Origin of the sequence: Flectobacillus rivi, from assembly GCF_030056655.1 — a bacterium.
GTDB lineage: Bacteria > Bacteroidota > Bacteroidia > Cytophagales > Spirosomataceae > Flectobacillus > Flectobacillus rivi.
This window is the reverse complement of sequence record NZ_JASHIE010000001.1, coordinates 403,699-461,369: the sequence shown is the minus strand read 5'-3', so window position 1 is coordinate 461,369 and position 57,671 is coordinate 403,699. Positions and strand designations below refer to the sequence as shown.

44 protein-coding genes, 1 tRNA gene and 1 pseudogene (2 of these 46 only partly in view) are annotated in these 57,671 nt (G+C 36.5%); 28 read left to right on the top strand and 18 right to left on the bottom strand.

All coding sequences use genetic code 11. From position 1 onward, the window contains the following. Window positions 1-933 carry the 3' portion of an HlyD family secretion protein gene (locus QM481_RS01755; RefSeq protein ID WP_283380422.1) on the top strand. Its footprint begins 414 nt before the window's first position, so only the last 933 of its 1,347 coding nucleotides appear in the window; its start codon lies beyond the left edge, outside the window; its stop codon occupies window positions 931-933. A 138-nt stretch (window positions 934-1,071) separates the two neighbouring features. Here the strand turns inward: QM481_RS01755 and QM481_RS01750 are convergent, their stop codons facing one another. Continuing rightward, a complete protein-coding gene (locus QM481_RS01750) occupies window positions 1,072-1,326 on the bottom strand; it encodes a hypothetical protein (RefSeq protein ID WP_283380421.1) in 255 nt (84 codons plus the stop codon). 309 nt (window positions 1,327-1,635) lie between these two features. Here QM481_RS01750 and QM481_RS01745 point away from each other — a divergent pair, with 309 nt between their 5' ends. Then, window positions 1,636-1,836, top strand: coding sequence for a hypothetical protein (locus QM481_RS01745; RefSeq protein WP_283380420.1), 201 nt, complete (start codon window positions 1,636-1,638; stop codon window positions 1,834-1,836). A 193-nt stretch (window positions 1,837-2,029) separates the two neighbouring features. Then, on the top strand, window positions 2,030-2,518 hold the full coding sequence (locus tag QM481_RS01740) for a DUF4890 domain-containing protein (RefSeq protein WP_166552900.1): 489 nt from the start codon (window positions 2,030-2,032) through the stop codon (window positions 2,516-2,518). Window positions 2,519-2,610: 92 nt separating this feature from the next. Here the strand turns inward: QM481_RS01740 and QM481_RS01735 are convergent, their stop codons facing one another. Then, window positions 2,611-2,991, bottom strand: coding sequence for a hypothetical protein (locus tag QM481_RS01735; protein WP_283330369.1), 381 nt, complete (start codon window positions 2,989-2,991; stop codon window positions 2,611-2,613). A gap of 415 nt (window positions 2,992-3,406) precedes the next feature. On the opposite strand from QM481_RS01735, the gene QM481_RS01730 reads away from it, so the two are divergent. Then, window positions 3,407-3,865: a hypothetical protein gene (locus QM481_RS01730; protein WP_166552898.1), complete on the top strand. Its 459-nt coding sequence runs from the start codon at window positions 3,407-3,409 to the stop codon at window positions 3,863-3,865. Between the two features lie 141 nt (window positions 3,866-4,006). Here the strand turns inward: QM481_RS01730 and QM481_RS01725 are convergent, their stop codons facing one another. From QM481_RS01725 to QM481_RS01695, 7 genes are all read right to left on the bottom strand, one after another. Further along, on the bottom strand, window positions 4,007-4,930 hold the full coding sequence (locus QM481_RS01725) for a sugar phosphate isomerase/epimerase family protein (RefSeq protein WP_283380419.1): 924 nt from the start codon (window positions 4,928-4,930) through the stop codon (window positions 4,007-4,009). Window positions 4,931-4,982: 52 nt separating this feature from the next. Then, complete coding sequence (locus tag QM481_RS01720; RefSeq protein WP_283380418.1) at window positions 4,983-6,698, bottom strand: GMC oxidoreductase; 1,716 nt, start codon at window positions 6,696-6,698, stop codon at window positions 4,983-4,985. Window positions 6,699-6,865: 167 nt separating this feature from the next. Then, a complete protein-coding gene (locus QM481_RS01715; protein ID WP_283380417.1) occupies window positions 6,866-7,852 on the bottom strand; it encodes an alpha/beta hydrolase in 987 nt (328 codons plus the stop codon). Between the two features lie 433 nt (window positions 7,853-8,285). Beyond that, window positions 8,286-9,554, bottom strand: a complete 1,269-nt coding sequence (locus tag QM481_RS01710; protein WP_283380416.1) for a lipoprotein N-acyltransferase Lnb domain-containing protein — start codon at window positions 9,552-9,554, stop codon at window positions 8,286-8,288. A 182-nt stretch (window positions 9,555-9,736) separates the two neighbouring features. Continuing rightward, a complete protein-coding gene (gene rsmI, locus QM481_RS01705; protein ID WP_095163508.1) occupies window positions 9,737-10,414 on the bottom strand; it encodes a 16S rRNA (cytidine(1402)-2'-O)-methyltransferase in 678 nt (225 codons plus the stop codon). Between the two features lie 24 nt (window positions 10,415-10,438). Continuing rightward, complete coding sequence (locus QM481_RS01700) at window positions 10,439-10,669, bottom strand: 4a-hydroxytetrahydrobiopterin dehydratase (RefSeq protein ID WP_095163509.1); 231 nt, start codon at window positions 10,667-10,669, stop codon at window positions 10,439-10,441. 221 nt (window positions 10,670-10,890) lie between these two features. After that, window positions 10,891-12,039, bottom strand: coding sequence for a DNA-binding transcriptional regulator (locus tag QM481_RS01695; protein WP_283380415.1), 1,149 nt, complete (start codon window positions 12,037-12,039; stop codon window positions 10,891-10,893). Window positions 12,040-12,169: 130 nt separating this feature from the next. Here QM481_RS01695 and QM481_RS01690 point away from each other — a divergent pair, with 130 nt between their 5' ends. Together QM481_RS01690 and QM481_RS01685 are read left to right on the top strand one after the other, a co-directional pair. Then, entirely contained in the window at window positions 12,170-13,255 is a 1,086-nt protein-coding gene (locus tag QM481_RS01690; RefSeq protein WP_283380414.1) for a mandelate racemase/muconate lactonizing enzyme family protein, read from the top strand. Between the two features lie 2 nt (window positions 13,256-13,257). Further along, the gene (locus QM481_RS01685) at window positions 13,258-14,013 is read left to right on the top strand and encodes an SDR family NAD(P)-dependent oxidoreductase (RefSeq protein WP_283380413.1); all 756 of its coding nucleotides are present in this window, start codon (window positions 13,258-13,260) and stop codon (window positions 14,011-14,013) included. Window positions 14,014-14,158: 145 nt separating this feature from the next. On the opposite strand, the gene QM481_RS01680 is transcribed toward QM481_RS01685, so the two are convergent. From QM481_RS01680 to QM481_RS01655, 6 genes are all read right to left on the bottom strand, one after another. Next, on the bottom strand, window positions 14,159-14,956 hold the full coding sequence (locus QM481_RS01680; protein WP_283380412.1) for a DUF3667 domain-containing protein: 798 nt from the start codon (window positions 14,954-14,956) through the stop codon (window positions 14,159-14,161). Between the two features lie 224 nt (window positions 14,957-15,180). Further along, window positions 15,181-15,363 (bottom strand): hypothetical protein, encoded by a 183-nt coding sequence (locus QM481_RS01675; RefSeq protein ID WP_283380411.1) that lies wholly within the window; start codon window positions 15,361-15,363, stop codon window positions 15,181-15,183. Between the two features lie 180 nt (window positions 15,364-15,543). Continuing rightward, window positions 15,544-15,631: transfer RNA gene (locus QM481_RS01670), tRNA-Ser, on the bottom strand. A gap of 212 nt (window positions 15,632-15,843) precedes the next feature. Beyond that, window positions 15,844-17,088: a beta-ketoacyl-ACP synthase II gene (gene fabF / locus QM481_RS01665; protein WP_283380410.1), complete on the bottom strand. Its 1,245-nt coding sequence runs from the start codon at window positions 17,086-17,088 to the stop codon at window positions 15,844-15,846. Beyond that, a complete protein-coding gene (locus QM481_RS01660; protein ID WP_283380409.1) occupies window positions 17,085-17,831 on the bottom strand; it encodes an SDR family oxidoreductase in 747 nt (248 codons plus the stop codon). The genes fabF and QM481_RS01660 overlap by 4 nt, the downstream gene beginning before the upstream one ends. 53 nt (window positions 17,832-17,884) lie before the next feature. Then, on the bottom strand, window positions 17,885-18,469 hold the full coding sequence (locus QM481_RS01655) for a TetR/AcrR family transcriptional regulator (RefSeq protein WP_166554049.1): 585 nt from the start codon (window positions 18,467-18,469) through the stop codon (window positions 17,885-17,887). A 289-nt stretch (window positions 18,470-18,758) separates the two neighbouring features. On the opposite strand from QM481_RS01655, the gene QM481_RS01650 reads away from it, so the two are divergent. The 21 genes from QM481_RS01650 to QM481_RS01550 all read left to right on the top strand — a co-directional run bounded on the left by QM481_RS01650 (window position 18,759) and on the right by QM481_RS01550 (window position 53,972). Next, on the top strand, window positions 18,759-19,205 hold the full coding sequence (locus tag QM481_RS01650) for a hypothetical protein (protein ID WP_283380408.1): 447 nt from the start codon (window positions 18,759-18,761) through the stop codon (window positions 19,203-19,205). 690 nt (window positions 19,206-19,895) lie between these two features. Continuing rightward, window positions 19,896-21,086, top strand: a complete 1,191-nt coding sequence (locus QM481_RS01645; protein ID WP_283380407.1) for an SGBP N-terminal domain-containing protein — start codon at window positions 19,896-19,898, stop codon at window positions 21,084-21,086. 29 nt (window positions 21,087-21,115) lie between these two features. Next, window positions 21,116-28,294: a T9SS type A sorting domain-containing protein gene (locus QM481_RS01640; RefSeq protein ID WP_283380406.1), complete on the top strand. Its 7,179-nt coding sequence runs from the start codon at window positions 21,116-21,118 to the stop codon at window positions 28,292-28,294. A 50-nt stretch (window positions 28,295-28,344) separates the two neighbouring features. Continuing rightward, window positions 28,345-30,153, top strand: coding sequence for a hypothetical protein (locus QM481_RS01635; protein ID WP_283380405.1), 1,809 nt, complete (start codon window positions 28,345-28,347; stop codon window positions 30,151-30,153). A gap of 26 nt (window positions 30,154-30,179) precedes the next feature. After that, on the top strand, window positions 30,180-35,330 hold the full coding sequence (locus QM481_RS01630; RefSeq protein WP_283380404.1) for an MAP7 domain-containing protein: 5,151 nt from the start codon (window positions 30,180-30,182) through the stop codon (window positions 35,328-35,330). Between the two features lie 137 nt (window positions 35,331-35,467). Continuing rightward, window positions 35,468-37,492: a fibronectin type III domain-containing protein gene (locus QM481_RS01625; protein WP_283380403.1), complete on the top strand. Its 2,025-nt coding sequence runs from the start codon at window positions 35,468-35,470 to the stop codon at window positions 37,490-37,492. Beyond that, window positions 37,489-40,971, top strand: a complete 3,483-nt coding sequence (locus QM481_RS01620) for a fibronectin type III domain-containing protein (RefSeq protein ID WP_283380402.1) — start codon at window positions 37,489-37,491, stop codon at window positions 40,969-40,971. Before QM481_RS01625 ends, QM481_RS01620 begins: the two co-directional genes overlap by 4 nt. After that, window positions 40,968-41,618: a hypothetical protein gene (locus tag QM481_RS01615; RefSeq protein ID WP_283380401.1), complete on the top strand. Its 651-nt coding sequence runs from the start codon at window positions 40,968-40,970 to the stop codon at window positions 41,616-41,618. Before QM481_RS01620 ends, QM481_RS01615 begins: the two co-directional genes overlap by 4 nt. 45 nt (window positions 41,619-41,663) lie before the next feature. Further along, window positions 41,664-42,362 (top strand): WG repeat-containing protein, encoded by a 699-nt coding sequence (locus QM481_RS01610; protein WP_283380400.1) that lies wholly within the window; start codon window positions 41,664-41,666, stop codon window positions 42,360-42,362. Between the two features lie 324 nt (window positions 42,363-42,686). Next, window positions 42,687-44,396: a TNT domain-containing protein gene (locus QM481_RS01605; protein ID WP_283380399.1), complete on the top strand. Its 1,710-nt coding sequence runs from the start codon at window positions 42,687-42,689 to the stop codon at window positions 44,394-44,396. Window positions 44,397-44,401: 5 nt separating this feature from the next. Then, window positions 44,402-44,836 (top strand): hypothetical protein, encoded by a 435-nt coding sequence (locus QM481_RS01600; protein WP_283380398.1) that lies wholly within the window; start codon window positions 44,402-44,404, stop codon window positions 44,834-44,836. A 448-nt stretch (window positions 44,837-45,284) separates the two neighbouring features. Continuing rightward, a complete protein-coding gene (locus QM481_RS01595) occupies window positions 45,285-46,244 on the top strand; it encodes a hypothetical protein (protein WP_283380397.1) in 960 nt (319 codons plus the stop codon). Window position 46,245: 1 nt separating this feature from the next. Then, on the top strand, window positions 46,246-46,680 hold the full coding sequence (locus QM481_RS01590; protein WP_283380396.1) for a hypothetical protein: 435 nt from the start codon (window positions 46,246-46,248) through the stop codon (window positions 46,678-46,680). A gap of 279 nt (window positions 46,681-46,959) precedes the next feature. After that, the gene (locus QM481_RS01585; protein ID WP_283380395.1) at window positions 46,960-48,066 is read left to right on the top strand and encodes a hypothetical protein; all 1,107 of its coding nucleotides are present in this window, start codon (window positions 46,960-46,962) and stop codon (window positions 48,064-48,066) included. Between the two features lie 3 nt (window positions 48,067-48,069). Beyond that, complete coding sequence (locus tag QM481_RS01580) at window positions 48,070-48,660, top strand: hypothetical protein (protein WP_283380394.1); 591 nt, start codon at window positions 48,070-48,072, stop codon at window positions 48,658-48,660. Continuing rightward, window positions 48,657-48,878, top strand: coding sequence for a hypothetical protein (locus QM481_RS01575; protein WP_283380393.1), 222 nt, complete (start codon window positions 48,657-48,659; stop codon window positions 48,876-48,878). The genes QM481_RS01580 and QM481_RS01575 overlap by 4 nt, the downstream gene beginning before the upstream one ends. A 125-nt stretch (window positions 48,879-49,003) precedes the next feature. Then, on the top strand, window positions 49,004-50,434 hold the full coding sequence (locus tag QM481_RS01570) for a lysozyme (protein WP_283380392.1): 1,431 nt from the start codon (window positions 49,004-49,006) through the stop codon (window positions 50,432-50,434). Between the two features lie 6 nt (window positions 50,435-50,440). Then, on the top strand, window positions 50,441-51,433 hold the full coding sequence (locus QM481_RS01565) for an SH3 domain-containing protein (RefSeq protein ID WP_283380391.1): 993 nt from the start codon (window positions 50,441-50,443) through the stop codon (window positions 51,431-51,433). 47 nt (window positions 51,434-51,480) lie between these two features. Then, on the top strand, window positions 51,481-52,425 hold the full coding sequence (locus tag QM481_RS01560; RefSeq protein WP_283380390.1) for a glycoside hydrolase family 19 protein: 945 nt from the start codon (window positions 51,481-51,483) through the stop codon (window positions 52,423-52,425). Next, window positions 52,376-53,188, top strand: coding sequence for an SH3 domain-containing protein (locus tag QM481_RS01555; RefSeq protein WP_283380389.1), 813 nt, complete (start codon window positions 52,376-52,378; stop codon window positions 53,186-53,188). The genes QM481_RS01560 and QM481_RS01555 overlap by 50 nt, the downstream gene beginning before the upstream one ends. 124 nt (window positions 53,189-53,312) lie before the next feature. Next, entirely contained in the window at window positions 53,313-53,972 is a 660-nt protein-coding gene (locus QM481_RS01550) for a hypothetical protein (RefSeq protein WP_283380388.1), read from the top strand. A 75-nt stretch (window positions 53,973-54,047) separates the two neighbouring features. On the opposite strand, the pseudogene QM481_RS01545 reads toward QM481_RS01550, so the two are convergent. Then, a pseudogene (locus QM481_RS01545) lies at window positions 54,048-54,901 on the bottom strand (transposase family protein). Window positions 54,902-55,028: 127 nt separating this feature from the next. Here QM481_RS01545 and QM481_RS01540 point away from each other — a divergent pair. After that, window positions 55,029-56,519 carry a terminase large subunit domain-containing protein gene (locus QM481_RS01540; protein WP_283380387.1) on the top strand — a complete coding sequence of 497 codons (1,491 nt, stop codon included), beginning with the start codon at window positions 55,029-55,031 and terminating at the stop codon, window positions 56,517-56,519. A gap of 169 nt (window positions 56,520-56,688) precedes the next feature. Here the strand turns inward: QM481_RS01540 and QM481_RS01535 are convergent, their stop codons facing one another. Further along, window positions 56,689-57,405 (bottom strand): hypothetical protein, encoded by a 717-nt coding sequence (locus QM481_RS01535; RefSeq protein ID WP_283380386.1) that lies wholly within the window; start codon window positions 57,403-57,405, stop codon window positions 56,689-56,691. Between the two features lie 65 nt (window positions 57,406-57,470). Then, window positions 57,471-57,671 carry the end of a phage integrase SAM-like domain-containing protein gene (locus tag QM481_RS01530; RefSeq protein WP_283380385.1) on the bottom strand. The gene runs 954 nt beyond the window's last position, so 201 of the gene's 1,155 nt are visible here — the last part of the coding sequence; its start codon lies beyond the right edge, outside the window; it ends in the stop codon at window positions 57,471-57,473.

Below are 57,671 nucleotides of genomic sequence, written 5' to 3'. Positions count from 1 at the left end.
TTAACGAATAATACCAATAAAATTCTTTTTCCTTTACATACCATCACATTCGGAGATCTACAATCGGAATATAATATTTTACTTAAAAACTACGAAGAATCTGAAAGACTTCTCAATGATGCTATTTATCTCCAAAGAAAAAAAATATTGATACAACAGATTATTGGCTACAAAAAATTGGTAGAAATTAATCAAAAACAAGTAGAAATAAATAAAGAGGAATTTAGAAATGTTGAAACCAAATATTTGGCTGACAAGAAGATGTACAATGAGAAAGTCTACGGTAAACTTGAATTTCTAGGTTTTGAAAATGCTTTTTTACAAAAGAAAAAAGAGAATGAAAACTATGCGAAAGTTTTAGTAGAAAATAGCTTGACTCTGTCTGAAAAAGAAAAACAATTATACGAACTAGACTTTGAATACATCCAAAAGACCAGAATTTTTCATGATAATATTGGTCAGTCTATTCAAAACATTGATAATCTTATAGCAAGTTGGAAACAAAACTATATTATTACGGCTCCTTCAAGTGGTTACCTTGCTTTTTTAAGGAATTTGACAGAGAATCAAGTGGTTCATACTAATGACACCTTAATGTCAGTATTACCTCAAAAGCAACATTATATTGGGTACGCAAATGTACCATCACAAAACTTTGGAAAGGTGAAAATTGGGCAGAAAGTAATCATTAAACTATCAAACTACCCGTCAGAAGAGTATGGAAGTATTTATGGAACTATTCAAGATATTTCATCAAGTACTTCAAACAGCCGATACCGCATAAAAATACAATTGCCACATCAGTTAAAAACAAACTTCAATAAAAGCATAAACTTCCGCTCTGAAATGATGGCAAGTGCCGAAATTGTAACGGAAGATTTAAGATTACTGGAACGTTTTTTTTATAGCCTTCGAAAAATATTTGTAGATTAATTAATAGCTGATGAACTAACTAAGGTTTTATGACACCTTGCTTCAGGCCATTAAATTAATAAAAAAACTCTTTGCCGTATTATTGACGAAACGGCAAAGAGTTTTTTTAAGAGTAAAGGCTTGACGCTTTTATATTTTTTAACTATGTGACAGTCCAGGTATTTTGGGATCTGGAGGTACAGGAATTGGTGTTGGCCATGGAATTGGATAATATGGAGGATCAGAGTATCGTCCTCCTGGAATATTTCCTGATGGATCATAATATGGACTATCCCAAGTAAATCCATCCCCGTTGTAAGAACCCCACCATCCATTATCGCCACCAGCAATTTGCTGCATTTGTTTTGTGTCTAAAACAAGCATTTCTGCTTCTATTTCTGCTATTTTTCTCATTTAATTAAAGATTTTAGAATTTGAAAATATGTAAAACAATAATAATAAATACATGAAAATAATCTAAATCATATTGAATTAAGTATTCAGATATAGTTACTGTTATTTATTATCAATAAACTTAAATAAATAAAAAATTACCTCAAAAAATATTACATAAACTGTTAAAAATATAGTGTGAATGCCTATGAAATGATGATTAATGGTAAAATATACTATTAAAATAGAGCTCATAAATCTAAAATTGTAAATGATACAAAAACAAATAAATTATTGTTTGGTACAACGCATTTCCATATCTTAAATGTTATGCCAAAATGGGATTTTATTGACTTGAAAACTGGTGTTAGAACTCGCTACGATGCAAGCAATAACGTGCCTTCTCAGAAGTATTTTGATCAATACAATTTGATTACTTTTAATGGTCGTTATTCAAATGTTACTTACGACGGTTCTCAGTTCAGCCAGCTAGGAACTACCTTCCAAGCAAGTTTGAATGTGAAGTTCTAAACATAGATAATTTGGTAGCCATCTGTGAAAGCAGATGGCTTTTTTGTTTCAAAGACAGAAAACAGAAGAAGAAACTGCAAAAAGGGGCTTTTAGTCTTTTTTTTATGCGATTTTGTCGCATACTATATGAAAGTTCACTGTATATACATATTTTTGCTACTGATTCTATTGCAATAATCACAAGAACAAAACAATGTCCGTTACAAAAAAAATACTCGCTGCGCTCTTGATGGGAGCGGGCTTGTTAATATGCTCAACAAATGAAGCTGACGCCCAATACGGCGGCGGTTATGGTGGTGGATACGGCGGTGGCTATGGAGGTCGTCGATTTGGTAGCGGTATTCCGCAGGCTGGTCAAGGCGAAGAACGAAAGAGAGATAATACTCCAGACCCAGAAAAAATTGCAGAGGAAGAAACTCGTTGGATGACTAAGAAATTGAGTTTGAACGAGGATCAACAAATGAAAGTCGAGGATATCAATATCAAATATGCTTTCCAACGATTGGACATGTATGAGGCGATAAAAAAGGCTACAAACAACGGAACAACTCCTCCTTCAGAAGAAACACGAATTAAACTTCGTGAGCAAATGCAAAAAATGAAGGCTGATAAAGATAATGATTTTAAAGCCGTTTTGACCCCAGAGCAATATGAGATATATCTCAAAAAGCGTAAAGACTAGGTCACGGCAAAAGACTTTTTGATTGAGAAGTTTAAAGAGGTTTATACAGCAAAGTCACTCCTAAATTAGGAGTGACTTTCTTTTTGTACTCGTTACAAACTTTCCGACAAAAATCTTCTGAAATCGGTTTTGTTTTCGGACCAGATTTTTTCAAATACTTGTATTTTATCTCTAAGTTCTACCAAATCATCAAACAGTACTCGATCGCCAGCGGGATTACCTTTTACTTTTTCTCCCAACTCGTTATCAGTAATTTGTAACTCATGCGATAACTCATCGTTTACTTCGTCTTGTCTGATAAAAATACTTTCAAAGTGGCCTACTTTCATTTTGATTTCCTGAGCGGTATTTTGTGCTGAAACAGAAGCAAGTTGGTCTTGAAATGTTTTTAACTCATCTTTTACAAAATTTACTTTGCTTTTCCACTCATTAATTTCTGTGTGCAACTCGGTAATATGTTTTTTGCTACTCATGGTTTAAAATGGTTTTTGGGTACAATGATGCGAATGTTAAGTCTGAATAGAATTCAGTTTTATGAAGATCTGAGATGTTTTTGATTAATAGTAAGCGAATCTTCTAAGGCAAAGTTGTATCTATTTTGAGATTGGAGGTATGAGAACGGTCAGCAAAAATGCCAACCTTACTCAGTTATGGTGATACCATAGAAATGGATAATATCATAACAAAGTCCTATTATAGAATAAAAAATTGGAGAAGTTAGCAAAAGGATAGTCGAATGGTATTAAGTTGTTTATCAAATTGTTAAAATTGCTTTTTTAGGTAACTTGCAGATAATCTGTCAGTGGAAGTTCTCTTAATTTACTTATATTTGTACTAAAAGTCCCCAATTGCCGTTTACAAGAAAATATCAAATCAAATAAATTTTTTATGAAGCATTTAGCCCTTGTCCTTGTAGGATTGTTATTAGTTGTCTCATCTAGTTGTAAAAAGAATAACGTTTCTACAAAAACCAACACTGAAAAATTGACTGCCAAAGTATGGATGGTTTCCGAAGTTTCTTCAACAGGAGGCTTGGTAGTGGTGTACAAAAGAGATTTGGCCAGCAATGGATATGATTTATCAAAAGTGCGTTTAGAATTCCTGTCAAACGGAACAATTCGTGGCGTAGATAACAACGGAAATACCTCGACAAGTGGTACTTGGAAGTTTGTGAACAACGAAACTCAAATTGAAATTTCAGGAATCAACTTCGCCGGAATTAACTTTGGTACTATTACGGTAACTCGTTTGGAAGACGCTAATTTCGACTTTACAGGTACTGCATCAATTCCTCAATTGGGTATTCCTTCCACTGACGCAACAGTGAAAATGATTCCAGCCAACTAATATTTAGTGAGTTAGTGATTTGTCATAGAGTGATTATTTTATCACTTATTCATTCTCCCAATTAAAAATCCCCACAGAACAAAATTTATTTGTCCTGTGGGGATTTTTAATTGGGAGAAGGCGACTTTCAAGCACCTTCTTTTAATATGGTAAAAACTGTTTTAAATAGTTTCTTGCTGTCAAAATAGCTTTTTCAATATCAGTACTTGAACCTTCGTAAGCTTTATCTTCTACTTCAATAACAATTGGTCCACGGTATCTAACATCGTTGAGTGCCGAAATGAATTTTCCCCAGTTAATATCTCCAAGACCTGGGAGTTTCGGAGAATGGTATTCCAACGGATTTGCCATGATTCCAACTCTGTCCAGTTTTTCTTTATATACTTTGGCGTCTTTCAAGTGAATATGATGTAAGCGCTCAGTATAATCATAGATTGGGCGACAATAGTCCATTTGTTGCCATAACAAGTGCGAAGGGTCATAGTTTAACCCTAGTGTTTCCGAAGGAATAATGTTAAACATTTTATCCCAAATGGCAGGAGTTGTTGCAAGATTCTTTCCGCCTGGCCATTCGTCGTCCGTAAAAAACATTGGACAGTTTTCGATCCCAATTTTTACACCATTGTCTTCTGCTAGCTTGACAATTTCTGGCCATACTTCTTTGTATTTGTCAAGGTTGTAAGCAACACTTTTTGAAATATCTCTTCCAATGAAAGTATTCACCACAGGAACTCCCAATTGTGCTGCTGCCAAGATGATTTTCTTGATATGATCTTGAAAAAACTTCGCTTGCGTTTCGTTGGCATCCAGAGGGTTGGGATAATACCCTAAGCCCGAAATATAGATTCCTTTAGAGGCTACGTATTCTTTGATATATGCAATTTTCTCAGGAGTCAAAGACTCTACGTCGATGTGTGTAACTCCAGCATAACGACGAGCATCGGCGTTTCCTGCTGGCCAACACATAATTTCGATACATTTAAAGCCGTTGGCAGCCACAAAGTCTATGGCCTGCTCGAAGGTATTATCTGCTAAAATGGCACTTACAATTCCTAAATCTAACATGTTTTTGGAGGTTTTATCTTAGTTTTTTATTTGGATGTTTTATAAAAGGGTTTTACAAATTTTTCTTTTTTAATTCATTCACTGCAAAATTCACAGCTCTTGCGGTGAGAGCCATAAAGGTCAACGAAGGGTTTTGATTACCAACCGAAGTCATCGCTGCCCCATCTGTTACAAATACATTTTTGCAATGATGTAGCTGATTATGAGCATTGAGCATTGATGTTTTAGGGTCTTTTCCCATACGTACGCCACCCATTTCATGAATGTCCAGCCCAGGAGATTGTTTGGTATCGTACATGAAAATATCTTTTATGCCTGATTTTTCCAATATTTCACTGGCTTGTTGGTGAAAATCTTGAACCATTTTGGTATCGTTAGGCTCGTGGTAATCTATCGATGTTACTAATTGTGGAATTCCCCAAGCATCTTTGAGCTCGGTTGAAAGACGCACATGATTTTGTTCTTGCGGGACAGTTTCGCCTTGCATCATGATAAATACACCCCATGGACCGACTTCAGTTGATTCTCTTTTAAAATCTGACCCAAATGCATCCGAATGAATCTCTCGATTCCAGCCAGTGCGATAAGCCGAAAAGGCAACCATATAGCCACGGAGAAAATCCGTTTCTTGTTTGCGCAAGTTTCTGAAAGATGGCATAAAGGCTGTAGTCGGGCGTCTGCCCAGATAGTACTCTTTTTCAAAACCTTCATACGTGCCACCACCAGCACCACGATAGTTATGGAAGGCTACATATTTTCCAAGCAAACCGCTATCGTTGCCTAAGCCATTTGGGAAGCGATTCGAGGTTGAATTTAATAGAATCAGGTTAGTATTTAAACAAGCAGCATTGACAAAGATTATTTTAGCATAAAACTCCGTCATTTCCTTGGTTTGAGTATCTATGACTCGCACGCCTGACGCTTTTTGTCTTTTCTCATCATAAATAATTGAATGAACAACAGAGTGAGGTCGTAAGGTGAGATTGCCAGTTTTGGCTGCCCAAGGTAGGGTGGAGGAATTACTGCTAAAATACCCACCATACGGACAACCTCTGTAACACAAGTGTCGAGCTTGACACTGACCTCTGCCTTGTTTCAAGTGAATTTCTTTAGGCTGTGTCAAGTGAGCACATCGTCCAATGATTACCTGACGGTCACTGTAGCTTTGTTTTACTCTTTGTTGAATATGTTTTTCAAGACAATTAAGCTCCCAAGGAGGTAAAAACTCTCCATCGGGAAGGCTATCGATACCGTCTTTATTACCACTGATTCCTACAAATTTTTCGACCTTGCTATACCAAGGGGCTAAATCTTTGTGACGGATAGGCCAATCTACCGCAAAACCGTCACGGGCAGGTCCTTCAAACTCAAAATCACTCCATCGTTGCGTTTGCCGAGCCCAAATCAGAGACTTTCCGCCAACTTGATAGCCACGAATCCAATCAAAGGGTTTTTCTTGAACATACGGATGTTCGTGGTCTTTGACAAAAAAGTGTGATGTAGCTTCATCATAGGCATAGCAACGTTTGACAATAGGGTCTTTTTCTTGTTCTGCCAACGGAATTCTACCATGATGAGGCATATCCCAAGGATTGTACATCGCCGTTGGGTAATCTTCGATATGCTTAACATCTCGACCCCGCTCTAGGACGAGTGTTTTGAGACCAGCCTCACAAAGTTCTTTTGCTGCCCAGCCGCCACTGATACCTGAGCCAATGACAATAGCGTCGTAGGTTCTTGTTTTGTTGGAAGTAATATTCAAATTCATCTTTTTGAAAATTGGGAGTTTGTTTTCATGTTTTGTAAAAATGGGGTAGAGTGAAATGTTGACCTACATAAAGACGCTTAAATACAAAAAAGGAATAGCTTTTTCATTCCTGAATTTAAGCTATTCCTTCTATAAAATGTTGTGGGGCTATGAGGTAAATAGATTGATTATTTATCTAGAAAGCCTTTTATATGAGCAATCATTTGCTCCGACTGACAAGAGGTTGACATGTGTCCACAATTTCCTTCCAACAAAACCAACGGACACTTGAGTATTTTTGAAAGTTGGATAGCAGCTAATGGGTTGACCATTTGATCTTCTGGAGCCACCAATATCATGACTTTTGCTTTTACCAAAGGTGCTATTTCTTGAGGTGTTTTGCCTTGATAAATATCTTGCTGGAGCATGGCGCGTAATTGTGCTGCCCAGTCATAAGCATTGAGCGTTTGAGCTTCTTTTTCTAGTTTACCAATCAATTCTGGATAAGTAGTTGTTGGCGTATTTTGCGCTCTATAGGAAGGTGTCCAGAGGTGCATTTGATGTAGGGCATTTACCGAAGCCATAGCTTCAGGACTATAATTTCCTCTTTCAATCAGATTTAATTGAAGGTTCCAGAACAGTTTATCATAGCTACTTTGTTGTGGTGAACCAATAATCGGAACAATCTTGTCCATGTACTCTGGATAGCTGAGCATCCATTGAAAGGTTTGCATGCCACCCATAGAGATGCCAGTTACTGCGTATAGATGAGATAGTTTGAGATGTTCGCTACTCAATTTATAACTTGCCGTAACCATATCTCGAATATTGAAAGTCGGGAAAAGTTGATTTTTTTGCGAAGTGCTATTTGACGGCGAGGACGATACACCGTTGCCAAGGGCATCTACTATGATTACAAAATATTTGGTACTATCTACAAAACTTTTAGGATCGGCGACAAAGGATTTTTGCTGACTATTACCTGTAAACCAAGTAGGGACCAATACGGCGTTGGATTTACTTGCATTGAGTTTGCCAAAAGTGCGATAACCGATTTTACAATCTTTGATGACTTGTCTATTTTCTAGTTTGAAATCGCCAAGTTGATAAAATTTTTGTTGAGCTGTAGCCCAATTCGCAAGCCCACATAATAGTAGGAAGAGGATTTTTTTCATAGTTGGGAAAAGAAGTTATTGGTTAGTTGTATATCAGTTATTGGATATGCGCTTATAATCAGAGAGTTATGGTAAAAGTGTATCTCGAAAATACAATTAAGTAATCGTGCAGAACAAGATTTAAGTTATGTGCTTAGGCAAAAGGCAGCAGGAACAAGGCAAAGATTGTTAAATTGTTTTTAGTAACGATAGATATGTATTTGCCGAATGCCCATAGCTGAAAGCTAAAGAAAACAAAGAGATTTTTATTAAATTATAAAGACTTTTTGCCTAATGCCTACGGCTTACAGCCTATAGCCTAGCACTTAAATCTAGCTAAATGAAAAATTTAACTCACAATTCACTAAATAAAAAAAAAGGGATTAAGGATTTTGTCCTTAATCCCTCAAAACTTTAATAGTTTTTGGGAAATGTGTCCTTGACCTAGACTGAATTATTCTTCATTGTCGTAATTGATTACCTGCATCTTACGACCTTTGATAACCTTACGAAATTTGTTCATTGTCAAGCGGTGTTCACGTTCAAAGCCTACATGATACATAGATCTTACTAAAAGTGTAAGCACAATAAGTACCAATTCAATCATGTAAGGAGCTACGAATACTAAAGCTAGTGCTGACGCTACACCCGTTACTACAAAATAATACACATACCAAGACTCACCATTTTTTTCTCTTAATCTAAAAATTAGAGGCAAATGAAAAGGCAATGCCCATAAAATATTTTTGTTGTTCTCTGTTACTCCATGATTAGTCCCGAACCATAAAAATACTAAAATCCAACCAATAAAACCAGCGATACTGAATAGTATTTTATCTAAATTATAACCTTTTTGTCGTCTTTTCCAATGGTCATAAGTTTTCCAACAAGTAAACAATAATACCATTAAGAAAAAGAAAGCTGGTTGTAAAAAGAAAGGCATTGGTTTTACTTCCTCTTTTGCTAAAGCATATAAAGGTGCTTCTGTATCAACTAAATAGCGAAGTACTCCGTGAGTCATTCTTTTGGCTGCTCCCAAACTTCTGTGTAAGTTGGCAGGAATATAGTTGGCTTCAAATTGAGTCGTTCTTTCATCTGCTTCAGAACCGAGTGCTATATTCATGGCTACTGCTGGCCAACGCATATCTCCTGTATAAAGTGATTTGTTCATCCACTGTCTGAAAGTGGTATCACTCATGGTCTGCAAATTAGCAAAGTGGACGCTATCCGTACAAGCCACTACAATTGCCTCACGAACACGTGTGGCACAGTTGTCAGTAAAAAATTTGTATTGATAGGTGCGTTTAGCAGGATCATTATAGGTTTTGTCTAGTTCATCCAGTATACGCTGCTTTTGTGACAGAGCCATATCCAATACTTGCTCGCTCATACCACGTTTCATGTATTGATAATAAGCTATGTAATCACCAATAGGGCGATACTCCATCTTATAGGGTAAAGTCCCTTGGATAAATCTCCAGTAAAAATTGGGAGTGCTAAAATCGTATACGCCCCAGTTATAGGCACGATCAACGCCATTAGCTGGGTCATAAATCCACAAAAGAGAGTGTCCAAAAACATCATTCAACTCTTTTCCAGGGTCGACTGTAATGACACTTACTTTTGCACTTTCTGAAAGTTTTTGAGCATTGACCAATTGGATACAACTACTCAGAAAACAAAATAGCAAAATAATTTTAGATAGAATGTTGAGGTTTTTCATGTAGTTGAGGTTTTACGGTGGCGATACAAGCATCCGTGTGAGTTGTACTAAAACTAGATAATACAATTTAGTTTAGATATAACACAAAAGGGATAGACTATCATTAGTTTTGGCAATAGTTTTCGTAAATTATCAATATTTACCGAAAAATCGAAATCAATTAGCAGGTAATTACTGAAAAATTATTCTTTTCCAGCAATGACCAAAACAATTTCACCCTTAATAGTATTTGGATTTTCTTGATAATGTTTCAATACTTCAGCCAAAGTACCTCTAATGTTTTCTTCAAACATTTTGGTCAATTCTCTTGATACACAGGCTTGTCGGTCGGCACCCAAATATTCTCCTAACTGTTCAAGTGTTTTAATTAAACGATGTGGAGACTCGTAAAAAATCATCGTACGCTCCTCGTTTTGAAGGTTTTGCAAACGAGTTTGGCGCCCTTTTTTATGAGGTAAAAATCCTTCGAATGTAAAGCGATCAGATGGAAGTCCCGAATTTACGAGTGCAGGAACAAAAGCCGTTGCTCCTGGGAGACATTCAATTTCCAAACCCTGCTTCAAGCATTCACGAACCAATAAAAAACCAGGGTCTGAAATGGCAGGCGTTCCAGCGTCAGACACAAGGGCAAGGTTTTTCCCTTCTTTCAACATTTTGATAATACCCGCAGTACTGTGATGCTCGTTGTGAGCATGATGTGCAAAAAGTGGCTTAGAAATGCCCAAATGCTTTAACAACATGCCAGAATTACGAGTATCCTCTGCCAAAATACCATCTACTTGTTGTAGTATTTTAACTGCTCGAAGGGTAATATCATCAAGATTGCCAATGGGGGTTGGCACTAAATACAATTTACTCATTAGTTCAAAATCCAATAATAATCTTTATAAAAGTGCATCTATTGCCTTAGCCAAGGCATGGTCTTTTTCGGTGACTGTGTTGCCAGCATCGTGAGTGGTAAGCTCAATGGTTACTGTATTCCAAACATTCGACCACCACGGATGATGATTATGCTGTTCGGCCAAAAGTGCCACACGAGTCATAAAGCCAAAAGCTTCGGAAAAATCCTTAAACTGAAAGGTACGTTGTAATTTTTGGTCTTTTTCTATCCACATAGTCGATGAAGAGGGCTAAATGCAAAAAGGATGCTTAATCAAGCCCGAAGATACTTGATTTTTGAGGGAAAATGATGAAGTCGTGGGAAAAATAGGGTAAAAATAGGGAACAGGCATCAGGGAACAAAGTGACATAGTGTTTTCTGAATCTTTTTCGAGCTTTTTAAACAAAGTAAATTCTATTTTCAAACACTTTGTGCCTGTTGCCTTATCCCTCTTATTTATCCCCCCATTTTCTTTCGCCATTCAATTGGAGTGATTCCCTCCAGTTTAGAAAACCACCTACTTATATGACTATGGTCGTTGAAACCCAGTTCAAAGGCAATTTCTTTTATGCTTCGATTTGTGGAGAGTAATTGTTTGAATCGGGAGAGTTTTCGTACTTGTATTTCTTGGAAAATAGAATGTCCAATCGCTTTTTGAAATTTCTGATTTAATACTTTCAAAGAGCTATTGCTTGCCTGTACAATGTCTTGTACTTCAAGGTTTTTGTGAATATTAGCAGAAATAAATTGTATTGATTTGTTTACTTCCTTGTCAGCAATAGCCACGGTATCTGTAGAGGTTCGTTCGATTACGTCTAAGGCTTCGGTCAAAATAATTTGTTGATTTGGTACTTTTCCCTGCAACATATCGCTAAGTGTAGAGCAAATGTTGAAGGCGGTACTTTGATGATTACGAGCAATACTCGAAAGGTTTGGATAGGTAATATTACAAATTAATTCATCGTTGTCTATGCCCAAAACTGCTATTTCATGCGGTACTTTTACTTGCGCCATTGAACAAGCATTGATAAGTATTTGTCCAAAATCATCATTGCAACATAAAACACCTGTAGGTTTTGGGAGAGATTTTATCCATGTAACTAAATTTTCAAAATTGTAGGAAAGTACATCTTCCTCATTGCCTTTGAGTAAGAACGAACTAAACTGGATATTGGAAGAAATAGCCATTTCCTGAAAAAAAGACATTCTTTGTAATGACCATTCTAGGTTTTCTATTCCTAAAAAAGCCAAACTTCTAAATCCTTTTCGGATAAAATATTGAATTGCCAACTTAGCATCCGACAAATAATTCCCTTTTACATAAGGAATCCCTTCAACATGATTGACAGAGGTAACCTGAATCATGGGGATGCCTAATTGTGCCATTTGAGCAATATCTTCACTATTTTCTAAAATACAAGCATCAGGTTTTACTGACTGAATTAGATTGATTCTGTTGTTTGTTCTATTATTTTTTAGAAAATAGGCTGGTTCAAAAATAATATCCCAATGGCTTATCTGATTGTTGTAGTCATAAATGCCACGCAACAAATCACGACTATAACCCCGATTGGATTCAAGATGGATGAAAACTTTTTGAGCCATGTTTTTTCTTTTAAATGATACTTTTTCAAAAATATATTATTGGTAAATAATTGGCGATAGAATAACCAAAAATGGTGGCAAAATGTCAAGTTACGATTTTTACTTTTGTAAAAACATAAAAGTTAAAACCATGAGTTCTTCTGTTAATATTAGAGATTTCAAATTATACAAAGCTGTTGCGCCACTCAAAAAGCCAATTGCTGATGCAACACATACGCTTCACGAGATTTCGTTTTTGGTATTGCGTTTACAGCTCGAAAATGGTGTGGTTGGGGAGTCTTATTTGCTCTCATTTCAATATTCTCCTTATGCCATTCAAGGGGCTTTTAGAGATTTATTGCCACTAGTAAAAGGCTATGCAGCGTATGAAACGGGAAAAGTTTACCAAAAATTAGACGAAGCCAACGAATATTTTGGAAATCAAGGTATCAATCGCTGGGTGCAGGCTGCTGTCAATGTCGCCATGTGGGATGCTTGGGGAAAATGCTTGAATCAGCCTGTAGGCAAACTTTTGGGAACCTATCGTGATAAATGTGCTATCTATGGAAGCGGAGGTTGGATTTCTTATACGATTGACGAGCTAGTAGCAGAAGTAACAGATTATGTGTCTCGTGGTTTTCAGGCAGTAAAAATCAAAGTGGGAAATCCCAACTGGCGTACAGATTTGGAGCGTTTGAGGATTGTTCGTGAAGCCGTTGGTAATCAGGTGAATATCATGATGGATGCCAATCAGGGGATGAAGTTGCCCTCTGCCTTACAATTGGCAAAGGCTGCGCAAGATTTGAATATCTTTTGGTTTGAAGAACCGCTTCACCATCAGGATTTTGAAGGATATAAAGCGCTCAAACAACAAGCTGGTATATCTTTGGCGATGGGCGAACGCGAATATGATACCTTACCATTGGTGGAATTGTTGAAACGAAATGCCTTAGATATTTGGCAACCAGATATTCTCAGAATAGGTGGGGTAGAGGCTTGGCGAGAGTCTGCTTTATTGGCTAATAGTCACCATATTCCTGTTTTGCCACATTATTATAAAGACTATGATGTGCCATTGGTTTGTTCTATTCCAAATGGAGTAGGTGTGGAGTCTTTCGATTGGATAGATCCATTGATTGATAATCCGATGACGGTAAAAGATGGTTTTGCTTATCCTCACGAGGGAACAGGTTGGGGATTTAATTTTGTAGATGACACTTTAGCGTTGATTTTTTAGACATGAATATTTTTTCATTAAAAGGAAAAAGAGCCTTAGTGACAGGCGGAGGTACAGGTATTGGTTTGGGAATCAGTAAAGCATTCATTGAAGCAGGTGCAGAGGTTGTCATCACAGGACGAAGAGAGGAGGTTTTGCAAGATGCTTTCAAGGAATTGGGAGAAAATGCACGCTATTCGGTATTTGATATAACGAACAAAAAGGAAATACCAGCATTTATTCGAGACCTAGAAACACAATTTGGAGCAATAGACATCTTGGTTAATAATGCAGGAATACATCTTAAAAAGTTTTCCAATGAAACCACAGACGAAGAATTTGAAAGTATCATTCAGACCAATTTACTGTCGGTTTTTTCCCTTACTCGAGAATGTGCCAAATACATGGCGCAACGCAAAAGTGGGGTCATCTTATTTATTGGCTCAATGGCGGGAATATTTGGCATAGACCGTGTTTCTGCCTACGGAACTTCAAAGGCAGCGCTGACAGGCTTGATGCAGAATTTGGTGACGGAATATTCTAAGGATTTAATTCGAGTAAATACCATTGCCCCAGGTTGGATAGAATCTCCCATGTTTCTGAATGCCATTAATGCGGATTTAGCAAGAAAAGAAAAAATTACCAATCGCATAGCCATGCCAAGCTATGGTAAACCAGCCGACATAGGACATGCGGCGGTGTTCTTATCATCAGAAGCGGCACGATATATCACAGGAGTAGTCCTACCCGTAGATGGTGGTGCATCGGTTAATTTTTAACAAAAGCCCTGATTCAAGTTTCATGAATCAGGGCTTTTGTTTTGTAATTTTAACTTATGGCATGTAAACCAAGAAATTGTGAGTGCAAAGTGTTGATAATTAAAAAAACATTCAAAATTTACAACTCATCTTTCAGTACTAATGATTATTTTGGTTTGGCGTATTCCAGTACCCCTTTGTCCACAAATACCCCATAAAGTATAAATGCGATAGTAGAAACAACAACCACAAGTATATAGGTTAGTAGCGTGAGCGCTAATATTCCTAGAATTTTAATAATTATCTTCTTTAGAGGAATATGATTATAGAAACCTTTGAAAAACCACACTAAAATAAATGGAAGAGCCAAAAATGAAGCCTGTGAAATAAGCATCATTTTTTCTGGATTTTGTCTGAAAAGAAAGAGTATCGGATACATAACTAAGATACTCATGAGGGTATAATAGGATACCACATAAGAGTTCATGACAATATGTTCATAGTAATTATGCCCTTCTTTTTTAAATGGAATTCTGGTAATAAAGGCGAAAACTGGCAATAACAAAACCATAAGCATGGCATAATAGCTTGAGATGATCGTAAAGACATCAGACATAAGCTTTGAGTTAATGTGCTGTTGCTCTGAAAAGTTTTTCATAATATCATCAAACTTCAACACACTAGACGATACAAAAATAGAGATACCAGCTAGCACAAATGTTAGCGCAATTGGTTTGTAGTGGTCAACACGGTTGCCTTCCATATATTCTCGGGCGGTTTTGCCAGGATTACGAAGGGTTTTGAATACGGAATAGAAAAAGCCTTTGTTGACATCAACAAAAATATCTTGAATTTCTTCTACTATATAGTTCCGATTTATGCGTTTGTATCTTCTTTGACCACAGTGCCCACAGAAGTTACCTGAAATAACCTCTTTACAATTTCTGCAATTTTCTTCAATCATTATATTAAGATTTGAGTTTTGGAAAATGAGTATTTTCCTGAGTAATAGGTTACGCAGGTTTGAATAATAGAGGAGGAAAATTAGATTTAGCTTTTAAACAAATATATTGCAAAGCCGAGGAGACATTATTATTTATAGAATGCCAGCGGTTGAGAATTTGAAGGTTTAAAGTATAAAGTATTCATAAAGGTCGGTTTAAAAATGTATTGAAATGGAGCTCCTAATTATTCACTTTCCTTTTTGCCCTTAAACAGAAAGTATAATCCAACTATCAAGGAAATACCATAAACAATGTCGAGATATGGTCTTTTAAAGGTTAAAGTAGCAAAGTCGAAATCTTTGTAAAGACCAGAGCCAATAATAATGATAATAATTAACAGAGGAAAACTAATTTTTTGATTTTTCATAATTGCTAAAACTTGTTTGAATGAGGTATATCAATTTAGTAAAATTATAAAATTGTCAACGTATAATATTTTAAAAACTGATTTTTTGTGATTAGGAAGTAAAATATTGATTTGGAGAAAAAGAGAAATAGGGAGAATCTAATAAAAACAAAAAAGCCCACCGTAATGGTGGGCTTTTCTTGGTAGAGAGCGAGGGATTCGAACCCCCGGACCTGTTACAGTCAACAGTTTTCAAGACTGCCGCAATCGACCACTCTGCCAGCTCTCTGTGTTTTTTGATGATGCAAAATTAGTCTTTTGGACAATACAATGCAAACTTTTTTTGAAACTTCAATTGAAATATTTCCTAAGAAATCACTTAAAGTTTTAGTAGTATTTTCGTAATCAGAATATTACGAGCAATCATAAACCCTGAAAAAAAGTGAAAATATTTTTGAAATAGTTACTAGCGAGGACTCAAAAACTCGCTAGTAACGCTCATTATGCCTCAAATTTCTTAAAAATAGAAGAGGCAGTATGTCCTCCAAAACCAAAAGAATTGTTCAAAGCATAACGGATTGGCTTCTCTAACTTTTCTCCTAATACAATATGGAGATTTTGAGGAATCTCTGGATCTAGCTCCATCACATTCATAGTTGGAGGAATCGTATTATGTTGAACTGCCAATACACAGTAAATACTTTCAATGGCTCCGGCAGCACCCAATAGGTGCCCTGTCATAGATTTTGTTGCAGAAATGGCTGTCTTACTATTTCCGAAAATAGAAGATATGGCTTTTATTTCACTCAAATCACCCACACCTGTTGAGGTCGCATGCGCATTGATATAATCAATATCTTCAGGGTTGAGCCCTGCATCTTTGAGTGCGTTGAGCATTCCTAATTTTGCCCCCAAGCCGTCGGGCGATGTGCCAGTCAGGTGATAGGCGTCAGCGGCCATGCCACCTCCAGCAATTTCCGCCAAGATTGTTGCTCCTCTTTGCACAGCATATTCATAATCTTCCAAGATTAAAGCGCCTGCGCCTTCACCTGCTACAAATCCTGTACGATTAACATCAAAAGGTTGCGAAGCAGCACTTATATTGTTTTTAGATAGGGCTTGAGCTGCTCCAAAGCCACCGATCGTACCAGGCGTAATAGCAGCTTCTGAGCCTCCAACAATCATTACTTTGGCACGACCCAGTCTGATATTATCTAGTGCATTGATAATAGCAGTATTGGAAGATGCACAAGCAGAAACTGTACAGTAATTGGGTCCTAACAAACCATTTCTGATAGAAATAACCCCTGCTGCAATATCCACAATCATTTTTGGAACAAAATATGGATTGAATCTTGGCGTGCCATCGCCAGTAAAGAATTCTTGTAATTGATCCTCAAAAGTTTGCATACCACCTTGACCAGTTGCCCAAATTACACCTATTTCGGCTCTTTGTGCTTCTGACATTGTGGCAAATTGCAATTGAGATTGTTGAATAGCTTGTTCACTTGCTGCTACGGCATATTGAGTAAATAAATCGTATTTGCGGATTTCTTTTTTCTCAAAATAATCGAGCGGATTAAAGTTTTTAACTTCTCCTGCTATCTGAGTTTTAAATTTGCTTGCATCAAATTTGGTAATGGGACCAATACCCGAAATACCTTTGAGACTATTTTCCCAAAAACTCTCAATATCATTCCCTAAAGGAGAAATAACACCGAGTCCTGTAATAACTACACGTTTCATAAAGATGAGTTTAAGGCTGAAAATGCCTGTTCTGGTGATTGAAGATAAAGTTGGTATAAAGAATTGGTTAATCCAACACGTACCTCAAACTGTTCTTCTGTCAATGCTTTTAATAAATCTTCGGCAACTACTTCTGGTGGAATACCATTGTCTGCACCTCCTATTTCATGTGATAGTTCGGTATTGACGAGAGGTGGCATCACCTCATATACTTGAATCCCTTGATTTTTCAACTCTGCTCTCAGTACTTGTGTGTAGGAGTGAAGCGCAGCCTTACTTGCTGAATAAGTTGGCAAGCTGACAGATGGAATAAATGATACTAACGAACTTACGTTAACAATGGCAGCGTTGGTATTTTGTTCAAGAACTGGTAAAAGAGCTTCCGTCAAACGAATTACACTTAAAAAATTAGTCTCAAATTCAATACTAGCTTTGTCAACCGCTTTACTGTTTTCATGGAGCAAAGAATAGGCATAAGCTGTACCCGCATTATTTATGAGTAAGTTTAAGGTAGGAAAGTCTGATTTTACTTTTGTGGTAAGTGCTTCAACATCAGAATCTTTTGTTAGGTCAGCGACGATATATTGAGCATTGGGGATTTGTGTGCTAGCCTTTATGAGTTTACTTTCTGTGCGTCCTACCAAGATGATTTGGTTTCCTTCTTGAGCCAATTTTTTAGCGAATGCTAACCCGATGCCAGAGCCTCCGCCTGTAATTAATATAGTATTTTCAGTCGTTTTCATTTGATTGCTTGTTTTGAAATATACCGAATGGTATATTTTTGTGTAAAAAAATATTAAAATGAGTTTATTAAGTTTTCAACGGTTTTCATGAGACTTTGCATATAGGCTATTTTACCACTGACTTTGGTAAGCATAACCGCTCCTTCAATGGTGGCTATAATTTGTAGTGCTAAATCCTCTGCATTGTTTTCAGTACTAAATTCACCAGCTTGTATGCCTTCATTAATCAAAAAAACAAGTGTATTTTTCCATGAATTAATCGCTTTGCTAACCTCTTCGCACATTAATGGATGGGTGTCGTCTACCTCAACAGCAGTATTGAGAATCACGCAGCCGCCCACTGGAAATCTAGGGTCATCAAATAAAGTATAAATACGTGGATAGCAAAGAATTTTACCCCTAAAAGTTGATTCTCGTGCCATTTCTTCCGAAACAAGTCCAGTGACTTTTTTGAGATTATAGCGGAAGACCTCAAGCGCCACTTCATCTTTGTTTTTAAAGTTGCCGTAAATACTCCCTTTGGTTAGCCCTGTAGCCTCGGTCATATCCAGCAAAGAAGTAGCCGCAATACCTTTGGTATTGAACAGAGTTGCGGTTTTTTCTATGATAAACTGTTTGGTACGTTCGGCTTTTCCCATGATAAGGTACTTCAAATACTTGTTAACTAATGAATTATTGAGTTTAAGGAAAGGCTTATTAATAATTTTGAAACAAAAATATACCGTTCGGTATTATTTTGCAAATACTTTTTTACTTTTTCGAAAATAAAAATGAATGACACGGTTGGATGAGAATCAGAAAATCTAATAATATAATAATTGAAAGTTTTTGTTGTATTTTATTTAAAATGTGATAAATTAGTAGAGAAGCCGAGGGAAGTATTTCGTCTTTCAAATAAAGAGCTTTTCAACCTAAATATGGATACAAATGAAAATACTTGCTTACTTATGTATCATGCTCATAGGACTGGTGTTTAGCGCCTGTCAACGAGATGTTAATCCGTATGTGTTATACTATAAAAGTACTCAATTCAAAACCCAGCAAGGAGATACCTTAGCTTCGTTGAAGTCGATTAGAAATGGAGGGATATTTAATAAGAACCTCACATTGGTTATGCGTGATAGAAGTCGTAAGGAGATACCCAAAGATGGACTTTGGGGCTATTCGCAAGGCGACAAAGTATATCGTAATTATGGAGATAGATTTATTCAAGTGGTTACGCCCTATTCGGATAGTACTATTAAATACATGACCGAAAGAAGTGTTGCTTTTTGGACATCAAATGGCAATCGAACCATGAATCAAGTGATGTTATTATATAGTAAAGATTTGGATTCAAAAGTTTATTTATCTCAAAGAAAGGCGAAGAGGTAGATAAGTAAAGTTACTATTACCAATTAAGGTAGGTAATAAACTGTAAATCCTCGTTGCTTAGCTACTGTCTCATATTTGTAAACTTGGAGAGTGTTCATACAATGGTGTCTTCTTAAATATTGATATTGAAAGTCAGATGCTTACAGAAGGATAGATACTGTTGTATGAATAATTTCCATTTTGCTGATTTACCTGTCACTTCTACTTCCTATTAATGTAATCCCAATACAACATCTGAATAAAACTTCATATTGTTTCACAACTGTTATTCTTCTTTTTTCGAGTGTTGTTCCAGTAATAGAATCCTTTCCAGCAATCTCCATTTTGCTAAATTACTTTCCTGAAAGAGTTGTGCTACATCCTTGTTTAGGTGTCTAGATAGGGGATATTTCCTCAGCACTCCACTGTTTTAGAGAGGGACTTAAAGTTATTCTTTATCATTTTAAGATTAATAAATAAAATTACATGGCAAATTTTTCTTACAAAAACAGATAATTCATCTTCACTAGAAAATTAACGAACGTATATAAACCTACTTAAATGTTAAATATATGACCGTTTACTCAATTATATAATAGATTTGAGACATTACCACAATATTAAAGTCTCATTAATATGCAATCATAATAGAGAAGTGATTATTTTTGTTTTTATAGTTTTGCTTATTAAAATTGAACTTAATAATATTTTATGAAAATAAAACTACATTTATTTGTAATTGTATTCTTCCTACACTCCTGCAAATCCGTTGAAGATAAGATTGATATTTTACCTACCATTAGCTCCGTATCATTAGGAAGAACTCTTATTCTTAAAACAGAAATTCTAGAAGCTGAAAGAAAGGTACTTCTTTGGGTTCCATACCAGACAGATTTAAGTTCAATAGTTCCTACAATCCTAACAAAAAATGCAAGTACAGTAATCCCTTCTAGTACTCAAGCACAAAACTTTTCTGTACCTGTATATTATACATTAGTGTCGAAGTCTGGACAAAAAATAATATATGAAGTTAGTATAAATACCATGGAGCAGCCTACTCCAGTAATTACTGGAGTAAGTAAAGATACCCTTGAAGCAGGTAAAAGTTTCATGATTATAGGACGTGATTTTGGCTTGAACCCGGTAGAAGTTCAAGCATCAATAGTCAATTCTAGCAAAGAAATATTATTGAAAACAGAGTTGATCGATTCTTCACATGTATATGCCTCCTCGCTTGATGATGTAATGCCAGGAAATTATACCTTACTATTAAAAGTTAGAAATAAATCTAGCAATTACAGTAAGTCTATCGTCATAGAGTATCCTTCACCTCATATCGATTCAATTGATTATTGGAATGTGATTCAGGAAGAAAGTATTAGAATATACGGAAAATATTTTTCTAAAAATTATACCTACAATGTAATCTTAGTTGGAAAAGATGGAAAAGAATATTCTCATTCTCTTCCTGCAAATTCTGATGGTCAGACTATTGAGTGTAGGATTCCGAATTCTATAAAGGAGGGAGAATATAGAGTGAAAATTACCAATATGACACTAACAAAAGAGAGTAATTTAACCGATCATTCTCTTGTCGTATATCGCAACGATATGCCCTATTTAGTTGATACAGAAAAGTATTCAGGAACCAAGGTCAAACAAGGTAATACTTTGGTATTTACAGCCTTGAACTTCGAAAAAGTTCAGTCAAGATTTTATCAAGTTCAACTTCAAAATGAAACGGAAACTATTGTACAAAATGCCCTTTACAATGCTGTAAATAAGCGTTTGAGTTTTGAAATACCAAAAACAAAGGGAATATATCATATAAACCTAATACTAAGTAATGAGAGTGCGATTCTCTACAGTATTAATACACGATTTGTGTTAACAATCGAATAATTTCCTAATAATATCTTGCTATTATATCAATGAAAAAATTACTACTCCTATTAATGTTTGGTTTAACATTAGTAAAGACTGGTTTGTCTCAAGTAAACAAACCAGTCTTGGATTTAAAGAAATTTACGGACCGAAGTATCGTAGTGAGACAAATGTTGTCCACTGACAGAAATTGCTACGAATTTTATAAAAATGGGATAAAGCTCATAGAGGGACAAGATTACTTTATGGGCGCTGGGTATGCTAACTCGTTTTTTTACGTTGGGGGTGGTACTCGGGGTGGTTTTTACAGCGCTGCCATAGAGTTTGGCTTCTTAAAGCCTAACGACGTATTAGTGGTCAAGGATGTATGTCTCAACGAAACATCAGATCCAATGATTGTATCTGACGACTATGTTTATATCGAAATACCCAAAGGAAGTAGCTATCAGAGTAACGGTATTGGATCCACCTATTCATTGCCTGCATACGATAAGCTTTCAACTCCTGTACAAATTGGAAAATGTGAGCCAATTTCTATTAACGCCCACGTGTTGATGGCAACCGTGATAGATATTACTACAGGAGACCCAATAAGCTTAGGAACATTTAAGGTAAATGGAACACCTATATCAACTGGAGACTTTTCAAGTTATTTTGCAGGTAATCCAACAAGCTATCAAATTTCATCTGGGCAGATAAACACTTCAAATTTTTTGAAACTTACAGCTAATGCCTATTATTCAGGGTCTACACCATATTCTATTGAGTACAAACATAATGGCAGTAATACGAGCGGATTTGACTTCACCTTTGGAGTAGGAGGAGTGCAAGTCCGCTTTATTACTAATAATAGTTTTGAAATCTGGAAACGTAATTATTTAGGGGATTTTGATATTAGTCATTTTGACGGGAATTTTAGCAATAGTACCTATAAAATTAGCTTCGATGAAAGTGCTTATCATATTTATGTTGATGGCGTAGAATATGGCAAACTTGATAGATTTGTAAAATATACCACTACGACAGGTAGTTTAGATAATAGCTCCGTATTGCCTTATCGTACAGGCGTAAAACTCAATCCTTCTAGTTCAGGGATACATTATGTAAGTGCAACAATCGATGGGGCTTTAAATGTATATCAAAAGCTACAAGTAGTTGAGGATATTTCTTTATCAACTACAGTTGTCAATTCTGGATGTGCTGGTGTCAACTCAGGTAGCATTAATGTATTAACCAATGGAGGACAAGCGCCATTTAGCTATTCATTGAATAACGGAAGCTTTCAAACCAATAATACGTTTACAGGTTTAGCCCCGGGGAATTATACGATTAGAGTAAGAGATGCTTCCGGCTGTGAGTCAACAATATCCGCGATTGTAAGTGGTAATAGCCCATTGTCGTTATCAAGTTCCGTCCAAAATGAAACATGTTTTAATCAAAAAAATGGACGAATTACCTTTTCTGCTTCAGGAGGAACGGGTTCTTATCGTTATTCAATAGATGGACAGAATTATATTTCTAACCCTCAATTCGAAAATTTATCTACTGGTACTTACATGGGCTATGTTAAGGATTTGAGTGGTTGTGTAAGTACCAATAATGGATTAACCATCAACTCTGACAGTAAGCTGTTACCACCATCAATCACGGTTTCGAATGTAACTTGCTTTGGAGGAAATAATGGTATTCTTAACATAAACACATCTAATTCTACTCCCAATGGAGGGTTTCAGTACTCCATCGATGGAGGTTTAAATTATACTTCAACTGCTCAAATACAGGGACTTTCAGCCGGGAACTACCAGATTGTTATCAAGGATAATGTTTGTACAGCAACAACCTCTGGAACGATTACTCAGCCTAGTGAAGTGATTCCTACTGTAACTATTCAAAACCAAATATCTTGTAACGGAAAAAAAGATGGAGTCCTTTTATTAGGTGCATCAGGGGGCATTGCTCCATATGAATATTCTTTGGACAATACCAATTATTCAAACAATGCAATAAGAAGCAATTTAGGTACAGGCAATTATAAAGTATGGGTTAAAGATGCTAATGGATGTATCAAAGAATCAGGCATTACTACTATTACAGAACCCTCAGTATTGCTAGCCACACTTCAAAGTAAGCAAGATATAGATTGTAATGGCAGTAGTACCGGTCAACTCGTCATCAACGCATCAGGAGGAATATCGCCCTATAGTTACAAATTGAGTACCCAAACCAATTACAACTCTAATAATACGATTTCAGACCTACGAGCAGGACAATACACCGTTCAAGTACAGGATGGTCACCAATGTGTAGCTAGTATGCAAGTTGAATTACTAGAAGCCAGTAGTATAGTTGTAAGCGTCACCCAGAAGCAAGATATTCTCTGCAATGGAGCATCAACAGGACAACTTACGACTCAGGCCTCAGGTGGTAACGGAGGTTATACCTATAGTCTGGAGGTAACTAATTACCAAAGTAGCAATATTTTTTCGGGATTAAAAGCAGGAGCGTATTCGGTTTATGTAAGAGATATTAAAGGTTGTGTTAAAAGTTTGCAGGGGAGCTCAAGTACCTTGACAGAACCTTCAGCCTTGGAAATGAGCTTTCAAAGTATAGCTGTAAAATGTAATAGCGAAGCAACTGGCTCAATTATCGCCAATGCCGGTGGTGGGGTAGGAAGCTATCTCTATTCGATAGATAATGTCAATTTTATTACGTCAAATCAGTTTACAAGTCTCAAAGCAGGAAATTATCTTATCTCCTTAAAAGATGCCAACAACTGTATATTACAAAAGAGCGTACAGGTTACCGAACCAACAGCACTTTCAGCTAATCTGGATATTCTTAGTCAAGTCCTTTGCTTTGGAGGAAATTCAGGCGCAATAAAAGGTTTGCCCTTAGGAGGAACCGGACCATATCAGTATTCTTTGGATGGCAATATTTATCAAAATAATGATACATTTAGTGCTCTGACTATTGGAGACTATAAAGTGTGGATAAAAGATGCAAATGCCTGTATTACAACAAGTACTAGTAAAACTATCACTCAGCCTACGGACATTACTTTTACAATCAACTCCGTATCAGCTGTAAAATGCTATCAAGGTAACGATGGTGTTGTAACTCTCCAAACTACAGGTGGCGTCGGCAGTTATAGCTATGCTGTTAATGGAAGTATTTTTCAAACGTCCAATACTTTCAATAATTTGACAAGTGGCACCTATTCTTTTGTCGTAAAAGATGGGAACAATTGTCAAAAATCTGTTCAAACGACTGTATCCCAACCTGCTCAAGCTTATACAATTTCTTTGGCTTTGACAGAGAACCTTTCTTGTTTTGAAAATAAATCAGGAAAAATAGTGGTTAATAGTCAAGGAGGAACTGCGCCTTACTGGGTTGGTTTAAGTACAAACAACTTACAAGCTAATCCTAGCTTTGAGCAGTTAACTGCGGGTAGCTACACCGTTTATGGTAAGGATGCAAACAACTGTAGTTTTAGTCTTGGAGGAATTAACCTAACCCAGCCTTCGGATATTACCTTTTCTACTTTGATGAAAAAAGATGTAGACTGTGACTACTATTCAAAGGGAGAAGCCAAAGTTTTGGCAACAGGCTCAAATGGTGGGTTTAGTTACACACTCAATGGGAATAACAGTCTTGGAAGCCCTGTCAATCCAATAAATAATTTATCTGGTTATTTTAATGAGTTAACTGCCGGTGATTACCGTGTTACAGCAACAGATGTAAGAGGGTGTAGTAAGAATTATACTGTTACTATTATTCCCAAAAATTCAAAAATAACTTTTGATGTCAATAAGTCATTTCCAAGTACCTGTAATTCTAATGATGGAGTCATTACTATAACGAATGTACAAGGAGGTCGAAATGGATACAACTATCAATTGTCAACCCAACAGACAGCTTCACCTAATTCGCAATTTTCGGGTCTATTCTCAGGAACGTATGTGGTTACCGTTAGCGATGAACTGTGCTACTATAGAAAAAATATTGACCTCTCTGCTCCGAACGGGATAAAGGCAAATTATCAAGTCTCGGGAATTAATTGTACTTACTCAGATGGTAATATTTCGGTCGTAAATGTAGCAGGAGGAAATGGTGGTTATTTGTATAAATTGAATAATAATCCCGAAACCAGTAATTCGACCTTTAACAATCTTTCACCTAATGTATATGCGATAGAAATCAGAGATACTCCACAAAGTTGTAAATATGTATTGAGTGTAGAGCTAAAAGAACAAAATCGAGCAGACTTACAGCTGACGGGTAAATCTGATGTCCTTTGTTATGGAGGAAACTCTGGTGTCATTACAGTGAGTGGAAACAATAATCAATCACCCTTTCAGTATAGTATAAATAACGGCGTTTGGCAAAGCTCAGGCAGGTTTGAAGGTTTAAGCAAGGGTACTTATAAATTAACAACAACCAACGCCTTAGGTTGTCAGGATAGTCTTCACATCATAATTTCAGAACCAGCCCTGTTGGTAGAAGAGCTTTCTAAAAATGATAATCTTTGCTTTGGAGATGCAACAGGTAAAATTTTTACGAGTGCAACAGGCGGCGTTTCTCCCTACCGTTTTTCAAAAGATAACCAAAGCTATCAAAGCGAAACGAATTTTGAGAACCTCAAAAAAGGAGATTATACGTTATGGGTAAAAGATGCTAACAATTGTATAAGTACTAAAACGATTACTTTGATAGAGCCACCTCAACTGGTGATCAATCCGTATTATCAAGATACAATTCGTTGCTTTGGAGAAACTAACGGCGTCATATCCATTCCTACACAAGGAGGTACTCCAACCTATAGTTACTCCTTGGATGGTACAAATTATGTCTCTAGTAATAGTTTCGGGGGTTTAGGAAAAGGTAACTATACAATTTATGCAAAAGATATAAATCAATGTAAAACAGAGAAGACCTTAAGCTTGACTGAGCCTAATTTACTAGAAATAACGCAGAAGGATTTTAAGAATCCTTTATGTTATAAATCAAAAGATGGTATCATTGAAGTAGCATCTACGGGTGGTAATAACGGTAATATTTATACTATTGATTACCAAAACCGTAGTCAAAATAGTACCTATTTTAATAATCTTCCCGATGGTAGTTATTCCATAAAAGTGACTGACCGAAAAGGCTGCTCGGCAACCATCAGTAATATAGTACTAACCGAGCCAAGTAAAATCAAAACAGTGAGTGTTGGTACTATGCCATTATGTTATGGTGATGGCAATGGCAAAATAAACATCACAGTAAATGGAGGAACGCCGAATTACCGCGTAAATTTTGAAGGGCTTATCAGTGAGGTCGATGGAACGAATTATATAAAAGAATTGTCCAATTTATTTGCCAAAGCATATACCTTTTATGTGCTTGACAGCCACAATTGTGTAGATACAATAAATTACACTTTGACACAACCTACACAATTACAGAATAAGATTACTATCAAAGAAAACGACTGTTTTGGAGACTTGACAGGACAAGTGCAAGTGCTTGGTTTACAGGCTACTCCACCTTATCGTTATTCGCTTCAAAATCAAGAAATAACAGAGACTTTTGAATCAACGGGTATTTTTTCGAAGCTAAAATCAAATAATTACACAGTGACTGTGTATGATTTTAATAACTGCAAATTAAGAACTAGCATCAAAGTTGCTCAGCCTGACAAGTTGGTAATTACGCCAATTTATCAGGATACTATTAGATGCTTCGGAGAAAACAATGGCGCTATTTTGTTGAAAGTAACTGGCGGTATAAAGAGTTATATCTACTCCAAAGACAGTACGAATTACTTTAGTGATAGTTTATTTACAGGACTCAAAGAGGGGCTTTACAATTTTTGGGTAAAAGATGCCAATAAGTGCTTAGCCACCTCACAACTATCAGCTACAGAGCCAGCCCTCCTAGACTTAAGTCTATTATCAAAATCTAATCCTTTATGCCTAGGTGAGTCAAATGGAATTGTACAACTTAAGGCTACAGGAGGAAATGGAGGCAATATTTATTGGCAAGATAATGCAACAAAGCAATCAAGTGATCGATTTATTGGCCTAACACAAGGGCAATACACCTATAAAGTAGTGGACCGCAAAGGTTGCCAAGATACCGTTCGATTAGTCGAGCTCAAATGGCCTGCAGCCATATTGGCTCAAGTTAGCAAGTCTATACCTATTTGTTATGGTACAAACACGGCTAAGCTCAATGTGCAAGCATCTGGAGGTGTTGGTGCATTTACGGCCATATTAAGTAATACCAATTTAAACAAAACCATAGCATTAAATAGTGGAAAAGGAGTATTTGATTCACTGAATGCAGGAAACTATCTTATCAAAATCAAAGATGCTAATGGCTGTCAATTACAACTGACCAACACCATTCAAGAAACAGACAGCCTAGAAACTTTTGCCCTAGGATCAGGTAAAGGAGCAGACACGCTATGTATTGGACAAAGTATTACGCTGGATGCAAAAAATAAAGGGAAAAATATTCGTTGGTATTTTAATGGTACCGAAGGTATAGATGAGCTAGCCCGTGCAAATCAATCTACCTATACCATTGTTTCTCCAGGTATTTACAAAGTATCAGTATCTAACAAAACAGGATGTACCGTCGAGAAAAGCTATACCCTCACAAATAGCAAAAATGCACTGAAGGCAGATTTTATCCTTGCGACTCAGGCGTTTGTCGGGGATACAGTAGTTGTTTTAAATACAACAAAGCCTGCTCCAGATAAAGTAGTTTGGACTCCTCCATTAAATAGTATTCAGCTTAGTGAAACGAATAGCAAGCTTACCTTCATTCCAACTCTAGCAGGGAATCTTTCTGTTACATTACGAGCATTCGCAGGAGTTTGTGATAATGTGCTCACTAGAACAACAAACATATTTACCCCAGATAACATTGATCAAACTGATTCTTTGTATCACTACAGAGATTATCCTGTCACTACATCAGCACTATATCCCAATCCAAATCAAGGTAGATTTGAACTGAGTGTGAAAACGAAATTTCCAGTTAATATCAACATTTCAATTGTTCGAGTATCAACAGGTGAAACTGTTTATAATGCTGTTCATACGCCAACAAATCAAAACCTAAATAGTACTAATGTCTACAACTTTAACCTTTCACTGAGGATAGGAGCTTATAGTTTAATTCTTGAAAGTGGTAAACAAAAAATCTCAAAGCTTTTGATGATCACCAATTAAATAAGCCTGCATAGACAAAATGAAAGTTTTAATATTTAACCTAACACTTCATGAAAAAACACCTTCTTAAATTATTGTTTTTACTCTTGGCCAATCAAGTGATAGTGATAGGTCAGGATGTTGGTGAATTAAAAAAGTTAAAGTCTCCAAAACAAATGTTGAAAGGAAAGGGAATTTCGATCAAAGGTTCATTGTCGGGTACCTATAATATTTATCATGCAAATGGATTAGAAAATAGACAATCTCCCTACAATTATATGTTTACTGGAAATATCATGATTGACATTTTTAATAAAATAAGAATGCCTGTGTCTTTTAGCTATATTAATCAACAGGCCTCCTATGTCAATCCATTAAGTACTAGCAACTTGATGCCATTTGGTCAACCATTTAATAGAATATCCCTAAAGCCAAAATATAAAAGTGTTCAACTCTTTCTAGGAACAGTATCCCAGACTTTCACACCATATACACTTGCAGGACATAGGTATCAAGGAGTTGGTTTGACATTCAAAGATAAGGATTTTCCCCTCTATGGAGGCTTGATGTTTGGTACGCTTAATCAAAAGGTCAACCCCGATACGATTAGCCTTAATAAACCAAGTTATCAAAGAAAAGGCATGGGTATGCAGCTAGGATATAAAACAAAAGAGGATTTTATTGAATTATCGTTGTTTTCGGCAAAAGATAGTTATCAACCTGTTGATATAATCTTTGATAAGTACAATCTAAGTCCCAAGTCGAATATGGTATCGTCCATCAGATTTTCAAAGCAATTAATCAAAAAGATTATTTGGGAATCTGAAATGAGTATATCGGCTCTCAGCAGTGATATAAGAGCTGTCAAAAATACAAATGATAACTTTTTAAAATCATTTGGAGGACTATACAATACAAATGCCAGTACCAGCTACTTTAAAGCTGTACACTCATCTCTAAACTACAAATCAAAATCTTATCAGGTTGGAGTTGAGTACAAGCGTATAGATCCCAAATATCAGACTTTGGGTAGTTATTACTTTGTTAATGATGTTGAGCTGTTTGGTGTGAAGGCAAGTGGACAAATGCTTGATAAAAAGGTTTCCATGATGGGCGAAATAGCACAGCAGCATGATAATTTAGATCAAACTAAACCTCAAACCTCTAATCGAATTGTAGGTTCTGTCAATGTTATTTATGTACCTAATGATAAGGTTAACCTGAATGCATCTTATTCTAATTTTACTGCGTATAGTAATTATAATCCGTCATTATTGTATTTGGCTAAAGCTAGACCATTAGAGGCACTTGATACACTTAATTACCGACAAGTGAATCAGAATATTCAGGCGAATGCACTTTGGCAGCTCCCCTCAAATAATGCCAAAATGCATCATCAACTAACCAGTTCAACTGTCTTCCAGTTGGGTAATGATGTATTGGGAGGGGCAAATAATAACAACCAACTCGAAAATATAAATCTAGCATACGGGAGTACAAATGAGACACTTAAGCAAAGCTGGAGTGCAGGGATTAATTACACCAACGTAACAGCTCCAACGCTAAGTACTTCGATTTGGGGACCGATGTGTTCAATTGCAAAAGCTTTTTTAAAAGAGAAGTTGAAGTTGAGTTTATCAGGGAACTATACTTTTTCTAGTACACAAGCTGTGTTAGCAAACACACAATTAGCCAGAGTTTTAACTACGCGTTTGAGTACAAATTATACAGTGAGTCCCAACGGAATACTTCAGCTAAATGCTAGCTTACTAAGTAAACAAAGTCCATCTAACGAAAGTTATGGAGCCAATTTTACTGAGCTAAGTTTCAATATTGGCTATCGTCATACATTTTCAGTTGTTGACTTGAAATTCAAATAAATGAATCACACTAAATAATTGTTTCCATGAATAGATTTTTATTAATTATCCTGAGTCTATTAATCGCAAACGAAATAACATGGGCTTCTGTCTCTGAAAATGAAGGCATTTTACCTATAAAAGAATACACCTTGTCTGATTGCGAGAAATATGGCTTAAAGCCTGTTGACTTTGGCAACGGGCAACTATTAATGCCTAAAAATGATGGTGTAAATTATTTTGTAGATATCAACTCTAATTATACACCTCAAAAGGTGACAGCTGAGGACGTTCGAAATACGATTGATAAACTTCGAAAAGCTGGGAAGGTAGTAAATGATATTCTCAACGTTCATTTAGTAAGCGATCTCCCTGTAGTTATACAAAAGGAGATGAATGGAGTATTTTACGAAATATTACTTAATGCCTTGGTATTTACCCCTACAGGTAATAGTATCTCGATGAATGCAATGATTAGTACCTCTGATAATTATTTTGCTTTTGAAGGTCAAAATATCAGATTTACAGGTCAAGGAGGTATTGAGAGTGGAAGCTTGAGTTTAATACTTGATAACAATCCTGGGATTAGTAATGTCCAATTAGGAACAAAGATTAACTTAAAGATTACAGGGGGGGGATTCAGCTTTGGGTGCAATGGATTTGAGGATTTTTCGATTATTGGTAAAGTCATATTTGATAGGAGCTTAATTGTCCCTGAAAATATCAGTGGGGATATAATAACAGGAAATGTTCAATCAGATTTTAGAATAGAGCATGTTCGAGATTTTAATGATTTGATTATCGATATTTCGATGCAGCCATTCCAGCTGCCTAATATGGTTGGATATGGTTTTCAAGTAAAAAATGCCATCATCGATTTAAGTTCGCAGGCCAATGCCTCTAACTTTTTATTACCACCAGAATATACTTCAGCTGTAGATGGTCCTTTATGGAAGGGAGTTTCAATTGGAAATATCGTAGTTCGATTTCCTAAAGAGTACAAAAATCGAACTACAAAGAATCGGATTGTCATAGGTGCCAACCATTTACTCATCGATAAAAATGGGCTTTCTGGAGAAATATATGGGAAGAACATTATGCAAATCAAAGACGGTGATTTGAATGGTTGGGACTATTCTTTGGATGAGGCTCGTATTGTTCTAGTAAAAAACCAAGTCAAATCAGGTACTTTAGAAGGGCAAATCCGTCTATCAATTAGTAATGAAAATCGGCTTTTAGGATATAATGCCATCATAGATCCCACTCGAAACTACTATAACTTTACGGTTAGCACAGACAAAAATTTGGAATTTGAGTTTTTGAAAGCTTCGCAAGTAACTCTTAAGCCAAGTTCTTCGGTTAGTCTTACGCTAGATAATGGAGAATTTGTAGCAAGTGCTATGCTCCATGGACAACTCGACATTACTGCTAGTCAAGTTTCGTTAGAGCGGTATGATTTTGAGCGATTGTTTATTTCCACACGAGCACCATACCTTTCAATTGGATATTTTGGGGGTGGATCTGGAAAAGAATATAAACTTGGAGGATTTCCTATATCGATTCAATCTCCCATCATAGGCGTTTCAAACAATGAAGTATCTGTTGGATTTGGTGTAAAAGTTAACCTTGACAATATTGGTATTGAGGCTACAGGTGGCTTTACAATTCAGGGAGTGTTTGTAAACGAAAATAATCGACATTTTTGGCGAAATAAGCGTTTCGCTCTCAACAAATTGAGCGTTTCGGCAGATTTGGCTGTTGGGCATTTTGCTGGTGAGATAGACTTTTTTCAAGATGATCCTATATACGGGAACGGTTTTGGTGGAGCCGTGAAGCTAAGTTTGAATACTCCCTCGGAAATGGAAATTGCAGCAATGGCTGTGTTTGGAAAAACACAAGACAGATATTGGATGGTCGATGGAGAGCTAAGTAGTGGGGGAGGTATTGCAGGCTTATCTATCAATTTACTCGCTGGAAGTCTTTACAAGCACATGAAAGCTGTTCCTAATGCCAGAGGGCCAAGAACTATCACTGGTGCTGTTTACGCACCCGATTTCTCTATTGGATGGGGAGGGCGTTTTGGAATAGGGTTTCAGGCAAGTACAGCCTTTGGAGGTATGGCAGCTTTTGAAATTGAGACTAGAGCCGATGGTTCTCTTCGTCAAATTGGCTTTATTGGTACTGCTGCAGTAGCTGGAAGTGATGCGATGGTTAATCAATCTGCCGTTAGAGAAAAATACTATCTACTATGTAACGATTCTGCAATTAGCGCTGTAGGTGGTGTAACTTCTCAATTAGAGAATGATCCTAATGGAACAGACACAAGAGCTGTGTCTGAGAAATTTAGTATCCCCACGAATCTTACGGGTTTCACAGTGAGTGTGATTATGAAAATTAATTTTGATGATCATAGCTTTTATGGAAAGGTTGGTGCCAATGTAAGTGTTGCCAATACTATTCAGTTACAGGGAGTAGGTGCTTTTTTATTTGCACCAAATATATGGTTTGTTCATATTGGAGAACCTCCATTATCAGACAGGATTATTGTTCTGTTACCAAGTCTTCCACAGATTGATGGCTACCTTATGCTAGGTCATGGTATTCCAGAATTGCCCAATCCTGAACCAAATGTATTTACCAAATATCCAAATGCAGGACAAAGAAATAGACTCAATGGAGACGCCGCCATTTTAGGAAAGGGTATTGCCTTTGGTGCAGGGTTACAAGTAGCAGCAGGAGGTGATTATAAAATCATTCGTTGGGATGTAGGGGCTCGTATAGGACTGGATGTAATGCTTATGCGCTACCCTGATGGTGCCTATTGCGAAGGTAGATTTGGCGAAGGAATTGGTATCAAAAACTGGCGTGCTGCGGCACAGGTATATATCTTAGGTTGGTTTCATGCCGCTGCTTTTGGGGCAAATGTCCTAAGCGTAGAACTTGGCGCTATGCTGAGAGGTGCCGCTCCTAATCCTACTTATGGACAAGGTGAGGTAGCTGTGAAGTTTAAAGTTCTATTCACTTCATTCAATTTTGATGTGGGTTTCCAAGTAGGTGACGATTGCGTGGTGGTTGGTGGTTCTGATCACACCACAGAAGAAAATTTAATCAATACCTTTTACCCCTCTAATCTTCAGGAAGTAAATCCTGATGTAATACCTAGTGTTAGCTGTAGTTATGATTTAGAGCGTGAAACTGTACTTCCCGACATTAGTGGTCGCTTCAGAATTAAAGTGATGGATTATACTATGAATTCAATGTATGGCCCGATTTCAGGAAATATGAGCTTTAATGAAGCCGAACCAACTAAAGTTAGTTTTATTCCTAACCCTCCGTTGCCTGCGTTTACTCCAATTACTCAATATGTAAGATTTCAGGTGCAACAGTTTGAAAATGGAGACTGGAAACCATTTATGTACGAGGGCAAGGTATTGGAAGCTTCGAAATCATCTGCATTTATTGTAGTTAAGACTCGAGAGGAAATGAAGCAGGATGTTGATAACTCAGTACAAGTTGCAGAGAAAGAAGCCGATAAGATTGTAGTAAAAGAAGAAGAAAAAGCGGAAGAAATAAAACAGGAGGCTGTAAAGACCATCGATAACGTAGTGGCTGTAGCTGACAGTGCCGCCGATGCCTTAAAGGATGGCTGCGAAAAATGTACAGAGGCTGGAAAAGACTCTGTTACCACCATTATCAAGGATCTTAAAGAGGATATCAAAGATGAGGCTCAAGAAGCTAAAAATAAAATTGACCAGATTGTTACCAAAGCCCTTGCAGATGTAAATACAAGAATAGAACAAGCCAAAGCCGATGTGAATACTAACGCAAACTCCACCAAAAGTTTGATTGATAATGATGCTAATGTTTGTGAAAGAGAAATTCTTGCCAAAAAACAAGTACTAGCCATGGGGATAAATCAACTATGTAATAGCAATTATACTAGTAATTACAACCCCTATAATAATGGTCGGGATAATAATTATTCAAATTATAAAACTTTGAATTTAGACAACAGAAGCTATTATGTTGATTGTTCTAACAGTGATAGTGAAATCAAAAAAATCCTTAAAGAAGCAGCCGACGAAATCAATAGAAATTATTTCCAAATCAGTGCCGCCCGTAGCGCAGAAGCTATTAAGCAAAATAAGGCTATCATTGACAAAGCTCAGCAAGATTGTGATGCAATCATGGCAGCGGCGGCTGGTGCCACTCAGGAGGTTATTAATCAGCTAAGAGCTAGATGTATTGAATTAATTCAGAAGGCATTATCCGAATGTGAAAAAGTAGATGGCTATGAAAACAAGACAGATATGTCTGCTTTAATTCAGCAGTTAACGGGTATTTCTTCTCCCGCTTTGGCTACAACGCCACCCCCTACTACTGGCTCTGGAGATAGTGGAAATACCAATACCACACCTCCAACCACAGACAGACCAACTACTGGTACCTCTACTGGTAGTACTACTTTTGTGGACGAAAGTGATAATGCAGGTTCAATTATAGGTGGTGGAACTTCTGGTACTATCTCTACTCCATATACCTCACCTACACCAATAGTTCCTGTTGATTACTCAAGTGATATCAATGATAATTTGCCTTCGGGGATACCCAACAACGATTTGTATGCCCAACAATTGTATTGGCAACAGCAACAAGATGAACAAGCTGCTCGCTTGCAACAAATAGCTGAAGAAAATCAACGTCGATTGGAACAAGAGGAAATACAACGACAACAGCAAGAGGCAATTCGTTTGGCCGAGCAACAGCGTCTTGAAGAACTTGCACGTCAGCAAGAGTACGAACGCGAGCAAGAAGTTCGTAGGCAACAACAAGAACAGCAACGATTATTTGAGCTACAACAACAAGAACTAGAAAATCAAAGAATCGCTGTTGAAAGACAAAAGGCTGAGCAGGAAGCTATTCAACAAGAAGAACTCCGTCAAATTGAGCAAGATAATATACGTATTGCCAAGCAAAAGCAAATGGAAGAAGAAGCTCAATTAGCAGAAACTACCCGACTCGCTCAATTACAAGCAGAACAGCTACGCTTGCAACAGCTTCAAGCTCAACAAGCTGCTCAGTTGGCAGCTCAGCAAGCCGCCTACGAAAAAGAACAGGCCATTCTGCGTCGACGAGAAATGTCAGATGATGTCTATCAACCCGTGAGACGAATCTTTGAGATTGCAGAAGAATATTAGAATATCTCTTTGAGCTAAGAATGAGGTACATAAGCTCGTAGGAGATACTTCCTGCGAGCTTATGTATCAATCAACTGCTTTAGAATTACAACATACACTTGCTATCAAATTTAGGTGTTAGCAACCTAACCAAGATTATGATAAAAAAACTTGTTATTTTTTGTATATGCGTACTTTGGACTTGTGTGGTACAAGCCCAAAGTAAAGATGTTGGAATGATTGCAAAAGTCGAAAAAGGAAAAATTATCCTTCGATGGATGCCTCTTAACTACAAGGCTTGGAAAGAAGGTAACGAGGAAGGTTATACTCTCTTAAGAAGAACCATTGCTAAAGCTGGTAAACCACAAAATGATGCCCCTTTCCTAGTACTTACTCCTCAAAAGCGTAAGCCTTTGGCTCAGCCATTTTGGGAAAATATGGGTAAAAATAATAAGTTTGCTCATGTGGCAGGCAAGCTTTTATATGAGCCAGTACCCAGCCATGATACCACTGCTCAAAATCTCAACTTTGCCCTTTGTATGCAAATGAGCTGTATGTCTACAAGCATTGCCAATGGCTTGGGGATGTTATTTGAGGATAAATTAGTGTCTTCCGACGAAGAGTATCAATATGCACTAGTACTTTCAGGCAAAAAACTCGTTTTTCTCGAAGTAAATGCGGCTAAAATTACACGCCTCAAAGCTCCTGCAAATCTTTATGGGGAGTATTCACAAGGGGAGTTTTTTATGCGTTGGCAAATGACCGATGCCCTTATGCACACGGCCTATATACTTGAGCGCTCTGATGACGGAGGTATCACTTTCAAAGCTCCCGACCCGAACCCTATCCTAATTTCCCAAGAACCTGACTCTTTGGGTAGGGTGTTTGTGTCAAAATTGGATAAATTACCTAAGCTATATCAAAACTATTTCTATCGAGTGCGTGCGGTTACTCCTTTTGGTCAGCTATCCGAGCCATCTAATGTATTAAGAGTATATGGTTATAAAGACAAATTGCCACTACCTAAACTCAGCACACATATTACCCCCAAAGGCGTATTGTTACAATGGAGTTTTCCAGATTCATTACTCAACGACATTCAGGGTTTTAAGATTTTGCGTGCCAAAAAGCTAGGTGAAAAATACTATCAGTTATCTCCAAAAATGCTGTCTCGCAAATCCAGAAGCTTTGTGGATTCCTTACCACTTAATAGTGCTTATTATCGTGTTGCATTGCTTGACTATGGTGGCAAAGAAGTGACTTCCTATCCCGAAATGGTGATATTAGACGATACGCTACCACCTGCGCAACCACGTTGGTACAAACCTATCGTGTCGCCCAAAGGTATTGTAAAGCTTAGATGGAAGGTTCACAAAGAAAGTGACTTTTATGGCTACAGTATTTTTAGAGGTGATACCAAAACACAAGAGTTTAGTATCATTACTCGACGAATGATTCAGGATACCGTTTATCACGATACCTTATCGCTCAATTTACTCAATAAAAATGTCTATTATACTATTGTAGCCTACGACAAACGCCTCAATGCGTCTACTCATGCCGACACTATATTGGTTAAGCGACCTGATATTATACCTCCTTCAGCTCCTAATTTTACCAATTATGTGTTAAGCGACACCAGTATTGTTTTGCACTGGGAAAATAGTCCATCTGCCGATTTGTTTCAGACCCTGCTTTTACGAAAAAACACCAAGGATACCAGTTATAGTATGTTGGATTGTTTTATGGCAAACGAAAACCTTAAAAGCTTTACCGATTATTCTGTCCAACCTAATACCGAATACGAATACCGCTTGGTGGCTTACGACGATGCTGGACTCAGTAATAAAGAACCTTGTAAAATACAGTTAAGCTTATTGGATTTAGGTTTTGGTGCAAGTATCAAAGACCTAACTATCACAGGCGATAGCCTTACTCGGAAAATTGTCTTTAGCTGGAAATACCAACATCCAGCGATCGATAAATTTTTGATTTACCGAAAAAAAGGAAATGACTATTTGTCTGAGTATAAATATGTCCCTGCCAGTGTACGCAATTTTGAAGAAACCCAAGTGCTATTGGATGTACCATATAGTTATGCCATTATGGCACTTTATAAAGATGGTCGCACAAGTAAACTCAGCCGTAGCGTAAGTATCACCTTATCTAGTCCACAGAAATGAAACACCTATCCAAAATCCTATTATTGTGTTGGGTACTATTGATAAGTAGTCTAAAAATCATTGCTCAAAACTATCCTGTACAATGTACCCCCATTGTGAGTCCTCCCTATAGTTTGTCTTGGACAGACTATGCCACAAGCACCGAGAAATTTAAGGTGTATCTGTTGCTCAAAGACCTTGAGAAGCCCTCAGTAGAAGTTACGATTCGTATTCGACTCAAAGGCTTAGGCGTAGTACTCGAAAACATTCCTGATTTTGTCAGCACCAAGCCCATAGTGCTACAGCCTGGCATACCCCAAATTCTTTCTGGAGCGCAGCTCTCTGATAACTTCAGTGCCGACAATTTGGTGGCTCAGGGGATTACTATTGAAGAACTCTATCAAGGCACAAACCTTCCTGCTGGCTTTTATCAGTGGGAAGTAACGGCCTATTGGCCTGACCAACGACAGGTATCTAATACAGGAGTAACCCTAATGACAGTGTTTAGGGCACAACCTCCTACGATTACCTATCCTGTCAACAATGCGATACTACCCAATACGGGCTTTCAGAGTATCAATTTCACTTGGGTGTCTAATAGCTATTATTCTGTAAACACGGCACAAGGTACTTTATACCGATTGCGACTTTACGAAATCCCTGAAGAGGACGAAGACACAGACCCTAATGTGGTGGTCAACGCTGGAATATTACCAGTGTTTATGACAGAGGTATTGGCTACCAATTATCTCTATAGTAGTAGCGACCCCGTACTTACGCCAGGCAAACGCTATGCGCTACAAGTGCAGGCGATGGATGTCAATGGCTATGACCAGTTCGAAAATAATGGTTTTAGCCAAGTAGTAGCCTTTACCTATGGCACTCAGGGGCAATTAGCCACTCAGCGATGCCTGCGTCCTCAGGAGGTATCTATCGAGCCTGTAGGCGATGCTGGCGTAGTAGTATCATGGACAAACCCCAACGCCGAAGTATTAGACTATACGCTGAGCTATCGCAAAACAACCGATGACCAGTGGATAGAAAAACAAACCTCCGAGTCGAGTTACACCCTCTTGCAATTGCCAGCCTCATCGTATGAGTTTAAGGTATTGGCACGTTGTAGTTATGTAAGTAAAAGTAGCTTTAGCCAACCACAAGGTTACATCATAGCGCAGGAGCCTATCGACAGCACAATGCAGATAAACCCTCCTAGTAATACCATTGACGAGGATACCGACTATACCAGCGAAACCTATACTGTTAGCGATAACAACCCAAGCCAGCAGTATCCGTCAGCCGTGTATCAAGCCGAAACACCCTCAAGTACCACCATCGATATCTTGAACAAACCGATAAGGATTGTGTATGAGACTTCGAGTTTGCCCGATAGCCTCAAAAAGAGCCTACCAAGTGGTGGAGCTTTACCACAATTATCCTCTAACGCTACAGTAGAGGAGCTAAAGACGGCACTCAATACCTCAAAGATAGACTGCGCCAGTTATCTAGCTGGCTACACCTGTGGACAGCATGATGCCCCTTCAGTGCCTTCAGGAGACATTATCCAAGTAAAAACAGGAGACGAAATAGCGATAAACTCCATCGCCTTTGAGGTAGTAGACCTCGATGGCTCAGGTAATGGCAAAGGCATTGTGAAAGTACCAATGTTCAATAATGCTAAACTTGGGGTTGACTTTAAGAACATCAAAGTAGCCAAAGGAGGCTGTGTCGTAGCAGGGCAGGCAGAATTATCTCATATCGATGTAGCCTTACTCAGCGAAGAACAACGCAGAAAGTTGGCAGAAATCTATGCTGCCTACAACCTAGCCTTGACCGTTGCTGACTCGCTAGCACCAGAGATATCTGAGACGATCAACAACATTGGAGAGTTTATTCAAAAGCTCAAAAATGACGTGAGTAATTACGTAGGCGGAATACAAGATGCCAAAAAGATGAAAGCCAACTTTAAGTTTGCTGAAAAGTATGCTGAAACCCTACTGAAAGACCCAACATTACCAGACAGCACACGTCAAAAGCTATCCAATGCCTACCAAACAGCCCTAGAAACAAAGGACTTTTTCTGCAATGGTACAGATTGTAACACCACAAGTAAAGACGGCAAAGGACCCAATCTCATAGAGGAACTCATCACCCCACTCTGTGAGCAGAACAAAGCCAAGTTGTTGGCGTTGAATGAGGCGTTGGAAGGGGCATTAGATGTTGTTATTGAGAATGACAACAACCAAATAGAGATAGATAAAACTACAGATAATTTAACCTTGAGTATATGTGAAGAAAAAATAGAAAAAGATAAGATTTATATTCGAACTAATGATAAGTGTAAGCTTTCTGCACTGCTTATAACTAAGCCTGAGGTTACAAATGTTGATATTGCTGTTGAAATAAAAGGTTCAAATAAAGAGTCTATAAAAAAAACCTTCAATATAAAGACAAATGAAAGTCAAGATTTACAACTGGAATCAATGTTTGAAGGAAAATATACTATTTCTTATAAAAAAGATAGCAAAATAATCACAAAATCGTTCTATTTCAGGAATAAGAAATATGATTTTGCATGTACTATTTGTGGAAGAGATTTAACTATAACGGATGAAAATTTTAGTATTTTTTTTCCAAATAGCAAAATATATAGAGAAAACCCAGAAGTTTTAGAATATTTTAATGACGCTCTAAAAAAAGCACAATTCAATACTTGCTATCGTCATGCGCATTTCTTCTCGCAATGCTTTGTAGAGAGTGCTGGATTTAATGCAAGCGCTGAAGGTTCGAAATATGGTATTGATAATTTGTTAGAAACATTCAACAGAAATGCGAATATTGACGGGCCTAAAGACCACTGGTATAAACAAACATTCTGGGATGATAAGGACTATCTAAACTATGTTTTGATGAGAGTTTATGAAACTGTAGCAATAGGAGAACAAGGAACAAAAATCCCTAAAAGTAACGGTTATCGTACCTTCAAATTTTTTAAGAGTATATCAGATACCGTAAGAGTTGTTGTCGCATATGACAATATGCCTAAAAAGGGTACATATAAATCTGTAAGTTTCACAAAGGATAAACAAAAAATAAACAAACAGAATGTCATGAATGTAGCATATGCTAATAAGCTTGGTAATGGGGATTCGAAAAGTGGAGATGGTTATCGATACAGGGGGCGAGGAGCAATTCAGATTACGGGAAAATCAGTGTATTATGGCGTTGGATCAAAATGTAATGAATTATTTGGAACTAATTATGACTTTACATCCAACCCTGATATAGTCACAGAACCCATAACGACTGTTCAATCTGCTGTAGCATATTTCATCTGGAAGGGGAAAGATATTGGTAAAAATATTTTAGAAATCATGGATAAAGATAATTCATTCAATGTAACTAAAGTTGTTAATTCTGCTGGTCTCGAAAAAGAAACTCGAAACCGTAAGTATAAAGATTTTTTAAGTAGTATTTATTTTGATTGTAAACCAAAAAAATGATGAAAAAAATGTTTTCTACGGCAATTTTTACAATACAATTCTGTTGTGTCATTGCTCAACAACCAATTGCGCAAATTTGTAATCAGTTTACAAAATTGAGTGAAAAATATAAGATGATGATTCCTAAAGATTTTTGTATGCCGAACGGATATTTATGCTATTATTTTATCAATGACCGTGATCTAACGTCTGATGGGAAAAATGATTTAGTTATTCATTGGCAAAAATTAAATATGAAAGATGGAGATACAACCTTTGTAACCATATATCAGAGAATTAATGATTCCACTCTTATACACAAAGCCACATTATCCAATTTATATCCCTTATATTTCAAGGAATATGTTTTGGAGTATGACCCTCCTAAAGATTTAGAAAACATTTTTTCCAAGTTGGCTGAAAATGCACAAAGATTCAAAGTAGAATTTAGAAAAAATGAGATATGGATTGAGCTATTTACAGAAGCGCAAGCAGGGGTTGATCTCTTTTTTAAATATGATACCAACAAGAAAAACTGGTATTTAATCAAAGAGGTATATTGGTTTGGTGATAATTTAAGGATGGAAAGAAAAATTCGTGAAACAAAAACTATAAAAAATGGGATGTCTATTCAGCAATTCAATATGTTTGACTACTTAGACGATTGAGTAAAAGTGCTACACAAGAATTATTTAAACAAAAATACAAGTAAAATGAGAGAAAAAAATATCTCAATCGCCCTACTTACCATCATGGTTTATGAAGCCATTGCACAGTTACCGCTTCTAAATACAAGTGGTGGAGCGGACATTCTATCAGAGGCGCTTATGGAAATTTTTGTGTATGTGCATTTTTTTGCATTACTCGTCATTTTTATAGTTAGTGTACTTCGTAGAAAGCTAAATAAAGGGATCTTGATTCAATTCTTATTTGTTCTCTCTATATTAGTAGGAATGTTTATTTGGAATAGAATACAATGGTATCGGCTACCTAAGCAAGAGCGAGACAAACTCTTGGAGTATGAAAAAGAACAAAAAAATGCTTTGTATAATGTTGGATGTGAAAATGGAAAACTATGCTTTCAGAACCATAAAGGAGAAATAGTTATACCCTGTATATACGATGCTGGAAAGCCTTTTGTAGATGATACAATTACTTGTGTTGCAATAAAAGGTAAATGGGGGTATATTAATAGAACAGGAAAAACATTGATACCATTTCAATTCGATGACGCTGATAATTTTTATGAGGGGCTTGCGGCAGTAAAGCAAGATAATTTGTGGGGTTTTATCAATCTAAAAGGTAAATGGGTGATAGCCCCAAAGTATGAAAAAATAATACAGCCATTTCAAAATGGTAAAGCACTTGGTCAAATCAAGGACGATACTATAAAAATAAATTACCCTCGGTAATGGGTAATGTTACAAAAGTGTTGGTACCCTTAACTCTTAGCGAGTTAAGGGTATTTTTATAAACATTGGCTACACCTGCGGACAACACGACGTACCTTCAGGAGACATTATCCAAGTAAAAACAGGGGATGAAATAGCGATAAACTCCATCGCCTTTGAGGTAGTAGACCTCGATGGCTCTGGTAATGGCAAAGGTATTGTGAAAGTACCTATGTTTAATGGGGACGCCTAGTCAATGCTAAACTAGGCGTTGACTTTAAGAACATCAAAGTAGCCAAAGGAGGCTGTGTCGTAGCAGGACAGGCAGAACTATCTCATATTGATGTGGCTTTACTCAGCGAAGAACAACGCAGAAAGTTGGCAGAAATCTATGCTGCCTACAACCTAGCCCTTACCGTGGCAGACTCGCTAGCACCAGAGATATCTGAGACGATAAACAACATTGGAGAGTTTATCCAAAAGCTCAAAAATGACGTAAGTAATTATGTAGGCGGAATACAGGATGCCAAAAAGATGAAAGCCAACTTTAAGTTTGCTGAAAAGTATGCCGAAACCCTACTGAAAGACCCAACATTACCAGACAGCACACGTCAAAAGCTATCGAATGCCTATCAAACAGCCCTAGAAACAAAAGACTTTTTCTGCAATGGTACAGATTGTAACACCACAAGTAAGGACGGCAAAGGTCCCAATATCATAGAGGAACTCATCACCCCACTCTGTGAGCAGAACAAAGCCAAGTTGTTGGCGCTGAATGAGGCCTTAAAAAGTGCATCAAATACTGCCTCTTCTTTGTATGATTATACTCAGCAATACACTACCTCTATTGATTTAACTGTACTTGAAACCAATACTGATAGAGGCAAGCTCAAAACAAATGAATGTGGTGAATATTTGATGTTACTTGAGACAAGTTCCGTGGGAAGTCCTTCCTTGGGTATTCCACCGAGTTCGGTACTGGTAGCTCCCAAAGGTAAGCAAGCAGCATCAAGTCAGTTTACAGAAGTAGAACTGTATCAATATATTTTACTTCGAGAAATGTACAGTTCAGTAGTTGACTGTAAAACGATAGCCTTATCAAGTAACTACTACATAGATGGCAAGTATAATGAAGCATTATACTTTGTACGTTCGTTTCTTCAAGAAAAGAGCTACATGGGAGCTAGTCCCTCTGTCAATGCTCAAATCCGAGATAGGCTTATCAGAGGCTTGTTAGAGAGCACCTCACCCGATTTGGCAGTAAGTGCTATAAAAAAATATAGTAACCTAAATGCTTATTTCAATGCTAGTAGTGTATTAGAATTTGCCAAGAGCTATGCTGTAGCAGAAGTAGGAGGCAAAATCGTACTTAGCACACTAGGAAGAATCGCAAAACACCCACTCATAAAAAATGCCGTTGGGAAAATTTTAAGTAAATTTACTACTGGGACGGGGGATTTAGTTAGAGGACTTACCAAAAAAGACTTTATTAGTACTGTTGGTGATTTTGCAAATGGTGAAAACGCACAAATTGCAGATCAAGCTTGGGACTTGTGGAAATATGAAAAGTGGGGACAACTAGAAAATTTATTTAAAAAATATAATATTAATGGTGGATGGCCGCCAGCGAATGGAGGATATAATATTGTTGATGATATACCCTTAACAAAAGGAATGAAATTTGATAGATATCAGGAGTGGTTTAAATTAGGTGATAATGGTAAGCCTATTCTAGGAGGAAGTTTTACTTCACCAATTAATGGTTCTCCATATAATTATGCTCAAAGAGCTTTGAGAGTTTCAGAAAACCAAAATTCTTTATATTATGAGATTGAAATCTTGAAAGATTTGCCTATTAAAGGGCAAAGTGCAGATGTTATTCCTTGGTTTGGTCAGGTTGGCAAAGGAAAACAGATGATGTTTAAATTTCAACCTAAGGGAAGTAGTTATACAAATTTTCAAAATTTAATAGATGAAGGATATATAAACATTACAATTAAATCTTCACCTAATGGACAATACATTAATTGGGTAGGAGAAGTCTTTAAAAAATAATTTCTATGAAGAAAATTGATATAAACAACCCAATTATTTTAAAAAATAAAATCGCATTGTCTACAAATATTTTTGAAGGCAGTACTATTTATGAATATGGAGTAGAAGTTAAATTCAAATGTCCTATTTGTCAAACAAATAATAATGTGATAATTGATGATAATACTGGTAATCTACTTGAAGATTTATATATACGAAAGAAACTAATTACCAAAAAAGAAATTTTAAAGAATAATATTGCAAAGGAAAGCCCTCATATATATAGACACTTGGGGGAATTAATGATTTTTCAAAATTTAAGTGCCTTATATCTTTTTTCTAAATGTAACAACTGTGAGGCAAAATTTATGACATCATTTAGTTTTGGAGAGTCTCAACCAAGTAGGAATGTTTGCTATATATCAGGAGTATGGTTAATAGATGAAATTAATACGGTATAAAATAGGGCGTGTAAATTAAACTGTGTTAACTTTGAACATCAGGTAAATTGGTTGCAAGTCCCTTATTGGATCCAAAATTACATGACGTAGTGTAACTATTTAAATATCAAATACTTGATATTTTTATTTTTAAACACAATGAGATACAACTTGTTTATTTTTAACGAAGAAATAAGAACACCTTATAAAGAAAAAATCTTTTTTCCGTCGTGGCACATTAGTGAAGAGAAATATACCTAGAGTTTATAAATACCCTCAGATCGCTAAGAGTTAAGGGTATTTTTTATGCCAAAAGCTATCGAGTACCTACCAAACAGCCCTAGAAACAAAGGACTTTTTCTGTAATGGGACAGATTGTAATATTACAAGTAAAGATGGAAAAGGTCCCAATTTCATAGAAGAACTTATCTCCCCACTCTGTGAACAGAACAAAGCCAAGCTGTTGGCGTTGAATGAGGCAATTGCTGAAATTGCAGAACAGAAACTTCGCTGCAATCCCTTAAAAGACATCGTATTATGGGGAACAGCAGAGGTTACTCACACAACTTTGGTGGAGCGAGGCTCAGTAGAGAGTCGAGCAAGTGAAAGAGTTCAGATAGGAGATTGCTATTTAACACCACACTATTGCTCAGATGGGAAATTGGTTGGCTATAGCGTTTCGCTTTATTCAAAAGATAACCGCTTTAATCGTATCATTTATCAGGTAGGTTCAGACTATGTACAAAAGGGATACTTTAAGTCCAACTATAGTCGTTTGATGGGAGCAGCAATGCTTTATTATGGTTCAGGTGACCCCAGCGAATCAGTCAAACGCATGGCAGCAGGAGTAGCCACCAATAATTGGACATTGGCATGGGATGGACTCAAAGAAGAGTGGAAAAACTGTATAACAGACCCAGTTTGTGCCGCAACTTTATTAATTTCAACTGCTAATGGGGCTGTGTCTGTTTTAGATGCTGGATTTGAAATAACTCGTATCAGAAATTTAAGAAAAACTGATATGGCAAAACGAATAGAGGAACTTGGTAAAGATTTGGATAAAGGTAAAACATCCCTATCAGAAGGACAAGCAGGAGCAGAAATAGAAGAAATGTATGGATATTTTGAAAGATATAAATCTACATCTGAAAAGAAAGGTGATTGGGTTTCTATAAGTGGAAAGTACAAGGGAAAAACGTTTGATGAATTTGGAGGGGAATTTGGAGAAAATGCTATAAGGCAGTTTGCTTTGAAGTCAAAAGAAAAAAAGTTATTTTTCCAAGCTATAGATAAACATTTTACTAAAGCAGACTACGTTGTATTAAATCTGACGGAAATGAAAAGACTTCATCCTACACTGTATGAAGAAACATTGGATTATATACTTAAAACATTTGGAGATTCAAAACTTGTAAATATTACAAAATAACATGGGGCAAGAGTTTATTATTTTTGGTGAAAAGTCTTTTTTGATGAATAGTTCCATAATCTCATGGATACAGAAATATATGGAGTTATTTTTACTACAAAAAGAACATCCAATCTGGTTTTATGAAGTTTTAGAAGATTTAAATTCAAATTTTTTTATGCCTTATATAAAATATTTTTTTGATAAGGATATCATTGGAGAGGATAAAGAGCGATTAACTTATTGCTTAGAAATGCTAGACTTAACTATCTTACAAATGCAATCCACCAGCAAAAGAGAGTTTTTCGATTTTATTAAAGAGGATATAAAGGGTACTTGGTGCGATATCTCACATGAATTTTATAATGACGAATGGTTTAATGATGAAAAAAACTTTAAGGAATATTACATAGGGTCTTTACTGAAGCTAAAAGATTTGATGCAAGAAGGAATTTAATTAATATTTCCAATTTGATAGTATTATGAAAACAAAAATACCCTCAGCTCGCTAAGAGTTAAGGGTATTTTTTTATCCCATAAGCTATCCAGTACCTACCAAACAGCCCTAGAAACAAAGGACTTTTTCTGCAATGGTACAGATTGTAACACCACAAGTAAAGACGGCAAAGGACCCAATCTCATAGAGGAACTCATCACCCCACTCTGTGAGCAGAACAAAGCCAAGTTGTTGGCGTTGAATGAGGCGTTAAAAAGTGCATCAAATACAGCATCCTCTTTGTATGATTATACTCAGCAATACACTACCTCTATTGATCTAACTGTACTTGAAACTAATACTGATAAAGGCAAACTCAAAACAAATGAATGTGGTGAATATTTGATGTTGCTCGAGACAAGTTCCGTGGGTAGTCCTTCCTTGGGTATTCCTCCGAGTTCGGTACTCGTAGCTCCCAAAGGTAAGCAAGCAGCATCAAGTCAGTTTACGGAAATAGAACTGTATCAATATATTTTACTTCGAGAAATGTACAGTTCAGTAGTTGACTGTAAAACGATAGCCTTATCAAGTAACTACTACATAGATGGTAAGTATAATGAAGCTTTATACTTTGTTCGTTCGTTTCTTCAAGAAAAGAGCTATATGGGAGCTAGTCCCTCTGTCAATGCTCAAATCCGAGATAGACTTATCAGAGGCTTGTTAGAGAGTACCTCACCGGATTTAGCAGTAAGTGCTATAAAAAAATATAGTAACCTAAATGCTTATTTCAATGCTAGTAGTGTATTAGAATTTGCCAAGAGCTATGCTGTAGCAGAAGTAGGAGGCAAAATCGTACTTGGCACACTAGGAAGAATCGCAAAACACCCACTCATAAAAAATGCAGTTGGAAAAATTTTAAGTAAATTTACTACTGGGACGGGTAGTCGAATAATCAGAACTCTTGATGAAATAGCTCCCAATGGTGCAATTCCACCAAATAGCCAAACAAACAATCTATTTCATAGGTGGTTTGATGATTTGCTCCCTGAAGAACTTGATTTAGTTTTAGGAAATTCAACTCTCAAAAAAGAATTAGAAAGAAGAATAAGATGGCCTGGAGGAGAACATGAATGGTGTATGGTTTGTGAAATTAAAACATTTAAAAGTTGGGAAATACCCATGGCTGAAATACATAGATTTAGAACCAAAACGTTAGATTTGACAGGGGTTAATCCTAATACAGGTGCTGTTTTTACCCATGGTGGAGCAGGATCTACATTGTTTCATAACGAATTAAGAACTGTAATTCAATCAAGTAGCTCATTAGCTGATTTTAACACTCGATTAATGCAACTAATTAATAGATGGCAAATTAATCCGAATTTATTACCTCCTTTAATTAAATAAAAAATGAAAGAATTAATAAAAGACTGGGATAGTTTTTGTAAAGGCTATGAAGAATTTGAAGACGGCTATTTTTATACACTTTTTATGGAAGGTATTTCCATTGAAGAAATAGAATTAATATATAAACCCTTTCCTAATTCTGATAAATTAGTTGAAAGAATGAAACGTTACTTATTTACTAAAACATCAAGTATCCATGATAATGAGAAAAGAAATAATTTAGATAAATTAATAAAGCTTGATTTTGAAGAAAGGAAGCCAATACTTGAATTACTTCCAAATTTTTCACAGTTTAATAAAAATCCAAAATTTACGTACATAGCTGATAAAGAATTGGTTTTAAGTTTAATGCTTGATGATATATGGATACAGGATTTTCACGATTATATGTTTCGCCAAACTATAATTTCAAATCAAAGAGAATATGAATTGAATAATGCCCTATATGGTCTAACTTATGACTTTGATTACCAGTTATTTTTATTTCAACCGTTATTGAACACTACATATACAGCAGATTATCTTTTCCAATTCAAAAAATCAGGAGGAATCTATGCGATTACGATAGATGGTGTTTTTTATACGGTTACATGATACTTTGTAATTTACTTTGCTCAATAAGGCCGTGTTATAAGTATAAAATACTTGACTACACCTGCGGACAACACGACGTACCTTCAGGAGACATTATCCAAGTAAAAACAGGGGACGAAATAGCGATAAACTCCATCGCCTTTGAGGTAGTAGACCTCGATGGCTCTGGTAATGGCAAAGGTATTGTGAAAGTACCTATGTTTAATGGGGACGCCTAGTCAATGCCAAACTGGGCGTTGAATTAAAGAACATCAAAGTAGCCAAAGGTGGCTGTGTCGTAGCAGGACAGGCAGAATTATCTCATATCGATGTAGCCCTACTTAGCGAAGAACAACGCAGAAAGTTGGCAGAAATCTATGCTGCCTACAACCTAGCCCTTACCGTGGCAGACTCGCTAGCACCAGAGATATCTGAGACGATAAACAACGTTGGAGAGTTTATCCAAAAGCTCAAAAATGACGTAAGTAATTACGTAGGCGGAATACAAGATGCCAAAAAGATGAAAGCCAACTTTAAGTTTGCTGAAAAGTATGCTGAAACCCTACTGAAAGACCCAACATTACCAGACAGTACACGTCAAAAGCTATCCCATACCTACCAAACAGCCCTCGAAACAAAAGACTTTTTCTGCAATGGTACAGATTGTAACACCACAAGTAAGGACGGCAAAGGTCCCAATATCATAGAGGAACTCATCACCCCACTCTGTGAGCAGAACAAAGCCAAGTTGTTGGCACTGAATGAGGCGTTGGAACAAGCTCAACAAATGATAGCTGAGAAAGAGACTGAGCTTATCGTTGCGGGAAGTAGTATCACTTGTGGCTGTTCTGGACTTGACGATATCCTAACCTTTGATAGAGATTGTAAAAATGTAATATTAGCTTTAGAAAAGCTCAAAAAATCGATAGCCACAAAAGCCATGTTACATAAATTTGAGGCTTCAATAACTGCGATAGGTCAAATAAAAATAGGAGATGTCTGTATCGACAAAGTATATATCCATGCTCAAGAAAGCCCAAGCTTTGAGGTATTACTCTCAAGCAAAAAGAAAACAACAATGGGAGTAGAGTTTGATGTTAGTAATTCTACCAACAAATTTAAAATAGACATCCAAGACACCGAAGCTAAAGATGTTAAAATCGATGCTGTTTGGAAGTATTTGGGAAACTCTAGTATTGACCCTAATTTACCAGTAGATGTAACTCTTTTAACACTAAGTACAAAAGGTGAAACGTTCCTCAAAAAGCAGGAAGCTGTCATCACCCACGTTTATAATGATGCCAAAGGTGGACGTTCTAAATATTGTGATGAACATGAGGGGCATAGTACGAGTGAATGGTTCTGTGAAAAAAGTAACCATTACTACAATGAGATACTAGGAAAACCAACCATTGGTCTAGGACATTTAATTACATCACAAGACGAGCTAGATTTGTATTGTAGCCAAACGTTGAGTATTGATGATTGTATGAAATTATTTAGAGAAAAAGACCTACCTAGGTACGAAACTCCATTGAAAAACGCTGTGGATGTAAAACTTACACAATATCAATATGATGCTCTAGTAAGTTTCGTCTTTAATACAGGTTCAGGAGGATTGAGAGATAGAGGACTATTCAAAAAATTAATTAATAAGGGAATTTTTGATGAGGATAAAATAAGAAAAGAGTTTGAAAAGTGGCATCAGCCGACCATTGTAATACCAAGACGTGATGATGAAACGGAGTTATTTATTAATGGAAAGTATACATTTAGAGGAATAGAAATAAATTAAATACTTATGAAATCAATATTAAGAATACTTCTTGTAGTAATTGTTGTCTTTCATTGTAAAGGACAATCAAATGTTAATCCACTAATTGGTACATGGGAAATTATTTCTCGGGAATATATATACCAAAAGAATGAATTAAGGTATTCCTTTACAAAAGAGGAAAAATTAGCTTATTTGGGACAAAAAGTTGTATTTACGAAGGACAGCGTACTGTCCTTTACTACAACAATATCAGAGGGGTTAGTAAGTCCAATTAAATATCGCAAAAGAGAAATTTATGTAGATAATTTGGATTTTGAAGGAAATCTTGTGTCGATTTTAAAAAAGAGAGGGAATAAGGTGCAAGAGTTTACGATAACTGAGATAAACAATAAACAATTAAAACCCTCAGAAGAATATACTTTTTACTATTTTAATGATGGAACATGTGGATTCTTGATGGATTTTTCATTTTTCTTCTTAAAGAAAATAAGTTCTTTGAACATTGGGTATTGGGAAAAAAATGAGTTTGGTGAATCAATAATAAAAGGGAATTATTCTGAAAATATAGCTATCCCTGTAGATAAAAGGAAAAAAATTATACATATCAGTTACATACCAAACTTGACTGGAGAAAATTTATTTTCTATTGAGGCTGATAAAGGGACATACGCAGATAAATGGATCAAAGTTTTAAAAATCAAGGATAAGAATAATCATAACTTTATTCAGAAGTTTATTTATCTCGATGATAGCATAAAAAATATAAGATTATTCGTAGGTGGTTCTGAAGCACCTCTTAAAGATGGATGGATAATAAAATATCGTTATTTAGATAATGTCTTTAAAGTAAAATCTACAAAAGTATTTATTAATACTTCTGTTAACGTATCTTCGAGTATATACCTCATCAAAGGCGATGAAGTAGAGATATTAGAAGAGAAAGGAGAGTGGCTCAAAATCCGTTATTATGGTAAAAAGACTATCGAAGGTTGGATAAAAAAGAGAGATGTAGAGTAAAAGAATATAATTCTTTAAATAAGAAAGCCCTCAATTTTTTATAAAAGTTGAGGGCTTTCTTATTTAATATCCAAGATGCTGAAAATAAAGACGTTAAAATCGATGCTGTTTGGAAGTATTTGGGTAGTAAAGCTCAAGAACATCAAGCCACATTCCCTATTACTGGAGCGCAGTTGCATGAGATATTTTCGGGAACTTCACAAGAGAGATGTGACGAAGTGGCAAGTATTATCAATAAATATAGTGATGAATATGGGATTGATAATGCTGAAAAAATGAGCCATTTTATTGGGCAAATAGGAGCTGAAACACAATTAAAAACATTGGATGAAAAGTCATATTCGGCTTCAAGAATTTTAACAGCCGATAAAACAAGGACGCTTAGAACACACAATGGAAAAAAGGTGCTAAAATATTGCTCACTTTTTGAAGGATATTCCTCAGATGGAACGGGCTGTCCATATCCTTATTGTGATGAAGATATAGTAGTTCCTGAGGGTAGCTACAGTGGTAATTATGCAACTACAACATTTATGCAAGGAATGGGTAAAGCAGTAAAGAGTATCATGGTAGATGAATTACCCCGAGACCCTAATTTTTTTAGCGTGGTATATGCTTGTCAGTTAAATAATGGTGGCATAGAAACTGGAGATGGGAATCGTTTTAGAGGAAGAGGTTTCATACAAATCACAGGGCAATCCAACTACCAAACAATGGTACAAAATAAGTGGAATCAGGTACATGGGGCAGGCACAAAAGATTTTATGTGTAGAAGCACAGAATGTGACAAAAATCTAGATGAAATTGCCAATGATTTAGATTTCTCAATGCTCATATCACTAACTTTCTGGAAGGCAGGAAATACAAATGAAAAGGCAAAAGTAGTGAATGATGATGCGATTGAACTGGTCACTAAAGCAGTAAATGGAAAATTAATAGGAATTGACAATAGAACTTTATACACAAACAAAGCATATGAAATTCTCAAATAAACTAATGATGGTTTTGCTTTTCTTAGCAAAAATTTCTCTGGGACAAAGTAGTCAAGTCTCCTCAAATCTCAAAGATTTTGAAGGAATATGGCTTTTTATTCCTCCTGAATGGAGTAATGATACTTCGTTTTTTGCTTTTGACTTTTTTAATAAGTCAAATAAATTGACTTTATATTATAGAAAAAATAAAATAACTGTTCACAGCTTAGGTCCAGATATTATCGGCTTTGCTCCTCAAAACAAAGAAATTCAAAAGTTATCAGATTTAGTTGAAGTTGGTACACGAATGTATTTTTTTACACCCAATCCAAAAGCTCCCAATGATAGTATCAAATACTTTGAAGAAGCCAGTCCTAGTTGTTTGGCTATGTACAATGGTATAGCTGGAGAGGAAGAATTTAGTCCGCCTGAAAAAGATAAGCCCAATTATTTCACCTTTAATTTTAATGGAAGAGAAAATGAATATCATCAACAAATACATCATTTACCTAATCCTGTAGTGCAAGCTCTTTGTCGTAATAGTACAGAAAAAATCAAAGTAGAGGCATTCTTAAAAATCAGGTATGCTATGATTAAAACTATTAAAACTTTTTTATACAAAGAACCAAGTGTACCTAGCAAAATGTATTTACTCCAAAACGACCCTGTAGAAGTAGTTGAAGAAAAAAACGGTTGGTTGAAAATTAGATATTATCCAGAAAAAAATGGTGAATGGATAGGTAAAACTATCGAAGGCTGGATAAAACGAAGTGATGTAGAATAAGTATTTATACAAAAGCTCTTAACTATCTGTTAGTTAAGAGCTTTTTATGTATGTAAAGTCAGATTGCTTAACAAGTCCACACATCCCAACCTCTTCAACCACAGGCGGCAAAAAACAAGCAATAATGAACTTGTATCAACTCAAACTTGCCGAATGTTTGGATGATAGCAATGTACTACAAGAAACCCAAGAGTATGCTGAGAATACGACGGAATTACTTAACAATTACACTGATTTTGAAAACTTGGTAAGAAATAGCCAATTGAAATGTGGCTGTACAGGTATCATAGACGATTACACTACCCCCGATGGCAATTGTCAAAGTGTGATATATTACATAGAGCTATTAAAGCGTGATATCTCGCAAAACAAAAGCAGTCATAAGTTTAAGAACTCAGTAGGAGCTACGGGTCAGCTAAGTGTCAATAATTTTTGTATTGACAGATTACAAGTAAAGTTTATGGGAGATAATATAGAAGTAGACCCACAAAGCAAACAAAAAGCAAGTACAGGGATAGACTTTTCAGTACCCAACTCAAGCAATATTGTCTTAAGCATCAACGTATTAGATGAAGAAAAAAAAGTAGAAAAAATCGACGCCGTTTGGAAGTATTTGGGTAGTAAAGTTCAAGAGCATCAAGCCACTTTCCCTATTACTGGAGCACAGTTACATGAGATATTTTCGAGTACCCCACAAGAGAGATGCGACGAAGTGGCAAGTATTATCAATAAATACAGTGATAAATTTGAGATAAATACCCCCCTGAGAATGGCACATTTTTAGGACAGATAGGCACAGAAACAGTTGGGTTAAAAAAACTCCAAGAAAGTACTTGTTATTCCTCAAAAGACAGAGAAGTCATCTTGACTTTTTGATTTTCTTCATTGCGATGATAATAAATGCTGTAAAGTGAAAACCTATCCAACTTGAAAGCGTTGTATCGAATCGATTTAACAAGGACCTGTAACTATCTATTCATGCATTAGTTCTTTCAATAGAGTATCTTTCTTTATAGAGATCTTCGTCAATGATGCCAGACCCATTATCGTCAGTAGAGTTCCTTTTATTAGTGGCTATATTGACGATAATTTGTTTTTGATGACAAAGTTGATGTAAACTTTCCGCATCAAATCACAGCGGCGAACCGCCCAGCGTCGGCATTCATAAATAGTCCACCAACTGAAATAGTAGCGTCTTCTAAAATCTTAGTGAGTTCTCCAAAAGTGTTCTCAATGTTAAATAAATCATTGTGATTACCTGAAACTGGCGTTGACATAGCCAATACAAGTCCTTGTTTATCAGTCAAGTAAAGTGTATTGGTAGTTTTTCTCTCCTTTCTACCTTGATAAGCAACCTCTTCACCACCTCGAATACATGACGAATGACTTCCATCTAAATTTACCACTGAAAGGTCGAAAGAAGACTTGTATTTTTTCAAAAGTTCTATCCAACACTTTTTCCAAATACCTTCCTTACACCAACGGCGATAATGTCCGAAAACAGTTTTGTAGTGAAGAGCACGAGTGCTGAATAAGCTTTCTACAGGCAATAAATGCCATTGAATCCCGTAACGTGGTTAGCAGTTTTAATTTATAAAGAATACAGTTAATTATTTCACTAAGAGGTACTTGTGGCTTAAAACCTCGTTTTATTTCAGGTAAATAACCAATTATTTCTGATTCTATTATATCTTTGCTGAGTACGTAGTACATAAAAAGGTTGCTTGGTATGGTTCGCAAAACAAATATCAGCAACCTTTTTTATTTTTAAGCAATTCTACCAAAAGTCAAGATGACTTCAATAATTACAGTACTACACCAAAAGTTGAAGACACCAATTATGAACTCATTGGAACAAATACAGAACATCCAAGTGAATGATAAGCAAGCGGACTTTTTGGAAACAGTCATGTTTAACTTATCCAGTGATGGCGTAAAAGTCGCTGGTATAGTAGGAGGGATTGGTTCTGGAAAGTCTGTTACTTTGGCGGATTTGTTAATGGTTATGAAAGAAGAGTTGCCCAGGGCAAAAGGGCAATTTGCTTGTATTACGATTACTCAAGCAAAACGTTCTTTGATGCCAGGATTAAAAGCAACTTGGGGTGACGAAAATAGATGGAATTGTAAAGCTTACAACTGGGAAACGGGTCACGGCGAATATGTGCTTTGGCGTGAACCTCCCAAATCTTTTGACAGGCCTTACCAGGAACCAGACGACTGGAGTAACTGCATAAGTTTTCCGAATGGTTTTGTAGTAGAGCTTTGTGCTTATAAGTTAACACCCGATATACACCGTGGTAGAAATGACGATTTTGTTTTGTTGGATGAGGGTCTATTGTTCAAACGTGAATGGCTTAAAATCCTTCAAGGTAGAATCAGGGCCAATAAAGGAAAATACCACTCCAATTTACATTGGGGTTTTTATTTCTTTTCGTCACCACCTTATGGCACAAGCGGGGACTGGATGTTTGACTATGAAGAATTGGCGAAAAAATTTCCTGAGAAATATTATTTCTGCCATATCAAGACCAAGGATAACCAAGCGTTTTTACCACCCGATTTCATAGACAACCTAAAAGAGACCCTAACGGATATTGAGTTTGATGTTGAGGTAGAAGGAAACAGACTGGGCAAAACACCAAAGACGTTTTACCCAGCCTTCAATTTGCACACCCATTGCCCGGAGGAGCTGGAGTATTACCAAGCCAATAAACCCTTGGAATTGTCGGTCGATTTCAATGCCCACTTTACAAGCTGCACTATATGGCAGCCAGAAGGGTGGGAGCTACGAGAAATAGCCGATGCCTTCGTAAAGACCCCAAAGAACAACATGACCATGGCTGAGACCTTGGCTAATAAGGTGGTGGAGATATACGAGAAGCACCCTAAAAAGGTAGTGTATATTACAGGGGATAGAAACGGGGGGAGTAAATCAGCCGGTACTAAAATGCGTGACGGGAAATGGCTTACTTTATTTGAGCTTTTTTCTGAAGTGTTTTCAGATGCTGGTTGGGAAGTGTATTTGCATCCCCTAACTTTTAACCTGGAGGGTAAGGAAAAACATTTTCTGATACATGAAATTCTTTCTGAGAAAAAGCCTGATGAATATAAGGTTAGAATTAATCCACGTGGGGCTAAGTCTACGATACGATCTATAGAGATGACTCCTATCAATGAGGACTACAGTAAGAACAAGGACAGTGAGACCAAGACCAGCGTGCCACAGGAGCAGGCCACGCACCTATCGGACACCGTTGACTACTACATAACGTACAAGCGCAACCAAGGTATGGGTCACTTACCAATGGGCTTTGAGATTGACTTCATGTAGCTTTCAGATATTCGCCACAACCCAAAGTGGAAATTTCCACCACGGCAAAGGGCGGGCTTTGGATTGTGATTTGGCTGTTCTTATTCTCTTTTATGATTGATTAATGTTTTAAATATTAGGTAGTTATAAATGTTTCTTGTTTGGAAAGAGTGCAAGTTTTTAAAATGCTTTAGCTGAAGTATAATTTTTTGAGGCATTCAAAGGTAAAATTCGAAACATACATTAGATAATTTATTTTAACAAGCTTGATATTATTCTTTTCATATAGCGTTATAATACCATTTTCAGTGTTATTAAGTGATACATTAACAATATTGGTTTTAAAAATACTGCTATGTTTCTGTAACAAGAGAATACACTCATTATAAATGAAAATTGTTTTCGGCTTGTTTGTTTTATTTTCAAAAATTAAATTTTCTATTTTTTTGATATGTTCCTTTTCAATTAATTCATTTCTTGTTTGTTTATTTTGCTTTTGGAGTTTTTTATTAAATTCATTTTTGAGGACTTTGTCTTTGTAATTTGGTGGAGTAATGTTGAAGGTGGGAACATTAATGATTTCTAAGAAAGAAACTCTTTCAGCATAGCTGGAGTCTAGTTTCAATTTTGTGAATCTACCATGATAGGTATCCCCAGCATCTGAATAATTATTCGATATAAACGGGTGATGCTTTTTATATTTTTTCCAATATAGAACTCCATCACGAAGATATTCTTTAAGTTCCTCAAAGATTACTTCATTATGAATATTGTATCCAAAATTTGCATCTTGTCCAAGGAATATAAAGTCTGCATCTTCATAGTATTGTCCCTGATATGGTTTTTCAAGGAAGAGATTTTGTAACTCCTGATTTGGGTGTTTACCAAAGTATATTTGTTCGCTCATAGTGTGTGCATTATATGATGCAAATATTTAACAATCTAGGATAAAATCCTAGATTGTTAAGCGTTTTACCTCTCCATCTCCAAAATCACCCGGCGCTCGTCGGCTTTACCGTATGCCTCAAGCGATCGGTCGGATTTGAGACCTAGTAAAACCTTGACAGCTTCTTTACTCCAGCCTTTTACATTGAGTAACCAGTCTGTTAAGGTTTTTCTACCAGCTTTTACCGACAGATCCTCATGAAAATCAAGCTCGGCGGCAATGATTTT

Bases quoted from the DNA above. Each gene is read 5' to 3' on its own strand.
- QM481_RS01750 (WP_283380421.1), bottom strand. From the start codon at position 1,326: ATGAGAAAAATAGCAGAAATAGAAGCAGAAATGCTTGTTTTAGACACA.
- QM481_RS01745 (WP_283380420.1), top strand. From the start codon at position 1,636: ATGCCAAAATGGGATTTTATTGACTTGAAAACTGGTGTTAGAACTCGC.
- QM481_RS01740 (WP_166552900.1), top strand. From the start codon at position 2,030: ATGTCCGTTACAAAAAAAATACTCGCTGCGCTCTTGATGGGAGCGGGC.
- QM481_RS01735 (WP_283330369.1), bottom strand. From the start codon at position 2,991: ATGAGTAGCAAAAAACATATTACCGAGTTGCACACAGAAATTAATGAG.
- QM481_RS01730 (WP_166552898.1), top strand. From the start codon at position 3,407: ATGAAGCATTTAGCCCTTGTCCTTGTAGGATTGTTATTAGTTGTCTCA.
- QM481_RS01725 (WP_283380419.1), bottom strand. From the start codon at position 4,930: ATGTTAGATTTAGGAATTGTAAGTGCCATTTTAGCAGATAATACCTTC.
- QM481_RS01720 (WP_283380418.1), bottom strand. From the start codon at position 6,698: ATGAATTTGAATATTACTTCCAACAAAACAAGAACCTACGACGCTATT.
- QM481_RS01715 (WP_283380417.1), bottom strand. From the start codon at position 7,852: ATGAAAAAAATCCTCTTCCTACTATTATGTGGGCTTGCGAATTGGGCT.
- QM481_RS01710 (WP_283380416.1), bottom strand. From the start codon at position 9,554: ATGAAAAACCTCAACATTCTATCTAAAATTATTTTGCTATTTTGTTTT.
- rsmI (WP_095163508.1), bottom strand. From the start codon at position 10,414: ATGAGTAAATTGTATTTAGTGCCAACCCCCATTGGCAATCTTGATGAT.
- QM481_RS01700 (WP_095163509.1), bottom strand. From the start codon at position 10,669: ATGTGGATAGAAAAAGACCAAAAATTACAACGTACCTTTCAGTTTAAG.
- QM481_RS01695 (WP_283380415.1), bottom strand. From the start codon at position 12,039: ATGGCTCAAAAAGTTTTCATCCATCTTGAATCCAATCGGGGTTATAGT.
- QM481_RS01690 (WP_283380414.1), top strand. From the start codon at position 12,170: ATGAGTTCTTCTGTTAATATTAGAGATTTCAAATTATACAAAGCTGTT.
- QM481_RS01685 (WP_283380413.1), top strand. From the start codon at position 13,258: ATGAATATTTTTTCATTAAAAGGAAAAAGAGCCTTAGTGACAGGCGGA.
- QM481_RS01680 (WP_283380412.1), bottom strand. From the start codon at position 14,956: ATGATTGAAGAAAATTGCAGAAATTGTAAAGAGGTTATTTCAGGTAAC.
- QM481_RS01675 (WP_283380411.1), bottom strand. From the start codon at position 15,363: ATGAAAAATCAAAAAATTAGTTTTCCTCTGTTAATTATTATCATTATT.
- fabF (WP_283380410.1), bottom strand. From the start codon at position 17,088: ATGAAACGTGTAGTTATTACAGGACTCGGTGTTATTTCTCCTTTAGGG.
- QM481_RS01660 (WP_283380409.1), bottom strand. From the start codon at position 17,831: ATGAAAACGACTGAAAATACTATATTAATTACAGGCGGAGGCTCTGGC.
- QM481_RS01655 (WP_166554049.1), bottom strand. From the start codon at position 18,469: ATGGGAAAAGCCGAACGTACCAAACAGTTTATCATAGAAAAAACCGCA.
- QM481_RS01650 (WP_283380408.1), top strand. From the start codon at position 18,759: ATGAAAATACTTGCTTACTTATGTATCATGCTCATAGGACTGGTGTTT.
- QM481_RS01645 (WP_283380407.1), top strand. From the start codon at position 19,896: ATGAAAATAAAACTACATTTATTTGTAATTGTATTCTTCCTACACTCC.
- QM481_RS01640 (WP_283380406.1), top strand. From the start codon at position 21,116: ATGAAAAAATTACTACTCCTATTAATGTTTGGTTTAACATTAGTAAAG.
- QM481_RS01635 (WP_283380405.1), top strand. From the start codon at position 28,345: ATGAAAAAACACCTTCTTAAATTATTGTTTTTACTCTTGGCCAATCAA.
- QM481_RS01630 (WP_283380404.1), top strand. From the start codon at position 30,180: ATGAATAGATTTTTATTAATTATCCTGAGTCTATTAATCGCAAACGAA.
- QM481_RS01625 (WP_283380403.1), top strand. From the start codon at position 35,468: ATGATAAAAAAACTTGTTATTTTTTGTATATGCGTACTTTGGACTTGT.
- QM481_RS01620 (WP_283380402.1), top strand. From the start codon at position 37,489: ATGAAACACCTATCCAAAATCCTATTATTGTGTTGGGTACTATTGATA.
- QM481_RS01615 (WP_283380401.1), top strand. From the start codon at position 40,968: ATGATGAAAAAAATGTTTTCTACGGCAATTTTTACAATACAATTCTGT.
- QM481_RS01610 (WP_283380400.1), top strand. From the start codon at position 41,664: ATGAGAGAAAAAAATATCTCAATCGCCCTACTTACCATCATGGTTTAT.
- QM481_RS01600 (WP_283380398.1), top strand. From the start codon at position 44,402: ATGAAGAAAATTGATATAAACAACCCAATTATTTTAAAAAATAAAATC.
- QM481_RS01590 (WP_283380396.1), top strand. From the start codon at position 46,246: ATGGGGCAAGAGTTTATTATTTTTGGTGAAAAGTCTTTTTTGATGAAT.
- QM481_RS01580 (WP_283380394.1), top strand. From the start codon at position 48,070: ATGAAAGAATTAATAAAAGACTGGGATAGTTTTTGTAAAGGCTATGAA.
- QM481_RS01575 (WP_283380393.1), top strand. From the start codon at position 48,657: ATGATACTTTGTAATTTACTTTGCTCAATAAGGCCGTGTTATAAGTAT.
- QM481_RS01565 (WP_283380391.1), top strand. From the start codon at position 50,441: ATGAAATCAATATTAAGAATACTTCTTGTAGTAATTGTTGTCTTTCAT.
- QM481_RS01550 (WP_283380388.1), top strand. From the start codon at position 53,313: ATGAACTTGTATCAACTCAAACTTGCCGAATGTTTGGATGATAGCAAT.
- QM481_RS01540 (WP_283380387.1), top strand. From the start codon at position 55,029: ATGAACTCATTGGAACAAATACAGAACATCCAAGTGAATGATAAGCAA.
- QM481_RS01535 (WP_283380386.1), bottom strand. From the start codon at position 57,405: ATGAGCGAACAAATATACTTTGGTAAACACCCAAATCAGGAGTTACAA.